Genomic DNA, 57,671 nt, shown 5'->3' with positions numbered 1-57,671 from the left:
CATCGATCGGCACACCCACACCCCACAGCTCAACCGTATCACCAAGCTCCGCTTGGGGCAGGTCTGTGATATCTACGGTGAGCATGTCCATGGAGACTCTTCCCGCCAGCGGCGCTCGTTGTCCGCCGATCAGGACAGAGGTGCCGGGCGGCGCAGTGCGCGGATAGCCATCGGCATAACCGCAGCTGACTGTGGCAATACGTGACAGGCGCTGCGCAACCCAGCCGGCTCCGTAGCCAACGCTCTCACCCACCGGGACCTCTCGGATAGCGATGATCGCAGCGGTCAGAGTCATCACCGGTTTCAAGCCCAGCGTCACGGCGGTCAGCTCAGCAAAAGGCGAAGCGCCATAAAGCATGATCCCCGGGCGCAACCAGTCCATGTGGGCGGCGGAGAGCGTCAATACCGCAGCCGAATTGGCGAATGACCGATGAGCAAAGCTCAGATCTAGCAGGCTATTGAACTGCTCCAGCTGGGATTCGTTGAGCGGATGCCCGCGCTCGTCGGCACAAGCGAAATGACTCATCAGATTGAGCTCGGCAATCTCTGCCGCGCCGCTCAGCCGAGCATGGCTTACGCGCAACGCGGCGGCGGTGAAGCCAAGGCGATGCATCCCCGAGTCAAGCTTTAACCAGACGTTCAATGGCCGCTCTATTTGCGCATTCAACAATGCGTCCACCTGCGCTTCGCCCTGGATAGCAACATCCAGGCTCAGCTCGGCTGCCGCACGGTACTCTGCCGGCTCGAAGCACCCTTCAAGCAACAATAGGCGCACGTCTGCGTTTACCGCTCGAACCTGTTCAGCTTCTTCGAGGGACGCTACGGCGAACCCGTCTGCCAAATCACTCAAGCACTGCACCGTTTCAGGCGCACCATGGCCATAGGCGTTGGCCTTGACCACTGCAAATGCCTTGCGCCCCGGCGCGCATTGCTTGGCTAGCTGATAGTTATGACGAAGCGCGGCAAGATCGACCGTAGCAACCAGAGGGCGCATGCGAAGTCCTTCGAGGCAGGAGTGAAGCGGCTATTGTCGGGCGCTTTTCCCAGGCCTCGCAAGCCGCTACCGATCAGCCTGTTAATCGTCGTCGAACTGGTAGCTGCCGGGCGCCAGGTTCTCGAACCGGGAATATTTGCCAAGAAACGCCAAGCGCGTAGTGCCGATAGGTCCGTTTCGCTGCTTGCCGATGATGATCTCGGCGACGCCTTTGTATTCGGTTTCCGGGTGATACACCTCGTCCCGGTAGACGAACATAATGATGTCGGCGTCCTGCTCGATAGCGCCGGATTCACGAAGGTCGGAGTTGATAGGGCGTTTGTTGGGCCGCTGCTCAAGAGAGCGGTTGAGCTGTGAAAGCGCGATGACCGGGCAATTGAACTCCTTGGCCAAGCCTTTCAACGAACGGGATATCTCAGAAATCTCGTTGGTTCGGTTGTCACCACTGGAGCCCGGGATCTGCATCAGCTGCAGATAGTCGACCATGATCATGCCGATCTCGCCATGCTCCCGGGCCAATCGCCGCGTCCGAGCCCGCATTTCAGATGGCGAAATGCCAGCCGTATCGTCAATGAACAGTTTGCGGTCGTTTAGCAAATTGACCGCGGAGGTCAGCCGCGGCCAGTCGTCGTCACTGAGCTTTCCGGTCCGCACCTTGGTCTGATCAATCCGGCCAAGGGAGGCCAGCATACGAATCACGATGGAGTCGGCCGGCATTTCCAGCGAGAACACCAGAATCGCCTTGTCGGAGCGCAGGGCAGCATTCTCAACAAGATTCATCGCAAACGTGGTCTTACCCATGGACGGGCGACCGGCGACGATGATCAGGTCAGCTGGCTGCAGGCCGCTGGTGGCCTCATCCAAATCAGCAAACCCGGTCGACAGCCCGGTGATCGCCTCTCCCGCATTGAACAGCGAGTCGATTCGGTCGATGGCTTTAACCAGAATGTCATTGATCCCTACCGGACCACCCGTATTAGGGCGCGCTTCAGCAATCTGGAAAATCAGCCGCTCGGCTTCGTCGAGGATTTCGTCACCCGTGCGCCCCTGTGGCGCATACGCACTGTCTGCAATCTCGTTGCTGATGCCGATCAGCTGGCGCAGCGTCGCGCGCTCCCGAATGATCTGCGCATACGCCTTGATGTTGGCCACGGATGGGGTGTTCTTGGCCAGTTCGCCCAAGTAGGCAAGACCGCCGACCTGCGACAGATGACCTTCCTTGTCGAGCTGCTCGGAAAGGGTCACCACATCGAACGGCGAATTGCGCTCGGCAAGGGTGTAAACGGCACGGAAGATCAGGCGGTGATCGTGACGATAGAAATCACCGTCGGATACCTGGTCCAGGACTCGCTCCCAGGCATTGTTATCCAGCATCAGTCCGCCAAGCACGGCCTGTTCGGCCTCGATCGAATGTGGCGGCACTTTGAGCGCTGCGGTTTCCAGATCGTATTGCTGGGGCACACTGATGTCGTTCATGGCACTCGGAATTCTTCAGGATTCAGAAAAACAAAGGGCACGTACCACTTGCGTGGAACGTGCCCGATGGTACCCGTCAGGCACCGGTGGTGCCAGACGATGGCCTGTATCAGCCAGCGATCACGATCAGCTTCACGGTCGCTTCAACGTCGGTGTGCAGATGTACAGCAACGTCGTACTCACCAACCTGACGGATGGTGCCATTCGGTAGACGGATCTCGCTCTTCGCGACTTCAACGCCCGAGGCGGTCAGTGCGTCGGCGATGTCGTGAGTACCGATGGAACCGAACAATTTGCCCTCATCACCCGCAGTAGCGGTGATGGTGACTTCCAGTTCAGCCAGCTGAGCAGCGCGAGTTTCGGCAGAAGCCTTACGCTCGGCAGCAGCCTTTTCCAGGTCAGCACGGCGAGCTTCGAACTCGGCGATGTTAGCTGCAGTTGCAGCAGTAGCCTTGCGCTGCGGCAGCAAGTAGTTGCGACCGTAACCAGACTTGACGTTTACCTTGTCGCCCAGGTTGCCCAGGTTTGCGACTTTTTCGAGCAGGATGACTTCCATTTGAGTCTTACCTCTTAACTTTTAACCTTCACCGTCCGCAGGCCCAGCATCGTCATCACGAGATGCACGACCGCGGAAATCAAACAAACTGTCGACAATGGCCAGTACGGCCAGTAACGGATAAAGCAACTGCATGAACAGCACTAGCGTGACGTAAAGCCCCACCAGCCAGAACCGTGACATCCGACCCTGCTTGACCAGCCCGTGAATCAGCGCAACACCGGCAAACACCAGCGGAACACTGCACAACGGCGCCAACATTGCCATCTGAGCCCCGAGACTCGGTCCAATCAACATGCCTACCAGCAGCAACATTGCCACTAACGGCGAAAACCGCAGTGCCCGAAACTCAAGGCCAAAGCCACCTGGGTTGTACAACTGCGCCTGCCAATACCGTCCGAGCATGAGGCTGAGCAAAGTGGTGATCTGCAAAAGCGCTGCCAGCAAACCGGTCAGAACCGGCGTCAGCAGCGCTCCCAACCGCGCTTGCTCCTCCACGGAGAGCTGCTGATAGGCATCCGACAGCATGTCGGGCAACACTTTCTGCAACTCAGTGGCAAGGGCCGCAATGGGCTCGCCGAACACCACACCGAGCGCCCAGGCAAACAACAGCCCAAGCCCAACGCTGCACAACATCACACGTGGCCAGGAATTCTGATTTCGCAATAACAGCGCCAAACCAAAGGAACCCAGCAGCACCAGCAACGTGCGTGGATCGCCGAAGTACCACCAGACGAGGGCAGGCAATACAGCCCAAACCAACACGCCCAATGCGTCACTCAGCCCACGACGCAATAACACCAGGCTACCTGCAGCAGCGCACAACCAGAAAAGCATCGGCAGAGCGGCAGAGCCAGCTACAACTACAATCGCCTGCATACGGCCGCGCATGATGAAGTCAGCCAGGGCGCGCATGCGATTTATCCTTTACTTCTGTCAAACAGTTCGATCAACGGCCGTGGCTGTCGGTGTAGGGCAGCAGGGCCAGGAAACGGGCGCGCTTGATAGCGGTAGCCAGCTGGCGCTGATAGCGTGCTTTGGTTCCGGTGATACGGCTAGGTACGATCTTGCCGGTTTCGGAAATGTAGGCCTTCAGTGTGTTGAGATCCTTGTAGTCGATCTCTTTCACATTTTCTGCAGTAAAACGGCAGAACTTACGACGACGGAAAAAACGTGCCATGAAATAGGCTCCTCAATAGGTCCGTGGATTACTCGTCAGCGTTGTTGTCGCGGCTGTCGCTGTCACTGTCGTTGTCGGCAGAGTCAGATTCAGGGCGATCACGACGCTCACGGCGCTCGCTACGGTTTTCCTCAGCCTTCAGCATCTCGGACTGTTCAGTCACGGCTTCGTCGCGACGGATGACCAGGTTACGGATGACAGCGTCGTTGTAGCGGAAGTTGTCTTCCAGCTCAGCCAGTGCCTTGCCGCTGCACTCGACGTTCAGCATCACGTAGTGAGCCTTGTGGACGTTGTTGATGGCGTAAGCCAGCTGACGACGGCCCCAGTCTTCCAGACGATGGATTTTGCCACCGTCTTCTTCGATCAGCTTGGTGTAACGCTCCACCATGCCGCCAACCTGCTCGCTCTGGTCGGGGTGGACCAGAAAGATGATTTCGTAATGACGCATTGTTGCTCCTTACGGGTTGCAGCCTGCCGCACAACGCGGATCAGGCAAGGAGTGAATCAGTTATGTTCACTTGCCAGCCAGAGAGGCGCGCAAACGCCTGCCATCCGGGCAAGGGGCGCAATTCTAGAGAAGCGCAGCCCGCCACGCAAGGCGATTTGGTGATTATTTAACCAACCAAGGCTCAGCCCTTTCCACCTGCCCCGCGCTCTACTCGGATGTCATCGAGTAGCGTTCGGACCTGATGGATATCGTACGGCTTGAGCATCGTGCGCAGATCAGCCAGACCTTCGTCACGGGCGTTTATCGAGTATCCGGAGGCGATGACAACACTGAGTGATGAATCGCGCGACCGAGCCTGGCGTACCAATTCGATGCCGCTCATACCGGCCAATCCTACGTCGGTCAGCAGCACGTCAAATCTGCGCTGTTCGAGCATCTCGAGCGCAACCTCTGCCGAATCGCAAGGGCAGACATCATGTCCGAGCTCTTCCATGACCTCGCCTGTGAGCATGCGTAACGTGGGGTCATCTTCGACGAAGAGAATTGCCAGCCCCTTATGCAGGTCGTGTTGAGGTGACACTTCATCAGCGCCAGATGAGGAATTCACCATGCCGCCCGATTCGCGCTGAGCCTCGGCTACGGGCGCATCGCTTCCCTTGGCACGTTCCGCGGAGTCGATGCCCGTGGCGACAGGAAGATAAACGCGCACGGTCGTCCCGCCGCCCACTTTACTGTCCAGCTCGACGAAGCCACCGGTCTGCCTGACGAAGCCGTAGACCATACTAAGCCCGAGCCCTGACGCATTGGCATTCTGTCGCGTGGTGAAGAACGGCTCGAACGCGCGATCGAGTACGTCAGGCGCCATGCCCTCACCCTCATCGCTGACGCTCAATTCGACATATGAACCGGCAGCCGCAGTGGGCTGGCCCGAAAGCTGGTCGGCCCCTAACGAACGGTTGCGCACGCGAATAGACATGGCACCACCGCTGGCCATCGCATCGCGCGCATTAACGGCAAGATTTAGGATGGCGGCCTGCAGGTTGCCTACATCGGCGAATACCGGCCACAGCTCCGGTTCAATATCGATATCCATCTGCACCGCCCGACCCAGTGCGCCACTTAGCAGTTCGCTCATCTGGCTCAACAGCTCCCCTAGATCGACGTCCTGCGGCTGCAAAGGCTGACGGCTGGCGAAGGCCAGCAACTGCGAGGCAAGGCGTGCACCTTTCTCCACTCCTCCAACAGCCGAGTCCAGCCGCCGCTGAGCGGTCTCGTCCGCCCCCAGGTTTCGGCGCAGCAACTGAAGATTGCCGCCGATAATCTGCAGCATGTTGTTGAAATCGTGGGCGATGCCGCCAGTCAACTTGCCAACCGCCTCTAGCTTCTGCGATTGCATCAAGGCCGCTTCAGCCACCCGGCGTTCGGCTTCACTGCGCAGCAGCTCGCGAGAGCGTTCTCGAACCAGCTCTTCGAGATGCTCGCGATGCTCATAAAGCTCCTGCTGACTGAGGTGCTGCTCGGTAACGTTACTGCCCTGCACGAAAATCCCAGATGTGCGCCCGTCACGCTCGACAATTGGCTGAAAAACGAAGTCGAGATAGACCTCCTCCGGCTCCGCTCCAGGTCGGCGCTGCAACAGCGTACGCATTCCCTTGCCCACATAGGACTCGCCGCTGCGATAAACCTGATCCATCAACTCGATGAACCCCTGCCCCTCCAGCTCCGGCAATCCGTCGCTTACGCGTTTGCCGATCAGCGGCCTGTAACCGGTCAATTGCTGATAGGCCTCGTTGACCAGCTCAAACACGTGGTCCGGCCCGCGCAGAAAGCATACGAAACCGGGGGCCTGAGCGAACAACTGACGCAACTGGTTGCCCTCATCCTGCATTAACTTGGCGCGGGACATTATCGCCGCCTCAATTTGCTGCAATGGCTGCCCCAAGCTCTCTACCGAGCGCAGCGAAGCCTTTAGCGATTGCAACTCCGTGATATCCATCGTGTGCTGCAATATCGCCGAGACCTCACCGCGGTCATCGAGGATGGGAGTATGGGTCGCGCTCCAGTAGCGGTCTTCGTAGGCCACGCCGCGCTCGGTCCTGACGGCGATCGAATACCGAATGACCGGCAGCGTATCGATGGACTTGTTGCGCAACACCCGGGCGAATGAGCCCAACAGCTCTTCGACATGAGTTGTTTCCGGGGCCTGGGGATCGGCAGCAAATGCTTCATGGACACGCTGCCCAACAATCTCGTCTAGCGTGCGCGCCGTGAGCTTCAGATACGCCTGGTTGGCGTCAAGGATCCTCAGCTCGGGATCAAGCAGCAGGTAGGCGTTTGGTGAACTTCTGAACAATGCCTGGAAAGGCGGGCGTTGCGACATACAACCTCCATGAGGCACGCCTGATCCTAACGCCGTAGAAAGCGACGGACAGAAGCACACCAATGCGGCGATCGACAGAGCGAGCCGCGAAAAACGGGGACGGACAATTGACCCCAGAGGCAGCAATCCGTTTCGAGACGGATCGCCACCACCAAGGCCGTCACGCGCCCCGTATGCCGTTTAAAAAGGGAATCAGGAGACGCTGGATGTACGCCGCTGACGGAGCGCCTCGAACAGGCATACGCCGGACGCGACGGACACGTTGAGACTGCTGACACTTCCGGCCATAGGCAACTTCACCAGGAAATCGCAATGCTCGCGAGTGAGTCGGCGCATGCCTTTTCCTTCGGCCCCCATGACTAGAACGATCGGGCCTCGGAGATCCTGATCATAGATTTCCTTGTCTGCTTCGCCGGCAGTACCGACCACCCATAAGCCACGCTGCTGAAGCTTTTCCAGCGTACGGGCAAGATTGGTGACCGCCACAAGCGGGATTACTTCTGCCGCACCACAGGCCACTTTTCGTACGGTCGCGTTGAGCGTGGCCGATTTATCCTTGGGAATGATCACCGCCAACGCACCCGCCGCATCGGCCGTGCGCAGGCACGCTCCAAGGTTGTGAGGATCTGTGACCCCATCGAGCACCAGCAACAATGGCGCTCCTTCGGTCCGGTCCAGCAACTCTTCGAGCATCGCATCGCCCCAGACCTGGCTCGGGCTTACATCAGCAACCACACCCTGATGCACGCCCTCGACCCATGCGTCCATTTCACGACGCTCGCACTGGCCGACCCGCACTTTAGACTGCCCAGCCAGCTCGACCAGCGCTTGTACGCGCGGATCGTCACGCCCTTCGGCAAGCCAGACTTGCTTTACTCGTTTAGGGTGATGACGTAACAGGGCCTCTACGGCATGCAGGCCGTAGACCTTCTCCAGATCACTCATGGCTTGGCCTTGCGTTTACGCGACGCGCCGCCGTCCGGCTTGTCGGATGCCTTGCCAGAAGCCTTTGGCTTGGCTGAACCGCGTTTTGGTTTCTTTGCGCCGCCGCTTTTTGCGTCGGAGAGCAGCGCTTTTTTGAGCTCTCGGCTCTTACGCACCTCCGGGCTCACTTCTTCCTTACGACTTCCGGCCGCCTTATCGCCGCCCTTCTTGGTTCGGCCATCCTTACGCGGGGGCCGATTTTCTTCGGAGCCTGAATCTCGACCGCTAGATTTACTGCCGCCGCTGATCAACTCGAAATCGATCTTGCGCTCGTCAAGATCGACTCGCATCACTCGAACTTCAACGCTGTCACCAAGACGGAAGCTGCGTCCGCTGCGCTCGCCGGAAAGCCGATGATGCAACGGATCGAAGTGATAGTAGTCGCCAGGCATGGCTGTCACGTGAACCAGGCCTTCGACATAGATATCAGTCAACTCGACGAACAGTCCGAAGCCTGTTACAGCCGTGATTACGCCGGGAAATGTCTCTCCCACTCGATCCTTCATGAACTCGCACTTGAGCCAGTTCACCACGTCGCGAGTTGCCTCGTCAGCACGCCGCTCGGTCATCGAGCACTGCTCTCCAAGTTGCTCCAGCGCAGCCTCGTCATAAGGATAAATCCGCGCCTTCGGCATGCTGGTCGCCCCCTCACGACGCACATGCGAGGTTTCCCGCCGTGAGCGAATGACGCTGCGAATCGCACGATGGATCAGCAAATCCGGATAGCGGCGGATCGGCGAGGTGAAATGTGCATAAGCTTCGTAATTGAGACCGAAATGCCCGTTGTTATCAGGGCTGTAGACCGCCTGACTGAGCGATCTGAGCATCACGGTCTGGATTACATGAAAATCCGGACGCCCCTGAATCTGCTCCAGCAACGCCTGGTAGTCCTTTGGCGTCGGCCCTTCCTTGCCCTTGTGCAAGGTCAGCCCAAGCTCGCCGAGAAACGCTCGTAATTTTTCCTGGCGCTCCAATGGCGGACCGTCATGAACGCGATACAGCCCGGGAAGATCATGATCCTGAAGGAAGCGTGCCGTGGCCACGTTGGCGCACAACATGCACTCCTCGATCAGCTTATGCGCATCATTGCGTTCGGTAGGCTTGATGGCGGCGATCTTGCGCTCCGCGCCGAAAACAATACGCGTCTCTTGGGTTTCGAAATCGATAGCACCGCGAGTGTGCCGCGCCTTGAGCAAAACCTTGTACAACGCATGGAGCTGCTTGAGGTGCGGCAGCACGTCCCTGTATTCATCTACCAAACGCTTGCCGTCGGCGGATGAAGGTTGTTCCAGCATGCTGCTGACCTTGTTGTAGGTCAGACGGGCGTGGGAGTGAATGACGGCTTCGTAGAACTGGTAATCCGTCATTTTCCCCGACTTGCTCAGGGTGATTTCACACACCATGGCCAGGCGGTCGACATGAGGATTCAGCGAACACAGGCCGTTCGAAAGCTCCTCGGGCAGCATCGGCACGACCCGCTCGGGGAAGTAGACAGATGTACCCCGCACCTCGGCTTCCTGATCCAGCGCCGAGCCGACCTTGACGTAGTGAGAAACGTCGGCGATTGCTACATACAACCTGAAACCGCCTGAGAACAGCTTCCAGTTGCTGAGCTTTTCGCAATAGACGGCATCGTCGAAGTCGCGCGCATCCTCACCGTCAATCGTGACGAACGGCAGATGGCGCAGATCTACACGCTTCTGCTTGTCCTTCTCTTCGACTTCGGGCTTGAGCTTGGAAGCCTCACGCTTGACCGCCTCGGGCCATACATGGGGAATATCGAAGCTGCGTAGCGCAACGTCGATTTCCATGCCGGGCGCCATGTAATTACCGATCACCTCGACAACATCTCCTTGCGGCTGGAAGCGCTGTGTCGGCCAGTGGGTGATCTTGATTTCGACGAACTGCCCCGGCTTGGCGTCCATGGAGCGACCGGGGGTGACCAATACCTCCTGCTGGATCTTTGGGTTGTCGGCCATCACGAAGCCGATGCCGCTTTCTTCCTGATAACGACCCACGATGGTCTCGTGGGCACGGCTGATCACTTCAACGATAGCGCCTTCGCGTCTTCCGCGGCGGTCGAGCCCAGCTACTCGGGCCAAAGCCCGATCACCGTCGAAAACCAGGCGCATTTGTGCAGGACTGAGAAACAGATCGTCACTGCCATCATCAGGGATAAGAAAACCAAAGCCATCGCGATGGCCACTGATACGGCCGCAAACCAAGTCCAGCTTGTCTACCGGGGCATAGGTGCCACGCCGGGTATAGATCAGCTGACCATCACGCTCCATCGCGCGCAGACGGCGGCGCAGGGCTTCAATGTCTTCTTCGGACGACAGTCCGAACTCTTCCACAAGCTGCTCACGTGCAGCCGGGGAACCTCGCTCGCTCAGATGCTGGAGGATCAGTTCGCGACTGGGTATGGGGTTATCGTACTTTTCCGCTTCACGTGCGGCCTCGGGATCGAGGGATTGCCAATCGGCCATTAAGAGATGTCACCTTTCATTCATTTATAGAGGCAGAACGCCCTATATCTATTGAAGCGCGAAACGCATGCGCACGGCAGCTTTCGCGCGAATTATTTTTCCTGAGCGGGGCTTTACAAGGCATAACCCCGCCCGTATAGTTCGCGCCCACAATGTCTGGTAGACGTTGTAACACGGAAACGACGAAGTATCATCGTTTGCAGTGCCCAGGTGGCGGAATTGGTAGACGCACTAGGTTCAGGTCCTAGCGGTGGCAACACCGTGGAAGTTCGAGTCTTCTCCTGGGCACCATTTGTTAGGATGAAATGCTAGTTAGTACAAGCATCTCATAGATACGAGGTTTGTCGGCCTCGACCAGCAATCGACTAAAGCCGGTGAGTAATCATCGCAATGTGCCCAGGTGGCGGAATTGGTAGACGCACTAGGTTCAGGTCCTAGCGATGGCAACATCGTGGAAGTTCGAGTCTTCTCCTGGGCACCACTCTTCAGAAAAAACCGAGCCATGAGCTCGGTTTTTTCGTTTCTGCCCCACAGCTTCAGCTTCGATACATCGTGGCGAGTTCTTGGATGAGCACAGCTCAACCATTGACGTCTTGTCGCGATGAAAAAGACCGCCCTGAGGCGGTCTTCTTAAACCCAGCGCCCCGGTCAGGCGTAGGGGTGACGCAATACGATGGTCTCGTTGCGATCTGGCCCGGTGGATATGATGTCGACCGGCGCCTCGACCAGTTCTTCGATGCGCTTGATGTATGCACGAGCATTAGCTGGCAGCTCATCCAGCGACTTCACGCCGACAGTCGACTCGCTCCAACCAGGCATATCCTCATAGACCGGCTGCAGTCCCTGATAGCTGTCCGCATCGGTAGGCGCATCGACCAGCAACTCCCCATTGCGGTCCTTGTACGCCACGCAGATGCGGATGGTTTCGAGCCCATCGAGCACATCCAGCTTGGTCAGACAGATACCCGACACGCTATTGATTTCGATGGCGCGACGCAGGATCACCGCATCGAACCATCCGCAACGACGCGCGCGCCCTGTGGTCGAGCCAAACTCATGACCACGCTCGGCCAAACGCGCGCCTACGTCATCGAACAGCTCTGTGGGGAACGGACCCGAACCGACACGCGTGGTGTAGGCCTTGGTGATGCCAAGGATGTAGTCCAGGTAAAGAGGACCGAAACCTGAACCCGTAGCAGTGCCGCCAGCTGTTGTACTGGAGCTAGTAACGTACGGATAGGTGCCATGGTCGATATCGAGCAGCGAACCCTGAGCCCCCTCGAACATGATCCGAGCGCCCTGCTTGCGCAGCTCATGCAGGCGAGCTGAAACGTCGGTCATCATCGGTTTGAGGATCTCTGCGTAGCCAAGCGCCTCGTCCAGCGTCTTCTGGAAGTCAACCGGCTCGACCTTGTAGAAGTTCTGCAAGATGAAGTTGTGATATTCAAGCAGCTCTCGCAGCTTTACCGTGAAACGCTCCGGATTGAACAAGTCGCCGATACGCAGGCCGCGACGAGCAACCTTGTCTTCATAAGCCGGACCGATTCCGCGACCAGTCGTACCGATCTTACCCTCGGAGCGAGAGGCTTCACGGGCCTGATCCAGCGCTACGTGGTAGGGAAGAATCAACGTACAGGCAGGACTGATGCGCAGCCGCTCGCGCACCGGCACACCCTTTTCTTCAAGTTTAGTGATCTCGCGCATCAACGCGTCTGGCGCGACGACGACGCCGTTACCGATCAGGCATTGCACGTTCTCACGCAATATGCCCGAAGGAATCAGGTGCAGAACGGTTTTTTCGCCATCGATGACCAGAGTATGACCGGCGTTGTGGCCACCCTGGAAACGAACCACTGCCGCTGCCTGGTCAGTCAGCAGATCGACAATCTTGCCCTTGCCCTCATCACCCCATTGGGTGCCCAGGACCACGACATTCTTACCCATAAACCTTGTCCTCTTGGCGAAGCATACCGGTTACGACCGGCGAAAAAATCGAAGAAACCATTACTGCCTCATCAGCTCACTGGTCGAGTGGCGCTACGACCCAGGAACCCTCTTCAAACACTAGCTGGCGGTCACAGGCTGCGCTCAGGGCTGCTTCTCGCCGCTGGCCGTCCAGCGCCTGCACAACCCGCTCACCCTGCCCGCGCAGGCGGCGAACAGCCTGCCATAGCGCCTGATCATCTCCGTGCGGCGCCCACACGCCGACCACTGGGGCGACCAGCTCGGCATTGCCAAGGCTGACGAGGGTTTTCAGATCCGTAGAAAATCCGGTCGCCGGCCGCGCCCGCCCGAAGTCGGCGCCGATATCATCATAACGGCCGCCCTGGGCAATGGACTGACCGACGCCCGGAACGAATACAGCGAAGACGACGCCGGTGTGATAGTGGTAACCGCGCAGCTCACCGAGGTCGAAATAAAGCGGCAGTGCAGGATAGCGAGCCGCCAGCTGGTCAGCGATCTGCACCAAGCCCTCCAGCGACTCGAGAACTTCGCCAGGCGCGCCGGCAAGCTGCTGTCGAGCCTCTTCAAGCGCTTCACGCCCACCACAGAGTCGCGCCAGCGCTCGCAGCATCTGTGCCAAAGCAGGCTCGACATCACCGGTCAAGGCAGCAATCTCATCCATTGCCTTGCGCTGCAACGCGTCGAACAGTTGCTGCTCAACCCGACCTGAGAGCCCAGCGGCTCGCGCAAGACCGCGATAGATCCCGACGTGCCCTAAATCCATGTGCACATCTGGCACATCGGCAAGCGCGAGGGTTTCCAACATCAGGCTGATGACCTCCAGATCGCTGGAGCTGCTCCGATCACCATAGAGTTCGGCACCCAGCTGTATCGGACTTCTGGATGTCGCGAGCGCATGTGGTTTAGCGTGCAATACGCTGCCGGCATAACACAGCCGGCTTGGACCTTCGCGGCGTAATGTATGGGCATCTACCCGCGCAACCTGCGGAGTGATATCAGCCCTTAGCCCCATCTGTCGGCCGGACAACGGATCAACGACTTTGAATGTCTTGAGGTCAAGGTCTTGCCCCGCACCTGTGAGCAGGGACTCGAGGAATTCCACGTGCGGGGTGATAACGAGCTCATAACCCCAGCATTGGAACAGGTCCAGCACACGACGGCGTGCAGTCTCGATACGCGCCGCCTCGGGCGGCAGCACCTCTTCGATGCCATCTGGCAGGAGCCAGCGGTCTACCGTTGCCATTTCGCCATTCACCTCTCGATACGGCAAGCCTAGTCAAGCAGACGAACACCGGGGCTACAGCCTGAGCCGCCCATCGGTCGCGTGCGATTGTGTCTTACGATGGCGCTAGCGCCATGCCCCGCGAGGGGAATTAGCATGGCTGACCATGCCCGGATCACCTGTCCCACTTGGGGCAGACGCAAAAAAGCCGGGTTTTCCCCGGCTCGCGGATCATAACAACGTTTCGCCGACGGGTCACCCGGCGGACGGCATTCGTCCGTCCAACCGGATGGCCGCTGTCGTTACCGAGCGGTTGCGGACTCCAAATAGCGGAAGAAATCACTATTGGGGTCAAGCACCAGAACGTCTTCCTTGTTCGCGAAGCTTTCACGGTAGGCTTGCAGGCTTCTATGGAAGGAGTAGAACTCCCGGTCTTGGCCATAAGCCGACGCATAGATCGCTGCCGCCTGCGCATCACCATCACCGCGCAGCTCTTCGGCCTCTCGGAACGCCTCAGCCAGCAATACCCTGCGCTGACGATCAGCATCAGCGCGTATGCCTTCGGCCAGCTCCTTACCTTTGGCTCGGTGCTCCCGCGCCTCACGCTCACGCTCAGAACTCATCCGCTCGAACACGCTGCGGTTCACTTCGCGAGGAAGGTCGATGCCCTTGACACGCACGTCGACGACTTCGATACCAAGCTCCTGCTGTGCAGCACGATTCAAGCTGTTGGTTACCAAACTCATCAGCTCGTCCCGCTGACCGGACACAGACTCGTGCAAGGTGCGCTTACCGAATTGGTCTCGCAAGGCAGCCTCGAGACGACGCGCAAGGCGTTCATCGGCGATCTGCTTTACGCCAGACGTCGCGGTATAGAAACGCTCGGCGTCATCCACACGCCACTTGGCGTACGAATCGACCATCAGAGCTTTCTTTTCCAGCGTCAGGAATCGAGAAGTGGTGGTATCGAGGGTCATCAGGCGCGCGTCGAACTTGCGCACACTGTTCACATACGGAATCTTCAGATGAAGACCCGGCTTCACGTCCGGCTCGACAATACGACCGAAGCGCAGCAGCACTGCACGCTCGGTCTGCGAGACGATGTAGAAGCTGTTCCATGCCACGATCGCCAGCACTACACCGACGATAAGGGCGGTCAGAGACTTGTTACCCATTAGCGGACCTCCCTTGTACGTACTTCACGCGGGTCCAGCTCCGGCGGTAGCCGTGTCGTCTGAGTCGAAGCGCCTGACGTAGATACCGCTGAAGATCCTTCAGACGAGGCACCCCGGCTGTTGATCATCTTGTCCAGCGGCAGGTAGAGCAGATTGTTCTGGCCGCTCTCGCCGGTGACAAGGACTTTACTGGTGCTGGTCATCACTTCCTGCATGGTCTCCAGATACAGACGCTCGCGAGTTACGTCAGGCGCCTTCCGGTACTCGGCAACCAGCTTGGAGAAGCGATCGGCCTCACCCTGAGCCCGAGAGATCACGGCATCACGATAACCGCTTGCTTCTTCCAACATACGCTGGGCCTGACCACGCGCTTCCGGGATCACCCCGTTCGCGTAGGACTCCGCCTGGTTCTTCTCGCGCTGCTCATCTTCTCGCGCTCGAATCACGTCATCGAATGCTTCCTGCACTTCACGCGGTGCCGCTGCACTCTGCAGGTTGACCTGCGTGACGATGATGCCGGTGCCGTAGTTGTCGAGGAAACGTTGCAGGCGCTCTTTAACTTCGCCAGCCATTGCCTCACGGCCTTCAGTCAGCACCTGATCCATCGCGGTCGAGCCCACCACGTGGCGCACGGCGCTGTCAGTGGCGTGCTGCAGCGAGGACTCAGGATCTTCAACATTCAACACGAAGGCCTGCAGATCGCTGATCTTGTACTGAACGGTAAGCGGAACCTCGATGATATTTTCATCTTCCGTCAGCATCTGCCCCTGCTTGCTGTAGGAGCGCTCGCGGGTAACATTCGCCTGGAATTTACGATCGAAAGGCGGGAAATAGATATTCAGACCCGGCCCAACGGTCTCGTGGTATTTACCAAAGCGCAACACCACCGCCTGCTCTTGTTCGTCGACGATATAGATCGCGTTGAACAACCAGACAGCCAGCAGTACGACCAGCCCCACCCATACCAGCGCAAATCCGCCTCGGCGACCTGAACCGCCGCTCGACGAACCACCGCCACGCTTCTTGCCACCGAACATGCCGTTGAGGCTGTCCTGCAATTTTCGGAAAGCCTCATCCAGGTCCGGCGGACCTTTCTGATCGCCACCGCCACCGCCGCGACGACCACCGCCACCGCTACCCCAGGGATCCTGGTTGTTCGAGTTGCCACCCGGCTCATTCCAAGCCATAGCGCTCTCCATTCAGATAAAGCTAAAGGCGCGCCAACGGCGCGCCCGCCAATGCTACCGAAAGCCCGGAACGAACGGCTTAAAAGCCCTCCGAGCTTTATTGCAAAGTGTGTTGTTCGAAAAAATGCTCAGGCTCAAAGCCGGCTCGACTTATCAGGCGATGCAGCTCGACCCGCTGCAATCGGACATCGAGCAGACTGCCGCCTTCTTCATCATGCGCCTCGGACTGAACTGCGCCGAGATCAAAAAGCTGCGCTCGCATTCGGCCGAGCTGCTGAGGAAGCCGAAGCGTACCTACAAATAGATCATCGCCCAGCAATTCGGCGACGGCCTGCTTCAACAGATCGAGCCCGAGACCCAGTTGCGCTGAAACCCATACCCGCTGAGGCACACCATCAGCATTTCGCTGTATCTGAGGTTCGATACCTTCCAGCAGATCGACCTTGTTGTACACCTCGAGAATCGGCAACTCATTGGCACCAATCTCGGTCAGCACGGCAAGCACCTGCTCGATCTGTTGGTCACGCTCCGGCTCGTGCGCATCGATTACATGCAGCAGCAGGTCGGCGTTACTCGACTCTTCGAGCGTTGCACGGAAGGATTCAACCAGTTTGTGTGGCAGGTGCCGAATGAAGCCCACCGTATCGGCCAGCACTATCGGCCCCAGATCACCCAGCTCAAGGCGACGCAAGGTTGGGTCAAGCGTGGCGAACAATTGATTGGCCGCATACACATCAGATTCGGTCAGGGAATTGAACAGCGTGGATTTGCCAGCGTTGGTGTACCCCACCAGAGATACGAGTGGTATGTCGGCACGCCGACGCCCGCGCCGCGCCTGCTCTCGCTGACCACGGACTTTTTCCAGACGCTGCTTGATCTGCCGAATCCGCACTCTCAACAGTCGGCGGTCTGTTTCGAGCTGTGTCTCACCCGGCCCGCGCAGACCAATCCCGCCCTTCTGCCGCTCGAGGTGAGTCCATCCGCGAACCAACCGAGTGCTCATGTGCTCTAGCTGCGCAAGTTCAACCTGCAGTTTGCCCTCATGCGTACGCGCACGCTGGGCAAAGATGTCGAGGATGAGGCCGGTTCGATCCAGCACACGGCATTCCAGGGCGCGCTCGAGATTGCGCTCCTGGCTGGGAGTCAGGGTGTGATTGAAGATGACCAGCTCGACCTCGCCATCCCTCACGAGATCATGGAGTTCCTCAACCTTGCCGCTTCCGATGAGGAACTTGGCAGAAGGTTGATGCCTGGCGACATTGACGAAGCCAACCTCGTCTGCGCCCGCAGACCGCGCCAACTCCCGGAACTCCTGAGGATCTTCACGCGCCGCGGGATCCTGGCCATCCAGGTGAACCAGGATGGCGCGCTCTCCCCCATCGGGACGTTCGAAGAACAATGAAAGCCCCCTTTAGTCGTTACCCGCCTCGGATTGCTCGGCATCGCCTGCAGCAGGCAGACGCACCGGACGGCCAGGAACGACGGTCGAGATGGCGTGCTTGTAGACCATCTGGCTGACAGTGTTCTTCAACAGAATGACGAATTGGTCGAATGACTCGATCTGGCCCTGGAGCTTGATACCGTTGACCAGATAGATGGAAACCGGAACGCGTTCCTTACGCAGGGTGTTCAGGTAAGGGTCTTGTAGCGAATGCCCTTTTGACATGTGCCGCACTCCTTAGAGGATCTTTTCATTAATTATTTAGAATCAGACGCGACCAATCTGTATTGAGGATAGCCGGTCAAACTACAGTGTCAGCTCAATATGGTGAGCCGCTCCAAGTATTTCAATGCTCGCGGCAGATTGTCGCAGGCTGAGCTTTCCAGCCAGTGAACTCCCTCCCATCCCCTAAGCCAGGTCAGTTGACGCTTGGCCAGCTGTCGGGTCGCAATGACGCCAAGCTGAACCATCTCATCTCGTGAGCAGGCCCCGTCTAGGTACTTCCAGACCTGACGATAGCCTACGGATCGCATGGAAGGCAGCTCGGGATGCAAATCACCACGCCCGCGAAGGAGTTCGACCTCTTCTACGAATCCCTGTTCAACCATAGCCACGAAGCGCTGTTCGATACGCTGATGCAGAACCGACCGCTGAGCGGGCGCAACGGACAACTGCGCGACAGTATAAGGCAGAACGCCGCCGTCTGGCGCGCCGTCTCCGGCTTTTTGCTGCCGTTGCCGAGATCGGTGCTCAGTCATGGTCATTCCGCTCACACGGTAGACCTCAAGCGCCCTGACCAAGCGCTGCGGATCGTTAGGGTGGATCCTTCGCGCAGACTCCGGATCGACTTCTTCCAACAACTGGTGAAGCGTCGCAAGCCCCTCGCCCTGAGCCTGCACTTCGAGCTCAGCGCGAATGGCAGGATCGGCAGCCGGCATATCCGCCAACCCCTCGATCAATGCCTTGAAGTAGAGCATGGTGCCGCCAACCAGTAGCGGAATGCGCCCCCTGGCAGTGCTTGAGGCCATTTCCGCGAGCGCATCGCTTACGAAATCAGCCGCCGAATATCTCTCGGATGGGTCTCGGATGTCGATCAGCCGATGAGGAAATTCGCGCAGCAGCTCGGCAGCGGGCTTGGCTGTCCCAATGTCCATCCCTCGATACACCAGCGCCGAGTCGACACTGATCAGGTCACAGGGCAACGTTCGCGCGAGTTCGATGGCCAGATCCGTCTTGCCGGCGGCCGTGGGACCCATGAGAAAGATGGCGGGGGGGAGCGGGCTCATCAGTTGCTCTTACTACCTTGACGATTAGAGGGACGGCAGCGGTGCGAACCGAGGGCTGCTAGGCTGGACGGGCTGGGCTGCAAGCGGCTTACCGCCCTCTGAGAAACAGCTTGTCCAAATCACCCATTCCCAGCTGCGTCCAGGTCGGACGCCCATGGTTACACTGGCCGCTGCGCTCGGTCTGCTCCATGTCGCGCAACAGACCGTTCATCTCTGGCAGGGTAAGTCGCCGATTCGCTCGCACCGCCCCGTGACAGGCCATGGTGCCAAGCAGCTCGTTGAGATGGGCCTGAATACGATCACTGGTGCCGTACTCAAGCAGGTCGGCGAGTACATCCTGCACCAGTCGTGTAGCCTCCGCTTGCTTTAGCAGCGAGGGAATCTGGCGGATCGCCAGGCTCTCCGGCCCGAGACGCTGCAATTCGAAACCGAGCATCTGAAACCAACGAGCGTGCTCTTCAGCGCAGTCAGCTTCGCGCTGACTGACCGCGATGGACTCCGGCACCAGCAACGGCTGCCCCCTGAGCCCCTCACTAGCCATCGCCGTTTTCAACCGCTCGTACATGATCCGTTCATGAGCAGCATGCATATCCACCAGAACCAGACCCTGGGCATTTTCCGCAAGGACGTAGACACCCTTGAGCTGGGCAAGCGCATATCCCAGCGGAGGAACGTCATCCTGACTTTCTGGCAAAGCCGGGGCAGCACCCTCGGCCAACGGCGAGAAGAACTCGCGATAGGCGCCTTGAACCTCTGACACAGTTCCGGCGGATGGCGACCGCGGCGCCTGATAACCCGCTCCAGCGCCGCGCCAGGCCGGAGGAGACTGGGGTTGGAATTGCTCCAGCGCGCTGGCAGCAAGGCTCATCTCGTTCTGCCCTGCGAATTCTCCGGCCGCACGGCCAGTGACCTGCGTAACCTGCGTGACACTTGCTGGCGCAGCAAGCTGGTCCTCCGGACGCACATCGCCAAGGGCACGGTGCAAGGTCCCGTAGAGAAAATCATGCACCATCCGATTATCGCGAAAGCGCACTTCGTGTTTGGTCGGATGAACATTAACGTCCACCACTGAAGGATCTACATCCAGAAACAGTACGAAAGTGGGATGTCGCCCGTTGAACAGCACGTCGCGATAGGCCTGGCGCACCGCATGCGCTACCAGCTTGTCGCGCACCATTCGCCCGTTCACGTAGAAGTACTGCAGATCCGCCTGACTGCGGGAAAAGGTTGGCAAACCGACCCATCCCCACAGGTGCAAACCATTGCGTTCAATTTCCACCGGCAAAGCTTGCTCGAGGAATGCGGGGCCACAGACCGAGGCTACGCGGCGGCCTCGAGACGCAGGATCACTGGCCGGATGCAGCGCGAGGACCACCTTGCCGTTGTGCCGTAGATGAAACGCCACGTCGAAGCGCGCCAGAGCCAGGCGCTTGATCACCTCTTGCAAGTGATCAAACTCGGTTTTCTCGGTACGCAGGAACTTACGCCGTGCGGGCGTGTTGAAAAACAGATCTCTTACCTCAACGGACGTACCAACCGGATGCGCCGCAGGCTGGACGCGCGCCTCCATGTCCCTGCCTTCGGTTTCGACCTGCCAGGCCTCGGCTGCATCCGCCGTACGCGAAGTGAGTGTCAGCCGTGATACCGAACTGATTGAGGCCAATGCCTCCCCCCGAAAACCGAGGCTCATTACGCGCTCGAGGTCTTCCAGGTCGCGGATCTTGCTCGTCGCATGGCGGGCCAGGGCCAGCGGCAGATCGTCGGCCGGGATGCCACAGCCATCGTCGCGCACGCGCAGCAGCTTCACGCCGCCCTGCTCAACATCCACTTCGATTCGAGTCGCGCCGGAATCGAGGCTATTTTCCAAGAGCTCTTTGATAACCGAAGCGGGACGCTCGACTACTTCACCTGCCGCAATCTGGTTCGCCAGCCGCGGGCTGAGCAGCTGGATGCGTGCCGCCTCGCTCATGGCTGCGCAGCCAGCGTGGTAGCGGGGATATTCAGCGTCTGGCCAACCTTGATGACATCATTCTTCAAGCTATTGGCGCTGCGCAGTGCGGGCAGGCTGACCTGGTATCTCTCGGCCAGCAGCGCCAGGCTTTCACCCGAGCGGACCACATGCTCGCGAGGTGCGCTGGCAATTTTGCCGGAATCACGCAACCAGGCCACGTAGGTTCCCGGAGGCGGGTTCTCGTGGAAGAACTGGCGTACGCCACTGTGTATGGAGCGCGCCAATGACTGCTGATGTGACGCTGTCTGCAGCTTGCGCGCCTCCGAAGGATTGGAGATGAATCCAGTTTCCACCAGGATCGACGGGATATCTGGAGACTTCAACACCATGAATCCGGCCTGCTCGACCCTCTGCTTGTGCAGCGGAGTGATGCGGCCCATGTTGCTCAGCACCTTTTGTCCGACGTTCAGGCTGGAGGAAAGAGAGGCCGTCATCGAGAGATCCAGCAGGACGCCTGCGAGCATCTGATCCTTGTCACCGAGGGTGACGTTTCCAGCGCCACCGATCAGGTCTGAACGGTTTTCGCTGTCAGCCAGCCATCGAGCGGTCTCCGATGTCGCACCTCGATCAGACAGGGCGAACACCGACGCGCCGTAGGCTGCCGAACGGGGCGCAGCATCGGCATGAATGGACACGAACAGATCCGCGCCCTGCTTGCGTGCAATTTCGGTTCGCTTGCGCAACGGAATGAAATAATCGCCAGTGCGCACCAACTCGGCTCGGAAGCCTTTGTCGGAGTTGATCTGTCGCTGAAGTTCTTTGGAAATCTGCAGCACAACACTCTTTTCGTAGACCTTGCCTGGACCTATGGCCCCCGGGTCTTCTCCACCGTGCCCCGCATCGATAGCGATTACGATGTCACGCTTGCTGCTCGGCATCGGCGGCAGCTTGAGTGCAGGAAGTGTCGGCGAAACGGGGGCTGCCGGGGTACTCGGCGTAACCGTTGCCGGTACATTGGCCGTACTGGAAGCATCAGCGCCTGAGTCGAAAAGATCGACGACGAGGCGATGGCCGTATTGTTGGTTCGGCGTCAGGGTGAAGCTCTTGGGTGTCACCTGTGCGGTCAGGTCTATGACCACACGCAAAGTATCGGCATCGTACTTGGCTGCTCGAACGCCGGAAATAGGCGTGTTCTTCAAGGGCAGTTGGTCCAGCGGCTTGGACAGATTGCCGCCATCCACGTCAATGACGATGCGATCAGGCGCCGTCAAGGTGAACACCTTGTGCTGCACAGGCCCGGAGAGGTCGAAAACCAGACGGGTATTATCGGGCGCCCGCCACAAACGCACGCTTTGGACGTCGGAAGCAGCCAGGACCTGCACGGCCGCGAGCATCAATGCCAAACCACTTACCAACGCGCGCATGCGCATACCCAACCCCATGATGTTCATTGATTTCCGATGGTCAGGATGGAACACCAGCCTTCACCGCGCTCGCCTCTTGGCGACAGGCAAAGCGAACGCCCGGCCCCCTGCGGCGCAATGGTAATGTCCAGGTCAGCCTTTGGCAAAATGCCTGCGCCCCGCTCGGGCCACTCTACCAGGCACAACGCCTCGCCATCGAAGTAGTCGCGAATCCCAAGGTACTCCAGCTCCTCTGGATCGACGAGCCGATAAAGGTCGAAATGAAAGACTCGCGCAGCAGGCAGCTCGTACGGCTCGACCAGAGTGAACGTGGGACTCTTGACCTTCCCCTGATGGCCCAGACCACGGATGAGCCCGCGCGAAAGCGTAGTCTTGCCTGCACCGAGATCACCGTGCAGGTAGATCACTCCACGGCCGCCTGTCGTCTGAGCGATACGGGCACCGAGCGCGAGCATTTCCTCCTCGTCGGCCGCAAAGAGTGTCACTTCCGGCATGGGGATTGTTCCTCCAGCAACTGGCGAATGGTTTGAATCAGATCAACAGCCGCCAGGCCTCGCCCTAGCTGCCCAGCACGCTCCCCCGCCACGGCGTGCAGCCAAACAGCCAGGCACGCAGCCTTGAATGGCGACAACCCTTGCGCCAACAACGCGCCGCAGACCCCGGCCAGCACATCACCGAGACCGGCGCTCGCCATTGCCGGATGGCCTCTATCGCATAGCGCCAGCCGGCCATCGTGATCGGCTACCAGCGTGCCCGCGCCCTTGAGTATCACCGCGCACCGGTAACGCGCTGCCAGAGCGCGCGCCGTTGCTGGGCGATCAGCCTGCACCTGCGCAACAGTGGTGTTCAGTAACCTCGCAGCCTCCCCCGGATGGGGCGTGATCAGACAGCCGACCGGAAGCGCTACGGCACCAGTTGCCAACAGATTGAGGGCATCGGCGTCCCATACTTGCGGCACCTGACACTGCGGCGCCAGTGACAGCAGGCTACGCCCCCAAGGCGCCTGGCCCAGACCCGGGCCAATCACCAGCACATCCGCACGCTGGGTCAGCGCGGTCAGTGCATAGGTGGACTCTACGCCAGCGCACATGATCTCAGGGCGCCGCACCAGGGCTGCTGTGACGTGTTCGGGCCGGGTCGCCAGAGTCACCATTCCGGCGCCGCAGCGTAGCGAGGCTTCAGCACTGAGCAGCGCCGCGCCGCCGGTGCCGAGATCACCGCCGATTACCAGCACCTGCCCAAAGCTACCCTTGTGCGCAGTGGGTGCGCGAGGCGCCAGCTTTGGAAGATTCGTTTCACAGAGGCGCAACGCGCTAGCGTCCAGCCTATCGGCGATGGTGCAGTCGGCTTGCAGGTCCTCGAAGACCAGTTCACCGGTCCGGCTCGGCCCTTCGCCAGTGAACAATCCGAGTTTGAGACCGATGAATGATACGGTCAGCTCAGCGCTTATGGCCTGCCCAAGCACACGCCCGGTATCGGCGCACAGCCCGGACGGCAAATCGACAGCTACTATGGGCAGCGCGCTTGAATTCATCGCCTGGATGGCAGAGGCATAAGGTTCACGGACCTCACCCGAGACGCCGGTCCCCAATAGCGCATCGACCAGAACGCCCTGCAATGCCGCGTCGGCCGTCCAGGGCATCAGCTCAACGCCAGCGGCCTGCGCTTCGGTAAATGCCCTTTCGGCATCCCCCTGCAATTGCTGCGGATCGCCGACGGTATAAACACGCACCTGCCGGCCTGCCCGCTGCGCCAGAGCGGCAACCAGATAGCCGTCTCCAGCATTGTTGCCGCGGCCGGTCAGCACAGTGATGCTCTCGGCATCCGGCCAGCGGCGACGCAGTGCACGCCAGGTGGCATGCGCTGCCCGCTGCATCAGTTCAAAGCCCGGCGTGCCGGCGGCGATCAGCCGAGCATCGAGCTCGCGGACCTGGGCAGCCGTAAACAAGGCGGTAGGCAAGGTAGCGGTGGTCTGAGACATGAATCACCCGAGCGAATATCTGGCAGAATTATACGCACGCGCCTGACGCGCCGCCCGCACCTTCGCATTCCAGTGCAGCTCCAGAGAGCGGGCCACGTCATCACCCTCTGTCCACGGCGCAACAGGCGCAGCGCCGCTCCTCACGACCTTTTTGAATCGGATCCGATGTCTAGCCACGCCCCCGACCCTGCCGATCTCGCGCTATCCATCAAGGAATGGGGACGCGAGCTCGGCTTTCAGCAGGTTGGCATCACTGGCGTCGACCTCGCCGAGCACGAAGCACACCTCGAGCGATGGCTGGCAGCCGGCTATCACGGCGAGATGGACTACATGGCGGCTCATGGGAGCAAGCGCTCCCATCCGGAGCAGCTGGTGCCGGGTACGCTGCGGGTGATCTCGCTGCGCATGGATTATCTGCCGGGCGACACCCGCATGGCCGAGCAGCTGGCGCAACCCGAAAAGGCTTACGTGTCGCGCTACGCATTGGGACGCGACTATCACAAGTTGATTCGCAAGCGACTTCAGCAGCTGGCCGAGCGTATTCAGGGGGTAATCGGCCCCTTCGGCTTTCGCGCCTTCGTCGACAGCGCCCCGGTGCTGGAAAAGGCCGTGGCGCAGCAGGCCGGACTTGGCTGGATCGGCAAGAACACTCTCGTGCTCAACCGCAAGGCCGGCAGCTGGTTCTTCCTGGGCGAACTCTTCGTCGACATCGAGCTTCCGGTCGATGAGCCGAACGCGCGCGACCACTGCGGCAGCTGCCGTGCCTGCCTGGACATCTGCCCGACGGAGGCCTTCGTGGGCGAGCGCGTGCTGGATGCGCGGCGCTGCATCTCCTACCTCACCATTGAGCTGAAAGGCCCAATTCCCGTCGAGCTGCGGTCGAAAATCGGAAACCGCGTATTCGGCTGCGATGACTGCCAGATCGTCTGCCCATGGAATCGTTTTGCACGCCCCACCGAACAGATCGACTTCCAACCGCGCCACAGCCTGGACAACGCCGAACTCGCCACTTTATTCCGCTGGACCGAAGACGAATTCCTCAGCCGCACAGAGGGCTCACCCCTGCGGCGGACCGGCTATCAGAACTGGCTGCGCAATCTCGCCGTCGGGCTGGGCAACGCGCCTTCCAGCATTCCGGTGCTGGAAGCACTGAAGTCGCGTCGCGAGGATCAATCGGACATGGTACGCGAGCACGTCGAGTGGGCGCTGGCCGAGCATGAGGCCCGAGGATCGACCGGATCAAGCTAGGCGCCTGCCTGCTTCAGCGCAGCGCGGGATACATATCTATTCTCGTATACCGGAGACCTTATTTGGTATTGGGAGGGAATGACTCGGCTGTCTAGGCTTCAGCCGGCGCAACGCCGCCAGGCAACCGTTCAGCCCTGGCAGCGTGCACTCACGCGAAAAACAACAACAATGTCAGGTGAAGCCATGCAACCCAGACTGCTATTCAACGGAATTGCCCTGTCCCTCATGATCAGCACATTCGGCGCTCAGGCTGCGGGCCTGTCCAACCAGCACGGCAGCTTCGGCAAGATGCCGGACGGCACATCCATCGAGAAATACACGCTCAAGAACAGCCAGGGAATCGAGGCCGTTGTGATCACCTACGGCGGGGTGCTGCAGTCCCTGCTCGTGCCGGACAAGAACGGCACGCTCGATGACATCGTGCTCGGCTTCGATGATGTCGACGGCTATATCGAGAACGGAAATGTCTATTTCGGCGCCACCATTGGCCGCTTCGGCAACCGCATCGCCGAGGGCCGCTTCGAGATCGATGGCAAGTCTTATCAGGTTCCGCAGAATGACGGCAGCAACGCGCTGCATGGCGGGCCGGAGGGCTTCGACAAACGTGTCTGGACGGCCAAACCTGCCAACGAAGACGGCTGGGTTGGGGTAGAGCTGAGCTACGTGTCGCCTGATGGCGAAATGGGGTTCCCCGGCACCATGACCACCCACGTAACCTACAGCCTCAACGAAGATAACGAGCTGCGCATCCAGTACCGTGCTACCACCGACAAACCCACAATCCTCAACCTGACCAACCACAGCTACTTCAACCTTGCTGGAGCCGGCAGCCCGAGCGTGCTCGATCAGGTTGCCACACTGCACGCGTCGCGCTACACGCCGGTCACCGAGAAGCTGATACCGACCGGCGAACTGGCCGAGGTCAAGGGTACGCCGATGGATTTCCTCCAGCCGACCCGCTTCGGCGAGCACATAAAAGATGACCATGAACAGTTGAAATTCGCCGAGAAAAAGGCCGGCGGCTTCGACTTCAACTGGGTGCTGGATACCGGCGGCGACGTGAGCAAGCTGGCCACCGAGGTGCACGACCCTGCGTCGGGGCGGCGGCTGCTGATGTACACCACCGAGCCCGGTGTGCAGCTCTATACCGGCAACTTCCTCGACGGCAGCATCAAAGGAAAAGGCGGCAAGTCTTATCCGCACTGGAGTGCCTTCACCCTCGAAACGCAGCACTACCCCGACGCGCCTAACCAGCCGGACTTCCCGAGCACCCGCCTCGACCCGGGCGAAACCTACACCCAGACCACCATCTACAAATTCCCCAAACCCTGAAGCGAAAGGCCCCGCAAGGGGCCTTTCTCATTGGGTTGAAATCAACGCAAAGACGCAATCACCGCCCTACCACTCAGCCAAGCTGCCATCGGCGTGGCGCCAGATCGGATTGCGCCAGCGGTGACCGATACGCGCCTGCTCCTGTACGTAGGCCTCGTTGATATCGATGCCCAATCCAGGCCCATTCGGGATCGCGACGAAGCCGTCCTCGTAGGCGAACACCTCCCGATTGCTGACGTAATCGAGCAGGTCATTGCCCTGGTTGTAGTGGATGCCCAGGCTTTGCTCTTGAATGAAAGCGTTGTAGCAGACGCCGTCCAGCTGCAAACACGCCGCCAGGGCTATCGGCCCGAGTGGGCAGTGCAGCGCCAGTGCGACATCGTAGGCCTCGGCCATGCTGGCGATCTTGCGGGTCTCAGTGATGCCAGCGGCGTGGGACACGTCGGGCTGAATGATGTCGACATAGCCCTCGGCGAGGATGCGTTTGAAGTCCCAGCGTGAGTAAAGTCGTTCACCCAAGGCGATCGGAGCACAGGAAAGCGGAGCGAGCTCCTTGAGCGCCTCGTAGTTTTCGCTGAGCACGGGTTCCTCGATGAACATCGGCCGATACTGCTCGAGTTCCTTGATCAGGATTTTTGCCATGGGCTTGTGCACCCGGCCGTGGAAATCCACGCCGATGCCGATATCGCCGCCCACCGCTTCGCGCACCGCTGCCATATTGGCCAGCACCGCATCGACCTTGGGGTGGCTGTCGACGAACTGCAGCTCCTCGCTGGCATTCATCTTCACCGCGCTGAACCCGCGTGCCACGGCATCCCGCGCGGCATTGGCGGTATCCGCTGGTCGATCACCGCCGATCCAGGAGTACACGCGTATGCGTTCGCGAACACGGCCGCCAAGCAGCTCGCTGACCGAGACACCAAGCGCCTTGCCCTTGATGTCCCACAGCGCCTGATCGATGCCGGCGATGGCGCTCATATGAAGGGGTCCGCCGCGGTAGAAGCCGCCGCGGTACATGACCGTCCAGAGGTCTTCGATGTTTCGCGGATCGCGACCAACCAGGTAGTCTGCAAGCTCCTCGACCACCGCGGCGACGCTGTGGGCACGGCCTTCGATCACAGGCTCGCCCCAGCCGGTGACGCCTTCATCGGTTTCGATCTTGAGGAACAGCCAGCGCGGCGGCACCAGCAGTGTGGTCAGGCGGGTAATTTTCATCGCAAGGTCTCTCGCAGAAAGTGATCAGTCCATCGCCGCTTGGCGGGCCTGGATGAAGGCATGCGCCCGGCGGCCGACTTCGTCAGCAGGCAACCCCGGCGAATAGAGTGCTGAGCCAAGGCCGAAACCGGCCGCCCCGGCCTGTAGATAAGGCGCCATGTTCTGCGGCGTGATCCCGCCCACCGGCAGCAGCGCGGTGCCGGCCGGCAGGACGGCCAGCCAGGCTTTGATGGCGCTGACACCCACCTGCTCGGCGGGAAACAACTTGAGGGCGTCAGCGCCAGCTGCGAGCGCAGCAAAGGCTTCGGTGGGTGTGGCGACACCCGGAGTGAGATAGAGCCCTGCATTCTTGGCAGCGTGCAACACTGCCTCATCGCAGTGCGGCATGACGATCAGCTGCCCGCCAGCGTCTCTGACCTCCTGCACCTGCACGGCTGAAAGCACCGTACCGGCGCCGATCAGGCAGTCCTCGGGCAAGGTCTTGCGCAGGATCTCGATGCTGCGCAGCGGTTGCGGAGAATTGAGCGGCACTTCGATGATGCGCATGCCGGCGGCGTAGAGCGCACTTCCGACCGCCTCAGCCTCGTCAGGGTGCAGGCCGCGCAGAATGGCGATGAGCCCGTTAATGGCAAGCGTGGTTTCGAACATACGGCTCTCCTGGGTTCTCGGGCACCAGGCCGGCACCCGCTGCGATTTTCCAAAGCCCGGCAGCGGTCGCCTCGGGTGCAAAGCGCAGCGATTCGAAACCGAAATACTCCAGCGCCCACAGATAGCGGGCACACAACGTGGAATTGCCAATGAGCACAATGGATTGCGACGGCGGCGGCTGATGCACACAGGTCATGGCAGCCAGCTCGTGCCCAATCAGCAGGCCTGACAGGTAATCGGCCTGGGCCTCTCCGCTGAGCTCGCCCGTCAGCACCAGCGTTCGGCTGCTGAAGATGGTCGCCAGCGGCCCCGCCAGCCCTTCGATGCTCCTTGCCACCCGCAGCCCGCGCTCGAAAGCCGCGGTATTGAATGAGTCGCCAACCACCGCGGTGCGCCCGAGGATCGTGTGACCGAGCAGCGCCTGATAGACCTCACCGGTCATGAAGGTCTGGAACTGGGTCAATTCGCCGCCTTCGGCCGTAACCCACTTGCTGTGACTGCCCGGCAGGCCGATCAGCAAAGGTGCGCCATGATCGGTGTCGCCGTCGAGCAGGCCGAACACCTGGGTTTCCTCACCGCGCATCACGTCAGGCAGGTCACCGCGTTGAATTACGCCTGGCACCACCCAAAGCGGCATGCCACAGGAGCGCTCGATCGAGTGAAGCGACGCCCCCAGCTCCTCGGCGCCGAGCGGCGCATCGACATAGCGCGCTTCACGCCACCCCTGGGCACTGCCGATCATGCCGCAGGCGATCATCGGGGCTTCAGGACTCGCCCGCTGCCAGTCGCCGCAAGCCTGATCAAGCGCGTGCTCGAAGCCGGCCTCGCTGCCGTCGAGCTGCATGATGCCCAACGGCAGGCTGCGCTCTTCCAGCGTTTCACCGGCCGCGCCGAGCCGATAGGCACGCAGGGAACTGGTGCCCCAATCGAGCGCAATCAATTGAGTCTTCACGGGGTCTCCAGCGCGCCGGCAAGCGGCGCGATTGAGATCAGCGCTGCTTCAGCCGATCGATGATCACCGCCAGCAGCAGGATCGTGCCGCGGATGACGTACTGGTAGAAGGTGTCGATGTTTTTCAGGTTCATCGCGTTCTCGATGATCGCCAGAATCAAAACCCCCGCGATCACGTGGCGAATCATGCCGATGCCGCCACTGAGCGAAACGCCGCCCAGTACGCAGGCTGAGATCACTGTCAGCTCGAACCCCTGCCCGATCATGGGCTGGCCCGAGGTCATCCGAGAGGCCAGCACCACCCCGGCCAGCGCACCGATGAGGCCATGCACGGCAAAGATGATGATCTTGGTGCGATCGACATTGACCCCGGCCAGCAGCGCCGCCTCCTGATTGCCGCCAATGGCCATGGTGTTACGGCCATAGGTGGTGTAGTTGAGCAGCCAACCGAAAAAGGCGAAGCAGACAATGGTGATCAGAATGGGCACCGGCACGCCGAACAGGCTGCCATTGCCGAACAGGAAGAAGTCCTCCTGCATCACCCCAACGGCCTTGCCATTGGAAAAGATGTAGGCCAGCCCGCGCACGATCTGCATGGTTGCCAGCGTCGCGATCAGCGCATTGATGCGCAGCTTGGCGATCACGATGCCATTTATCAGCCCCACGACCAGGCCCATCGCCAACGCCGCCGATACGCCAAGAAAGACGCTTTCGGTATCACGCATCACCACGGCCGCCACGACACCAGCGCAGGCGATCACCGAACCGACCGAAAGATCGAAGTGCCCGGATGCCAGGCAGAACAGCATGGTGCAGGCGGCGATACCAACGGTGGAAATCGCCAGGCCAAGACCACGCATGTTCAGCGGGGATAGAAAGTTATCGATGAAGATCGCCGACAGCGCGAAGATGCCAATCGCCGCCAGCAGCATCACCCAGTCATCGAGAAAACGGCGCAGATTCAAACCCTGTCGCGGCGCAGCCAGAGCGTTTTGTTGAGCAGACATAGAGCACCTCATCATTGTTATTCAGCCGCGCGAGCGCGGTAGTGCCAGTTGCAACAGGCTGGACTCATCGGCCTCATCGCGCGGTAACTCACCAGTCAACGCGCCCTCGCTCATCACCAGGATGCGATCGGAGATGCCGATGACCTCCATCAGGTCACTGGAGACGACGATCACTGCGATACCGCTTGCCGCCAGGTTATGGATGATCTGGTAGATCTCGGCCTTGGCGCCGATGTCGATGCCGCGGGTAGGCTCGTCGAGCAGCAGCACTTTCATTGGCATCGACAGCCAGCGCCCCAGAATCACCTTCTGCTGGTTGCCACCGGAGAGAAATACGATCTGCTGATCCGGCGATGGCGTCTTGATGTTCAAGGCACGGATCTGCCGGTCGGCGTTCTCACGCTCCCAGCGCCCCTGCACCAGGCAGCCCATGCGGGCATTGCGTCGGCGCGCGCCGATATTGATGTTCTCCGCCACACTGGCGAGCGGCACGATGCCTTCTTTCTTGCGGTCCTCCGGGCAAAGCAGGATTCCCGACTCGATGGCATCACGTGCCGACTTCAGTTTCAGTGGCTGCCCATCGAGCAGCACCGTACCGGCCTTGTGCGGCGCCAGCCCGGCCAGCAGGCGCAGCAGCTCGGTACGCCCGGCCCCGACCAGGCCGAAAAAGCCCAGCACTTCGCCGCGGCTGACCGAGAAGCTCACCGGTTCCTGCAGCCCGTGACCAAGCAAGCCTTCGACTCGCAGTGCCTCACCGTGATGCTCGCGAGGTCGGTAGTCGTAGATATCCTGGATATCCCGACCGACCATGCAGGTCACCAGTTGATCGTGGGTCAGTTCGCTCATGTTGTCGAAAGTGCAGACGAACCGGCCGTCCTTGAACACCGTGACGGCATCGCAGATGCGGAAGATCTCTTCCATCCGGTGCGATACGTAAAGCACCACCCGACCCTCATCGCGCAACCGGCCAATAATGGTCATCAACCGCTCGATTTCACGGGAGGACAGGCTGCTGGTGGGCTCATCGAAAGCAATCACGTGGGCATTGCGCGACATGGCCTTGGCGATCTCGACAAGCTGACGCTGACCAAGGGACAGGCTGCCCAGGCGCGCCGCGGGGTCGATTTCATCAGCCAGGCCCTTGAGCAGTTCGCGTGCCTGGCGAAGCATCGCGCGACGATTGACCAACCCGAAGCGCGAAGGCATATGCCCGAGCAGCAGGTTTTCGGCCACGCTCATTTCCGGCACCAGATGCAGCTCCTGGTGAATCACCGCAACCCCGCTGGCGATGCTTTCGCCTGCAGAGCGGAACGCGAACGAGCGATCACCGATCTGCAGCTCCCCGCTGCTGGGCTGGTAGGCACCACCGAGGATCTTCAACAGCGTCGACTTGCCGGCGCCGTTTTCGCCCATCAACGCATGCACCGTGCCGGGCCGAGCCACGAAGTTGATGTCCGACAGCGCCCGCACGCCCGGAAAGTTCTTGCCGATGCCATTGAAACGCAGGCTGTCGCCTTCTTTGACTTGCTCAAACATGGAGCGTCTCCACCCTCGCCCGAGCAGCGCCCGGTCGATATCTGATGCTGAAAGCGGCCTGAAAAATCAGGCCTCACGCGGCGGAACCGGCTTACTGCCAGAGTCCGATCTTCTCCAGCTCCTGCTGGAAATTCTCGCGTGTGATCAGGGTGACTTCGTCCATGGCGGTGTACTTGGGCGGCTCTTTGCCCTCGGTGACCCACTCGTACATCATCCGCGCAGTCTCGTAGCCTTCGATATGCGGGCTTGGCAGCATCGAGCCGAAGAATCCACTGTTGTCCTTTTTCAGTTCGCCGATGGCGTCGGTACCGTTGATGCCAATACCGATCACGTTGGCGGCGCTGAAGCCGGCGCTTTCAGTGGCGCGTACGCCGCCCAGTACCGTGTTGTCGTTCATGCCGCCAATGATCAGGTTCTTCGCGCCACGGGGCAGTTTCACGAGGGCCGAATTAGTGGCGTCCATGCTGCCCGGAACGTCCAGCGTCTTCTGCGGGGCGTAAAGAATGTGATCTTCGGGGAAGCCTGCCTTTTTCAGCGCGTCCACCGAGCCATCAGTGCGCTTCTTGCCCGTGTCGAGTTCGTTGTAGGTATTGATCACCGCATAGGTGTCGTTCCAGTCCCAGCCGCGCTTCTTGGCTTCTTCGGCCATGGCCGCGCCTTGCTTCTGGCCCACTTCGAAGGCCGCCATGCCGAGATAGGGCACGTCCTCCATGAACTCGCCTTTGGCATCGACAAAGCGATCGTCGACGGCCATGACCTTGAGGTCGTTGAGCTTGGACTTGGCGACGATGGCCGGACCTAGCGCGACATCCGGCGGGCAGATGACGAAACCCTTGGCCCCGTTCGCGGCCAGGCTGTCGATGGCAGCGAGGGTTTTTTCACCGTCCGGCACGGCAATCTTGAGCAGGGTGAAACCGTGGTCCTTGGCAGCCTTTTCGGCGAACGCCCACTCGGTTTGAAACCAAGGTTCCTCGGGCTGCTTGACCAGAAAACCGATCTTGACCTCTTCCTGGGCCAGAGTTGCAGCGGCAAAACTCATCGCGCCGACAGTTAACGCCGCACAGCAAAGCGAACGGATTCCAAAAGAACGGAACATAGCTACCTCCATTGTTTTTATTTAATAGCTCTTTGTTGACTGGTCAGGCTGCGATCGCCTGATCCAGCACCACCAAATGCTTTCTGGCGGTTTGCCGCGAGGCCGCAGCCCCCTTGAAACGAATCCTCCCCTGCTCAATCGTGGTAAAGCACCGAACGCCCACCATCGATGGTGATGCAGGATGCGTTGATGAAAGGCGCCTCGTCGGTAGCAAGGAACAGAGCGGTCATCGCCACCTCGATCGGCTGGCCGATACGCCGCGGCGGGTGCATGTCCAAAGCGCGCTGGCGCTCGGCATGCGGATCTGAAAAATCGTTCCAGTAATCGACGTTGAGCTGCGTCTCGATGTAGCCCGGGGCAATGGCGTTGACGCGAATCCCTTTGGGCGCATATTCGATGCCCAGCGCGCGGGTCAGGCCGAGCAGGCCATGTTTGGCGACCGGATATGGAAAGCAGCCGGGAATTATGTTGGTGGAGTGCACCGAGGCGATGTTGATGATGTTGCCGATGCCGCGCTGCACCATGTGCGGCAGTACCGCCTTGCAACCGAACCAGACGCCGTCCAGATCGATGGCGAAACAACGCCGCCAATCTTCTTCGGTCATTTCCAACGGATCGCGAAACACGTTGACGCCTGCGCAGTTGACCAGCACATCGACCTGGCCGTAGTGCTCCATTGCCAGGGCAATGAGAGCTTCAAGCTCGGCGGGCTTGGTGACGTCGGCCTTCAGCGCGCGAACCTCTCCGCCGCGTTCGCGCCAGCCGGCGGCGACCCCCTCGGCCTTCTCGCCCTGGATATCTCCAATGACAACCTTGGCTTGCTGTGCCTGGAAGCAGGCGACGATGGCTTCCCCGATACCCTGGGCGCCGCCGGTGACGACCACGACCTTGCCTTTCAGGCGCTCTCCGCGTTGGGGTTCGGGTGTCGGTGGCAATGAAAGCGGTGCAGCCATGTGAACAACTCCTGATCAAAAAGATGGCCGCATGGCGGCCGGTTAATCGGCTCAGCCCGCGAAGCGAGTGCAGGGATGCCCAGGGACACCGACATCGGCCATCAGCACGGCGCCGTCCAGATCGGTTACCGCCTCGCCCGGTGTGGCCGAGGTCACGTAAAGGCGAGTCAGGTTCGGCCCGCCGAATACACAGCTGGTGGGGTGGCTGACGGGCAGCTCAACGATTCGATCAAGGCATCCATCGGGTGCGAAACGCAGCAGGCAATGCCCACCCCAGCGCGCATTCCAGACATAGCCTTCGGCATCCATGGCGGACCCGTCTGGTACGCCGCGCGGGTGCGGCCCCGCCCAGGTGCGACGCTCGACGAGATGCCCGTCGTCTGCGACGTCATGGATGTACAGGGCCTCATCGAGCGTGTCGCCACAGATGACGCGCCCGCTCGCTTCGGACCAGAGCAGCGTATTGACGATGCCGAGGTCGCTTAGCAGTTGCGTGACCGAGCCATCCGGATCGACTCGAAACAGCCCACCGGAACGTCGCGTGATAGGAATGTCGCTACCGTCTCCGGCAATGTTGTTCTGCATGGTGCCCAGCCAGAGCCGACCCTGGGCATCGCAACGCGCCTCATTGGCGCGGTTGCCGGTGGTGGCGTCAGCAACGCAAAACCGCTCGAGATGGGTTTCAGTCGAATTCAGATCGAGGCGGTAAACGCCACCGGCAAGGGTCACCACAGCATCGCCGCGCTCACATGGGATGAATGCCGACACCGGCTCGTCCAGTTGCCATTGCTGGTAGCCGTCCGGGCTCTGCCGACAAGCCAGTAAACCGACGATATCCGCCCAGTAGAGCGTCTGGTCATGGATGTCCCAGAAAGGGCCCTCGGCCAGCTTGTAACGTTGTTGCGAGATGGGCAGCCATTGCATGGTCGCACTCCGCTTTCATTGTTTTTATGGCGCAGTCTGCTCGCCGCGTAATACGACCAGCTCCGGGTAGTTACGTGAAATGGTCAGGGCCGCGCGCTCGATAAGCGTCATGCAGGCCCACACGCCGCGCGCGACATCGCGGCTGGCAATGGCGTCGGCAATATCCTTGTGCAAAGGCAGGGTCAGGCCGAGCTCGTCAGGCACGGTCGACGAAACCTCGAAGGAAACCGCCAGGAGCGCGCCTAGCGCCGGGACCATGCGCTCGATGAATTGGTTGTGACTCGCGGCAAGCACTGCTTCATGGAAGAGTTTGTCGGCGCGGTTGTATTCATCCTTGTCGCCCAGGGACGCTGCGAGCATCTGGTAGGCGGTCTGAATTTCGGCAATCTGCTTGGGCGTGGCGCGCTCACACGCCCATCGTACGGCGGTCGGCTCGATGGTCCTGCGCAGGTCAAGCAGGTCCATAACGAAGCTTTCCGGCAGGCCGTTCTCGGCAAGCCAGCCCACGACCTGCACATCGAACAGATTCCACGATCGCACCGGCGTGACTCGCGTGCCGACCTTTGGCCCAACGTCCAGCATGCCCTTGGCCACCAGCGTTTTGATCGCCTCGCGAATCACGGTGCGGCTCACACCCAGTTCTTCGCAAAGACCGGCCTCGACCTTCAGCGCTTCACCCGGCTGCACCTTACCCGAAGCGATCCAGGAGCCCAGCCAGTCAACCGTTGCACTGTGATAGTTGTTCGACATGCGAGCCTCTTGACGGCTGCCTTTGGTTCTACTGAACCCTATCATCATATGATTGGCTGTCAAATTCGCTCGGCAACTTCTGCTGTTATTTCGCTCTGGCGATGTAGTAATGGGCCGCACTGAAGTTGAAGACGTCAGAGTAAAGCTGTGTTTTGACGAGATAGAGGAGCCCGGCATGGACGGCCGGCCGAGAATAATCAGCGCTCGCTTTCGAACCGGAAACCCGCTGTATTTCGCGAGGCCGCTGAGGCTCAGGTCATATGAATGGATACTGTCGTGCACAGTTGTTCCACGCTGGCAGCTCGCGATCAGGCCAAGCCTCATCGTCTTCCCTCGCTTTTATTGTTCTTTGTAATGCCTTGGCGGCTTTGCATGACCCCACTCTAAGAACAGGCATGCACGCTGCCTAATGACAGCCTCTGATCTGGCGATAACCGTTTCTTATCGGGGGCAAGCGAACGGAGAATTCGCAGCGAGAAGGAGCTTATTGGTACAAGCGCTAAAGGCCGCCCTGGACGTTCAGCCCTACTCCGAGTACCGCGGCAAGGGAAAATGGAAGCAGAAGCGTATCGAGCAGCAAGCTGGCCGGCAGATCGAGCGCCGCGTATCGAGGCGCCTCAGCACCAAAGCGGTCCACCGGGCAACAGCCACCATTGAGGCTGTACCAATCCAGACGAGTGCCGGAGTAGACGATCGGGGCGCCGGGTTTACCGGCATCGAGGGTACGGACCGTGCCACAACCCGACAGCAACAGGAGCGGCAGCAAGACCGAGCAGAGTCGAATCGCCAGACGGTTCATGCCCGCTCTGGGTGTGCGCTCAATCATCGGTGACCATATGGTGCTCGCCCCAGCGCGGCAGCATGTCCTGAGGAATATTGAGCAGGTTGAGGATCCGCGCCACGACGAAATCGATCAAGTCATCGAGTGTCTGCGGCTGATGATAAAAGCCTGGCGATGCCGGCAGAATGGTCACGCCAAGGTTGGACAGCTTAAGCATGTTCTCAAGATGGATGCTCGAATAGGGCGCTTCACGAGGCACCAGAATCAGCTGGCGACGCTCTTTGAGCGCAACATCCGCGGCGCGCTCGATCAGGTTGTTGCAGGCGCCAGAGGCGATTGCGGACAGCGTCCCGGTCGAGCACGGCACCACCACCATGGCAGTCGGTGCGCCGGAACCGGATGCTGGTGGCGCCATCCAGTCTTCCTTGCCGAACACGCGAATTTGCCCAACCGCAGCGCCCGTGTACTCGGACAGAAACGCCTGCATGGCCTGCGGCTTGGCCGGCAGCACCACGTCTGTCTCGGTGGCCATCACCAGTTGCGCCGCCTTGGAAATCAGGAAGTGCACCTCGCGGTCTTCCTGTATCAGGCAATCCAGCAGTCGCAGGCCGTATTGCGAGCCCGACGCGCCAGTCATGGCTAGTGTAATGCGTTCCGGTCCGTTCATAAGTTGTTCTTGTCCTGGTGCGTGCGGTCGGGCTGAAGCCCACCCTACGTGGCGTGAATGATCACCGAGGTTGGGTGGGCCGTGCAGCGCTCCGCTTCAACCCACCATCAGGCGCTACGCCAACGCCTCGGCCAATTTCTTGTGCAGCCCACCGAAACCACCGTTACTCATCACCACCACCTGCGTACCCGGCGTGGCATCGGCTTTGACCTTGGCGATGATTGCGTCCAGCGAATCGCATACGGTGGTTTCTACAGGCGAGCCGGCGACGGTAGCAGCGAGGTCCCATCCGAGATTGGCCGGCGCATACCAGATGGCCTGATCAGCCAGCGCAACCGACTCGGCCAGACCTTCGCGATGGGCGCCGAGCTTCATGGAGTTCGACCGCGGTTCAACCACCGCGATGATTGGCGTGTCGCCGACACGCTTGCGCAGCCCGTCAAGCGTGGTAGCAATCGCGGTGGGATGATGGGCGAAGTCGTCATAGATGGTCACGCCGTTGACCTCTGCGACCTTCTCCATGCGTCGCTTGACGCTCAGGAACTCGCTCAGCGCCTCGGCGCCCTGCTTCGGCAACACGCCAACGTGGCGAGCCGCTGCAAGGGTGGCCAGGGCGTTGTTGACGTTATGCAGGCCGGTCAACTCCCAATCGACCACGCCCTGAACGGCCCCGTCGAAGATCACCTCGAAACGCGAGCCGTCGGCGCTGAGTAGATTGGCCTGCCACTGGCCGCCTTCGCCGGTGGTCTGCACGGGCGTCCAGCAGCCCATGCCGACTACGCGCTTGAGCGCTTCCTCGGACTGCGGATGGATGATCAGCCCTTCGCTAGGCACGGTGCGAACAAGATGGTGGAACTGTTTTTCGATCGCAGCGAGATCGGGGAAGATATCGGCGTGGTCGAATTCGAGGTTGTTCAGGATCGCGGTGCGGGGGCGGTAATGGACGAATTTGCTGCGCTTGTCAAAGAAGGCGCTGTCGTATTCGTCGGCCTCGACCACGAAGAACGGTGTGCCGCCCAATCGTGCCGAGATGCCGAAGTTCTGAGGCACACCACCGATGAGAAAGCCCGGGCTCATGCCGGCATGCTCCAACACCCAGGCCAGCATGCTGCTGGTCGTGGTCTTGCCGTGCGTGCCCGCAGCGGCCAGCACCCAACGACCCTGCAGCACATGATCGGCCAACCACTGGGGACCGGACACATAGGGAAGACCCTTGTTCAACACGTACTCGACGGCAGGGTTGCCGCGGGACAACGCATTGCCAATCACCACCAAATCGGGCGCGGGCTCCAGCTGGCTGGGCTCGTAGCCCTGTGTTAGCTCGATGCCCTGGGCTTCGAGCTGGGTGCTCATCGGGGGGTAGACGTTGGCATCGGAGCCGGTGACGCGGTGGCCCAGTTCCTTGGCCAGCACTGCCAGCGAACCCATGAAGGTGCCGCAAATGCCGAGAATATGGATATGCATGAATGACCTCTGAAAAACGCCGCGCCGGGCAATCGAATCAGGCGGCACAGCCGCGCATATTGGCGCTCAAAACTGCGGCGCAGATTAGCACAGCACCCGCGCCGATCACCCGCACCCGCCGCTCCACCGCACGTCGCCTCGCATGCCGACGAACGGAGCATGTTCTACGCTGTGAGACAGCAGTCCCACACTATTACAAGACCGGAGACTCATCATGCGTTACGCCCATCCCGGCAGCGAAGGCGCTGTCGTTTCCTTCAAGTCCCGTTACGGCAATTACATCAATGGTGCGTTCGTCGAGCCGGCCGGCGGGCAGTACTTCACCAATCTGTCGCCGGTAAACGGCCAGCCCATTGCCGAGTTCCCGCGCTCGGACGCCGCCGATATCGAAAAAGCCCTTGATGCCGCACATGCCGCTGCCGACGCCTGGGGCAAAACCAGCGTGCAGGCGCGATCGCTGATCCTGTTGAAGATCGCTGATCGCATCGAGCAAAACCTCGAGATGCTCGCCATCACCGAGACCTGGGACAACGGCAAGGCCGTGCGTGAAACCCTGAACGCCGACATCCCGCTGGCCGCTGACCACTTCCGCTATTTCGCCGGCTGCATCCGCGCCCAGGAAGGCACCAGCGCCGAGATCGACGAACACACCGCTGCCTATCATTTCCACGAACCGCTGGGCGTGGTCGGGCAGATCATTCCGTGGAATTTCCCGATACTCATGGCCGCCTGGAAGCTTGCCCCCGCGCTGGCCGCGGGCAACTGCGTGGTCCTGAAGCCAGCCGAGCAGACGCCACTGGGCATCGCGGTGCTGATGGAAGTCATCGGAGACCTGCTGCCGCCGGGTGTGCTCAACGTGGTGCAGGGCTACGGACGCGAAGCCGGCGAGGCGCTGGCGAGCAGCAAGCGCATTGCCAAGATCGCCTTCACCGGCTCTACTCCGGTGGGCTCGCACATCATGAAGCGCGCCGCCGAGAGCATCATCCCGAGCACCGTCGAGCTGGGCGGCAAGAGCCCTAACATCTACTTCGAAGACATCATGCAGGCCGAGCCGACCTTTATCGAAAAGGCCGCCGAAGGCCTGGTGCTGGGCTTCTTCAACCAGGGCGAGGTGTGCACCTGCCCATCGCGGGCCCTGGTGCAGGAGTCGATCTACGCGCCGTTCATGGAAGCGGTGATGAAGAAGGTGTCGCAGATCAAGCGTGGCGACCCGCTGGACACCGACACCATGGTCGGCGCCCAGGCCAGCCAACAGCAGTTCGACAAGATCATGTCCTACCTGGAAATCGCCAAAGGCGAAGGCGCAGAAGTGCTCACTGGCGGTGCCGCCGAAAAACTGGAAGGCTCGCTCGCGACCGGTTATTACATCCAGCCGACGCTGCTCAAGGGCACCAACCAGATGCGCGTGTTCCAGGAGGAAATCTTCGGACCTGTGATTGGCGTGACCACCTTCAAGGACGAAGCCGAAGCCCTGGCCATCGCCAACGATACCGAGTACGGATTAGGTGCCGGCGTCTGGACCCGCGACATCAACCGCGCCTACCGCATGGGCCGCGCCATCAAGGCCGGGCGCGTATGGACCAACTGCTACCACCTCTACCCCGCGCACGCGGCCTTCGGTGGCTACAAGAAGTCCGGCGTCGGTCGCGAGACCCACAAGATGATCCTCGACAGCTACCAGCAGACCAAGAATCTGTTGATCAGCTACGACATCAACCCGCTGGGCTTCTTCTAGCTCACGCGCCGAAAGAGTGCCCGCCCGCGCCAGATGGCGTCGGGCTGGTGCGCTTTGGCTGCTTTTTCACGCTCAACATCCCGCCAAGGCATCTAACTTCCGAAGGCACAGCGCTTGCTTTAACGATCCTGCCGTACCCGAACCCATCAGAGGATGATCTTCATGGCTCTCGAACACAGCAGTGCGACACCCCCGCCCCACGCCACCGATTTCGAAGCAGTTGGCAGCACCTATTTCAAGGAACGCGAACTGAAGAAAGGCGCCGCCGGCTGGGTCCTGCTGGTGGGCCTGGGCGTCGCTTACGTGATTTCCGGCGATTACGCCGGCTGGAACTTTGGCCTGGCCCAGGGCGGCTGGGGCGGGCTTTTCATCGCCACGCTGCTGATGGCGACCATGTATCTGTGCATGTGCTTCTCGTTGGCCGAGCTCTCCTCGATGATTCCCACCGCCGGCGGCGGCTATGGTTTTGCCCGAAGCGCCTTCGGCCCACTCGGCGGTTTTCTCACCGGCACGGCGATCCTGATTGAGTACGCTATCGCCCCCGCGGCCATCGCGGTGTTCATTGGCGCTTACTGCGAGTCACTGTTTGGCATCGGGGGCTGGGTCATCTACCTGGCCTTCTACATCATTTTTATCGGCATCCACATCTTCGGCGTCGGCGAGGCGTTGAAGCTGATGTTCGTCATCACCGCAATCGCGGCGTTGGCGCTCGCGGTCTTCATCGTCGCAATGGTGCCGCACTTCTCCGTCGACAAACTGCTGGATATCGCGCCGACCACCGCCGCGGGCGCCAGCAGTTTCCTGCCTTACGGCTACGTCGGCATCTGGGCGGCGATCCCCTATGCGATCTGGTTCTTCCTTGCAGTCGAGGGCGTGCCGCTAGCCGCGGAAGAAACCAAGAACCCACAGCGAGACATGCCTCGCGGGCTGATTGGCGCCATGTTGATTCTGGTCGCCTTTGCCGGCCTGATTCTGCTGGTAGGCCCCGGTGGCGCTGGCTCCAGCACGCTGGTGGCCTCAGGCAACCCGCTGGTCGAAGCGCTGACCACGGCCTATGGCTCATCGACCTGGATGAGCGGCTTTGTCAACCTGGTCGGCCTGGCCGGACTGATCGCGAGCTTCTTCTCGATCATCTATGCCTACTCACGGCAGATCTTCGCGCTGTCGCGTGCCGGTTACCTGCCGCGAAAGCTGTCGCTGACCAACAAAAACAAGGCTCCAGTCCTGGCACTGGTGATCCCGGGCATCATCGGCTTTCTGCTCTCGCTGACCGGCCAGGGCGACCTGCTGATCCTCGTGGCGGTGTTCGGCGCAACCATCTCCTACGTATTGATGATGGCCTCGCACATCGTGCTGCGCATGCGCCGCCCTGACCTGCATCGCCCCTACAAGACGCCCGGCGGAGTGCTGACCTCTGGCGTCGCGCTGGTGCTGGCCTGCATTGCGGTGGTTGCCGGGTTCCTGGTCGACCCGCGTGTCGTGATTGCCGCCGCCGTGATCTACGGAATTTTTATTGCGTACTTCGCGTTCTACAGTCGGCACCATCTGGTGGCGGGTACACCGGAAGAAGAACTTGCGGCTATCCAGAGCGCAGAGGCGGCTTTGCACAAATAAGGGGGGCGGCATGGCGGGTTATGCGCACAGCGTAGGCGGCACGAACTGGCGCTTCGACAACCTGCGTGAGGTGATGGCCAAGGCCAGCCCTGCGCGCTCCGGCGATTACCTCGCTGAAGTCGCGGCGGGCAGCGACGCCGAGCGCGTCGCCGCGCAGATGTGCCTGGCGCAGATCCCGCTCAAGCGCTTCCTCGACGAAGCGCTGATCCCCTACGAGACGGACGAAGTCACCCGCCTGATCATCGACGGCCACGACACGGAGGCCTTCGCCCCGGTCAGCCACCTGACCGTCGGGGATTTCCGCAACTGGCTGCTGGGCGATGTTGCCGACGAGGCTGCCCTGAAAGCACTGGCACCGGGACTGACGCCGGAAATGGTCGCCGCGGTCTCCAAAATCATGCGAGTGCAGGACCTGATTCTGGTGGCGCAGAAAGTGCGCGTTGTAACTCGCTTTCGCAACACCATTGGTCTGCGCGGACGCATGTCTACTCGCCTGCAACCCAATCACCCCACCGACGAAGCCGCCGGGATAGCCGCCAGCATCGTCGACGGTTTGCTCTACGGTAACGGCGACGCGGTGATCGGCATCAACCCGGCCACCGACAGCACCAGCGGCATCTGCGAGCTGTTGAAGATGCTCGACGCCATCATTCAGCGTTACGAGATCCCGACTCAGGGCTGCATCCTCACCCACGTCACCACCTCTATCGAAGCGATCAATCGTGGCGCGCCGTTGGACCTTGTGTTCCAGTCGATTGCCGGCACCGAGGCAGCCAACACCAGCTTCGGCATCAACCTGGCGGTTCTGCAGGAAGGGTACGAGGCAGGGCTGTCGCAGAAGCGAGGCACGGTCGGGGACAACCTGATGTACTTCGAAACGGGCCAGGGCAGCGCCTTGTCGGCCAATGCACATCACGGCGTCGACCAGCAGACCTGCGAGGCTCGCGCCTACGCAGTGGCACGCACGTTCAAACCGCTGCTGGTCAATACCGTGGTCGGCTTTATCGGCCCGGAATACCTCTACAACGGCAAGCAGATCATCCGCGCCGGGTTGGAGGATCACTTCTGCGCCAAACTGCTCGGCGTACCCATGGGCTGCGACATCTGCTACACCAACCACGCCGAAGCCGATCAGGACGACATGGACGTGCTGCTGACCCTGCTCGGCACCGCTGGCATCAACTTCATCATGGGTATTCCGGGATCGGACGATGTAATGCTCAACTACCAGACCACCTCCTTCCACGATGCGCTCTATCTGCGCCAGAGCCTTGGGCTCAAGCCGGCGCCCGAGTTCGAGGAATGGCTGGCGAAAATGAACATTCTGCGCCAGGACGGCGGACGGCTGCAGATGGGCAGCGAACTTCCTGCGGTTTTCCGCCTGGCGCTTGAGAGGTTGGCATGAGGCCGCTGAGCCACGGTAACCCTCTGAAACATGGCTATTTCCATGCACGCCTCGTATCGCCAGCAAGCTGGCTCCTACGAAACGCGGTCCGTGCAGCGCCTGTAGGAGCAGCTTGCTGGCGATCACAACCACGCGAGAAGCCGCCGGAGCGGGGAATGCAATCCTTGCTCGAGAAACGAGCGTGCCAACCCATCGGAGGCCACCATGCCCGATAAGTCCACCGCCATCACCAACCCCTGGGGCCACTTGCGCCAGCTCACCCCCGCGCGCATCGCTTTGGGCCGCGCGGGCACCAGTCTCCCGACCGATGCCCAGCTGGATTTCCAGTTCGCCCATGCGCAGGCTCGCGATGCCGTGCACTTGTCCCTAGACACCGATGAACTGGCTCATCAACTTCAAGACAAAGGGCTCAGGACACTGCAACTGCGCTCTGCTGCCGCCGACCGCTATATCTATCTACAGCGCCCCGACCTGGGCCGCCGGTTGGATGAGGCCTCGGTGAAGCAGCTGTCTGACCACGCCGCCGAACATGCCGAGGGCTATGACCTTGCGATCGTCATTGCCGATGGTCTTTCCGCGCTGGCAGTGCAGCGTCACGCCCTTCCATTGCTCCAGCGAATCGAGGAGCAGATCGAGAAGGATGGCTGGAGCCGCGCCCCTATCTGCCTGGTGCAACAGGGCCGCGTCGCGCTGGGCGACGAGGTCGGCGAAAAGCTCAAGGCGAAGATGGTGGTGATGCTAGTGGGCGAACGCCCGGGCCTGAGCTCACCAGACAGCCTCGGTCTGTACTTCACCTATGCCCCAAAGGTCGGCCGGACCGATGCCGATCGCAACTGCATCTCCAACGTCCGCCTGGAGGGGCTGAGCTACAACCTTGCTGCCCACCGGCTGATCCATCTGATGCGAGAGGCCTGCCGCCGCCAGCTCTCCGGAGTCAAACTCAAGGACGAGGCGGAAATGCTCAGCCTGGACGACGACGCACCGAAAACTGGCAACTTCCTGCTGGGTTGAGCCGCGCGCGCCTTCATGGAACTTGCCGGTGCCTGGCGCCCCGCTTAAGGTGATGGCCTCCCGGCTGGAAGCTCCTTCATGTGGTCATTTCGCGACTGGCGCCGCAAGCGCATCCTCGCCCGTCTCGCCATTGAACCTGCACTCTGGCAGAGCGTGCTGGACAGCCTGCCGATACTCGATGGACTCACTTCTGAAGAAACCGAACGGCTGCGTGAGCGCAGCCTGTTGTTTCTGCATGCCAAGCGGCTGACCGCGTTGCCGGGCGTGGAACTGGAACCGGCAGACCGGCTGCGTCTGGCCGCTCAAGCCCAGCTGCCGTTGCTGCACCTGGCCGACCTGGACTGGTATCAAGGTTTCCACGAGATCGTGATTTATCCAGGCGACTTTCACAGCCCCCAGAAGCACCGCGACTCGGCTGGTGTCGAGCACGAATGGGACGGCGAACACAGCGGCGAAGCCTGGCTGCAGGGCCCGGTGATCCTGGCCTGGCCGGGGGTACAGGAAAGTGGCAGCTGGGAAGGCTACAACCTGGTCATTCACGAACTCGCGCACAAGCTGGACATGCTCAACGGCGATGCCAATGGTTTGCCGCCACTGCATTCGAGCATGCGCGTCGAAGCCTGGGCATCGGCGATGCAGAGTGCCTACGACGCTATGAATGTCACACTTGACGCCAACCCCGACGCCCACACCGAGATTGATCCATACGCCGCGGAAAACCCGGCAGAATTCTTCGCCGTCACCAGCGAGTACTTTTTCAGCGCGCCCGATCTTCTGCAGCAAGCCTATCCCGAGGTCTACAGGCAGCTCCTCGCGTTCTACCGCCAGGATCCGCTGGCGCGCCTCCGAGGCCTGCAAAAAAGCCATCCCGACTATGCGGAACCTCACTGACCTCGGGCCGTCGAATACGCGCAGAACCATGCCAGCCACCGGCGTCACACCTGGCATGGCAAAACGCCCGACAGTGCGCCTATAATCGCGCCCACTTTTTCGCCCCAGGCCTCATCGGCCGACCACGGAGCAATGTTCATGAGCTACAGCAAGATCCCGGCCGGCAAAGACCTGCCCAACGACATCTACGTCGCCATCGAGATCCCGGCCAACCACGCGCCGATCAAGTATGAAATCGACAAGGACAGCGACTGCCTGTTCGTCGACCGCTTCATGGCCACTCCCATGTTCTACCCGGCCAACTACGGCTACATCCCCAACACCCTGGCTGACGACGGCGACCCGCTCGACGTGCTGGTCGTAACTCCGTACCCGGTCACGCCTGGCGCCGTCATTCGTGCCCGCCCGGTTGGCGTTCTGCACATGACCGACGAAGCCGGCGGCGACGCCAAGTTGATCGCCGTTCCGCACGACAAGCTGAGCCAGCTGTATGTCGACATCAAGGAATACACCGACCTGCCTCCTCTGCTGCTCGAGCAGATCAAGCACTTCTTCGAGAACTACAAGGATCTCGAGAAGGGCAAGTGGGTCAAGGTCGAAGGCTGGGGCGACGCCGAAGCCGCCCGCGCAGAGATCACCAAGGCTGTGGCGGCTTATCAAAAATAAGCCAATACCGCTAAAGGAAAGCCGGCCACAAGCCGGCTTTTTTATGCGCGCAGCAATCACCGCGGCGCGCCGCCAAGCCTATTTTGGCAGCTCTCAAAGGCTACATCCCTTGCCGATCCAGGCTCAGCGCAGGTCAGTGATCGGTACTGCCAATGGAACTGGCGTGGGCGAGATACCCGCCTTGCCCAACGCGATTTTCGAGGTTTCTGGAAGTGACAGTCCTCCCACCAAACCCATAATCGCTATCACGATCAGATAAACAGCCGGGGCCATGTTGTTGCCGGTGGTATTGATCAGCCAGGTCGCCACGAATGGCGCCGTTCCGCCAAAGATGGTGTAGGCCATGTTGTAGGTAATGGCCGATGCGGTGTAACGGGTGCGGGTTGGAAAGACCTCACTCAACAGTGGCGCCGTGACGACATTGCAGATGACGGCCCCAAGCCCGAGCAGCAGACTGCCGAGCAATGCCATGGCGAACACCCCGGAACCCGCCATCATCAGGGCCGGATAGACCCCAACAGCCAACACCCCCGCCGCAATGCACATGGTGGCGCGGCGGCCGATGCGGTCGGTGACTATGCCGATCAAGGGGCACGCAGCGGCGGCGGCGAAAAGAGTGATCAGGCTGATCAACAACGCAGCGGCGCGGCTGAATCCACCGGCCTGTTGCAGGTACGTCGAGAAGTACGTGGTGAAGGTGTAGAAAGCCAGCGCGGTCAGCGAGATGAACGCGCCAAGCTTGCACATGGAGCGGCCTTGTAAATGCAGCGTTTCGCGCAAGGGCGAATGCGGCACCTGGTGATTGTCTTCCAGTGCCTGAAAAGCGGGTGTCTCATCCAACCGCAGGCGCAGGTAGAAACCGATCAGCCCCAAAGGGGCAGCGATAATGAATGGCACTCGCCAACCCCATGCCGCCAGTGCTTCTGCCGACAGAGCCGTGTTGAACAAGTAAGCGATCATCGCCGCGCTGGCGAATGCCAGAAACGTAGAAACCGGAACATAGCTGCCCAAGCGCCCACGCTTGTCATCTGGACAATGCTCCATGACATAGGCGCAGGCACCAGCATATTCCCCGCCGGCAGAGAAGCCTTGGGCACAGCGTATGACCGTCAACAGCAAAGGCGCCCATATCCCGGCAGTGGCGTAGGTGGGCAGCAGACCGATCAGTGTCGTGGCGCCCGCCATGATGAAGATGGTCAGTGCCAGGGTGCGCTTACGGCCTATACGGTCGCCCAGCTGCCCGAAAAACACACCGCCCAAAGGGCGAAACGCAAACGCAACAGCGAACACCGCGAATGTCTTCAGCAGTGCGGTGCCCGCACTCTCGCTAGGAAAGAACAGCTCGGCGATCAATGTGGCGAAGAATCCATACAGCGCGAAATCGAACCACTCGACGAAATTCCCAACGGACGCGGCGATAACGACGCGACGCAAGGTTTTCGGCTCTACTGGCGTTGAAGGAGTTGTATCGGTCATAGGTAGGCTCTGCTCAATTGTCTGAAGGGCATGCAAGGCAGTAAGCAACGCGACTCAGGCCATACCAGGAGAGGTGGATTCTTGTTGTTTAGCTGGAACGTCAGGCAGCCCGAAATTGCCTACGGTCAAACTAGACCCAGGCTGTATTGTCAGGCAGCCGAAACGCGACCAATAGGATTCACAGACCGACACGGTATGACGCGACCTTGCCGCTCCAGCGCGCGAGCAGGCCATCGGGAGCACAATTGAACAGGCTCACCGCGTAGAACGGCCAAGCGCCCCCGTCATGTAGACGGTCGGCTACTCAGCTGGAACTGCTCGGAGCACCGATCAGGCGCTCAGCTGGGAAGGTCAGTTGAACGTGAGTTTGACGCCCGCATACAAGGTCCGCCCCGGAGCGGGCTCGTAGTAGCGACCGAAGTTGTCGTTGATTCTGAGGTTGTCGTAATAGTCACGACCGAAGAGGTTGTCGATGCCCAGGTAAGGCTCCCAACGCTGATTGCCGTCGGCAAGACGCCAGCCAATACGCGCGTTGGTGACGGCGTAACCCGAGACGCGGCTTTCGTTGGCGTTATCGGCGTATTGGTGGCCATGCACGGTGGCATTGATTCGCGCATACCAGTCTTCACGATCGTAACCGAGCTCGGCGAACAGGCTCTGACGCGGGATGCCCGCTATCCGGTTGCCGTCATAGCTGTCGAAACGATCGAAGCTGTAGTCGTTGTAGCTCCACGCCCCGGTTAGGCGCCAGTAATTGCCGGCCAGCCATTGCGCGCTCAACTCGATGCCGTCCCGGCTGGAGCGACCGGCGTTGGTGTAGAAGGTGCGCCCGTCGACGACTGGCACCAGCTCGTCCTCGATGCGCATGCTGTAGAGCACCGCCTCGTAGCGCAGGCCCGGATGTTCACCCTTGAAACCGATCTCGCGGTTGGTGGCCTGCGCCGGGCCAAGCGAGGGATTGAAGCCGCCTCCACCCGGGTTCGCCAGCTCGTTGATCGTCGGCGTTTCGAAGGAGGTGGCGTAACGCGCATAAACCACGTGGTGAGGGCCCAGTTGGCGACTCAAACCGAGGCTGTAGTTCCAGTCGTCCAGCGTCTGGCCGCCAGAGGCGTCGCCGTCGCTCAGGAAACGATCCTTGGCTTCCAATCGCACGCTGTCGTAACGCAAGCCGGTGGTGAGCAACCAGGCGTCTGTGAGACTCAGCTGGTTCTCGACGAATATGCCGCGGCTATCAGCGGACTCGCGCTGGCGCTGTGTCAGGGCGCCGGTGGTGCCGCCGATCAGGTTGTCGTTCCGGCTGCGTTCGTCACGCTGACTCTCGAGATCGAGCCCCACTGTCAGCTGGTTGGGCAGGCCTAACCACTCACGGCGGAACGTGCGTTGCGCGCCTACACCCGCGAACCATCGGTCGAAACTCGTCTGCCCATTTGCCAGGAGTGGCAACCGATTGCCGAACTCCCGCCGGCCGTAGTAACTGCGTAGCTGATAGGAGTCATCACCCACCGCCTCGCCGTCCCAGACCAGCGAAAGGCGTTGCTGCCTGATCCACTCATCGGAGTCGAACTGCAAGCTTTGCGGGCGCGCCTGCGAGCGGCGCTCGCGAACTTGAGCGCGTGTCAGCGCACCGGAATCTTCTGCGCGGTTGTCGATGGCGTGCAGCGTGGCCGATAAGACGCCGCCCTCCCCTTGCCAGCGTACTTTACCGGTCAGGTTGTTAGTCTCTGCTGTGCCCTGCGGACGGTAACCGTCCAGGTGAGTGCTGCTGAATGCCAGCAAGCCGCCAATGGATCCTACGGTACCGCTGGTTTCCGCTCGCGCCCGCCGATAGCCCAGATCGCCGCCAGTGATTTCAAGCTCAGTTCGCGGCGTTTCGCTCGGTTGACGGGTCTCGATCGACAGTACTCCGCCCGCCGCATTGCCATGTATCGTCGAGGATGGCCCGCGAATCACTTCGACTCGCTCGATCAGCGAGGCGTCCAGCCCATCCATTTCGGTCTGGCCATCCGGCATCGTGAGCGGAACTCCATCGACCAATACCCGCACACCGCGCACGCCGAAACTGGAGCGGGCCCCAAAACCACGGATAGACAAGCGCATGCCTTGCGCCAGATTGTAGCGGCTCTGCGACACAGCGCCTGGAACGGGCGCCAGCAGACTATCGAGGGTCAGCAACTGCTCGCCCGGTTGGTCTTTTGCGGAGCTGGTGCTCACCGCCATGGGCAGTGTCAGCCAATCGCTCTCGCTGCGAGGCGAGGTGACCAACAGCGGATCGAGGATTACAGCATCCGTGGTTTGGGCTGCGACGGAGCCAGAGGTGGCAACCATCGCCCCGACAAAAAGCCTCTTGAGCATGGGCAGGTCCTTGCTAGGCGAATCGCGCCATGAGCACTTATGGAGTGAAGGCGGATCGCAGGAGATTAAGGTCTTGAGCGCAAACAGCGCCAGACGGCGTAGCAATCAAGACCAGACCGAGACGGCAGGGGTTCAGCTGATATGTGAGACAACCGATGCGGCGAGAGGGATCAAGGACGGTCATCGGTGCAAACCGAGCCTGGGGAGGGGAAACGAATGGACGCGGATACGCTTGTGACAACGAAGCTGAAAAAGTCGCCGGCGCGGCTGAAATCAGACGCACCGGCTACTTATGCCGTCAGACTTTGCCTTTCTTGGTTCCTGACACCGCAGCGCCAGAACCGAGGTCAGCACCCGTCATGGGATCGACGGATACATCGGACTGGGTCCGCACTGCCATCTGTTGAACGACTTTCTGCTGCGCCTTGCTCAGGTCTACCGAAGCCTTGCCATCACCACCGTCTACCGCAGGCTGCGGGATCTCGACGAACTCCCACTCCGGCCCCTGGTTCCACGGACCACGCAGATCGCCTTCGCCTTGCGAGAGGTTGTAGTAGACGTTGGCAAATTGCGGATCGCCCGGCAGCTTGCCCTGAGGGAAGTTTGGCTGGATGGCGTGCAGCGCTTTCTCGAAGGACTTCTGGTGAGCAATTTCACGGGTCATCAGGAATTTCAGCGCATCCTTGATGCCCGGGTCGTCGGTCACATTGATCAGACGTTCGTAGACAATCTTGGCGCGCGCCTCGGCTGCGATGTTGGAACGCAGATCGGCAGTAGGCTCGCCGATGGAATCGACGTAGGCCGCCGTCCAGGGTACGCCTGCCGAATTGGTCAGTGCCGGGCCGCCGCCGTAGAGCAGCGAGGTGATGTGCGAATCGTTACCGCCGCCGGTAAGCGAGCGATACAGGTCAGCCTCTTTCTCCACGCCTTCGGCGAGGTCGCCCTTTGCTCCTTTATTGAGCATGCCGACGATGGAGCCGATGACCTCAAGGTGGCTGAGTTCCTCGGTAGCGATGTCCATAAGCATGTCCTTACGGCCTGGATCATCCTCGGATACGCCTTGAACGAAGTAACGCATGGCTGCTGCCAGCTCGCCTTGCGGGCCGCCAAATTGTTCCAGCATCAGATTGGCCAGCCCTGGATTAGGGGCTGCTACACGCACGGTATATTGAAGTCGCTTGTTATGGACGAACATGGTTCACCTCTCATTAGTGAATTTCCTTATTGATTGCCTCCATGAGAAAACGAGGGTCGCTCGATGACAGATGCGAAATACGCGACCTTAAGGGTTGAGTGCCAACAGGCCTGAGCGTCACATAATTATTTTCTATCCCGATCATTGAATGTGCCAATGGGAGGACATTCAGCTTCGATGGTCCGCCCGCGAGACTTCAACCGTCGGGTAGCCGCCGACGTCGCTGGAGGCAAAGAAGGAGGCTGTCATCGCGCAGGAAATTGGCCGATCCTGCTTGAATGACTTGCTGCCCCAACCCCTACGCGCCAAGCAGTACAGGAGAATCCCCAGGCAATATCAGTGGGTGCGGGGCGACGAAGAATGGAACGAACTGCCACAAGCACCTTAGGCGGCCAGTCTGTCAATTCCCCTCCGCAACGATTAGCCGATCAGCAAGAAACTGTAGCAATGCGGCAATCTGGACACATGTATCCGGATGTGTCTTGCAGCATCGACTGATGTTCAACAAACGATTGGCCGAGGCAAGTTAGCAGCGCTGAACATAAACCCAGCGAGCGAATCTATCTGTCCACGCCCGCTATCCTTCAGGTGACTCCATGCCGCGCCTTTCAAACGCCTGCAAACGCTCGATCATTCCGCTATTACTCGCCGCTCTACCTATTGCAGCATCACCGGTGCTGGCAGATTCCAGACCCACTTTTGGCTGGGTCGAGGAAGGCTTGATCCTGCCGGAAAACACCCGGGTCAAGTTCAAGCTCGATACCGGCGCACTCACCTCCTCCATGCATGCCGAAAACATCGATAGCTTCAAAAAAGACGGCGACGACTGGGTTCGCTTCACGGTCGAGCTCGAAGACATGGACAGCGAGAAACAGGTCAAGACCCGCCTGGAGCGCAAGGTGGTAAGGAAGATCAAGGTCCGCGGTGCAGGCGGCGCGGACTCGCGACCCGTAGTGATGATGAAAGTGTGTTTGGGCGATCGGGTCTATGAAGATCAATTCTCGCTCAACGACCGCGACAAGATGAATTATCCCGTGCTCATCGGACGTCGCATGCTGGAAGACGTCGGGCTGGTGGATTCGTCGAGAACCTTCACCACCGAGCCGAACTGCAAGACAGGGAACAGCAAAAAAAGCTGATGCCGTCATACGTCGCCGCAACGCAAAGCAATGCAAGGGAACCTGAGCTACCGTTGCAGAGCTCTGATGTAGACGTTAAGTCATTCCCCAAAGCCTATCGGAGCCCCACATGAATGCACGCCAACCGACCGTCGTCATCTGCGGTGCCACAGCGGGTGTAGGCCGCGCCACCGCCCATGCCTTTGCCCAGGCCGGTTATTCCGTCGCGCTGATTGCCCGCGGTGCAGACGGCCTGGCTGACACCCGCACCGAGCTTGAAGCCCGAGGCGCAAAGGTCCTGGCAATTCCAGCCGACGTGGCCGATGCCGAAGCAATCGATCGCGCGGCCGAGCAGGTTGAGACCGAACTGGGTCCGATCGATGTATGGGTCAACGCAGCGATGGCTACGGTGTTCGGCCCGGCTGAGACAATCACGGCGGCGGAATACAAGCGCGTCACTGACGTGACCTACCTCGGCTTCGTTCACGGCACCCTGGCGGCGCTGCGTCATATGCGCCCCCGTGACCGCGGCACCATCGTCCAGGTTGGATCAGCTCTCTCCTATCGCGCCATCCCGCTGCAGTCGGCTTACTGCGCTGCAAAATTCGCGACACGTGGCTTCACCGATTCACTGCGTTGCGAGCTGATCCACGCGAAAAGCCGGGTCAGGCTGACCATGGTCCAGCTGCCCGCGCACAACACGCCGCAATTCGACTGGTCGCGCAACAAGATGCAAAAGCGCCCGCAACCGGTTCCGCCGATCCACACGCCCGAGGTGGCAGCGAAAGCCATCCTGCGCGCCGCCACAGAAGCGCCGCGGGAGCTGTGGCTGGGAAGTGCGTCGCTCAAGGCGATCATTGGCAACATGTTCATGCCGGGCCTGCTCGACAAGATGATGGCCAAGCAGGCCTGGAGCGGACAGTTGACTGACGAGCCGGCCAATCCGGAGCAGCCGGACAACCTGTACGAGCCGGTGGACGGGCTGCACCGCGTCGATGGACGCTTCGACGACCAGATCAAGGACAACGCCATCGCACTGAGCAGTGAAACCGTGGGCAAGCTTGCGGTGGCTGGTCTGGCCGCGGTCACCGTTGGCGCAGTTGCGGTGGTCGCGTCCATCGCGTCGGGCCGTGGCCGCGGCTAACCGACTTTGCGCAGTTCCTGCCGGGCCTGGCGAACCACCGAGTAGCCGGCTGAGAGCGCCAGGCCCGCCATGATCAGCGCGACGATCAGGTCCGGCCAACCGGACCCGGTGCCCAATACGCCAGCCGCGGCGACCATCACGGCAATATTGCCAATCGCATCGTTGCGGCTGCACAGCCAGACCGAGCGCATATTGGAATCGCCCTCGCGAAAGGCGTAGAGCAACAACGCAACGATCAAGTTGGCAACCAGAGCCAAGGCTCCGATAACACCCATCGTGAGCGGTTCGGGTACAACATCGGCGTAGATCGACCAGCCGGCACGGCCGAGCACGAATACACCGAAGGCCAACATCGAAATGCCTTTGACCATCGCAGCGCGAGAGCGCCACACCAGCCCCATGGACAGCACCACCAGCGTGATGGCGTAGTTGGCCGCGTCGCCAGCAAAATCGATGGCGTCGGCCAGCAGCGATACCGAGCCCGAACGCAGCCCGCTGATGATCTCTACGACGAACATGACGAGGTTGATCGCCAACGCGATCCACAGCGCCTTGCGAAAGCCTGGGCTGACTACCGGAGCCGAGCAGCCGGAGTCACAGCATCTGGATGACATTTGCAACGCCTCCTGAACTATAGTCCCGGCATTGCACACCCTGGAGCAGCTCCAGGGTCAAGCCCTTTGTAGCGAGCAGGTGATCACATGCGCATAGGCGAGCTGAGTACCGCAGCGGGTGTGGACGTGGAGACCATCCGCTATTACGAAAAGGTCGGGCTGATGCCGGCCCCCGAGCGTGGCGCCAATGGCTATCGCGCCTACTCCTCGAGGCAGCTCGCGCAGTTGACCTTCATCCGTCATTGCCGCGCGCTGGATATCGGCTTGGCCGATATTCGCCAACTGCTGGCGTTCTCCAGTCATCCCGACGACAGCTGTGGCGACATCAACCAGCTGATCGACGAGCAGCTCGAGCGCGTGCGCACACGGCTGGAAAGTCTTCACGCATTGGAGCGCCAGCTGCAGGAACTGCGCAGCTGTTGCACCGGCACTCGCCCCATCCAGGGTTGCGGCATCCTCAATGAACTGACGAGCGTCCGGCCTGAACAAGCAAGGCGCGACTAAGCGTTCAAAGAGCGCGGCGTTGCTGCTAATTGGCGTACTGACAGTAGGACGCCGCTTGGATAATCTGCATCTCTTTTGCCATGAGCCGCTCCGATGCCTCTGTTCGACATGCTGTTGCTCATCGCTGCCGGCTTTGCCGCCGGCGGCATGAACGCCCTTGCCGGGGGCGGCACGTTCTTTTCGTTTCCTGCTCTGCTCGCCACCGGCTTGCCACCCGTCACCGCCAACGCGACCAATGCTGTGGCGCTCTGGCCAGCCAGCCTCGCTGCCGCCTGGGCGGCACGCTCGGCGCTGCGCCCGCTGGGCCGTTACCTGATCCCGCTGCTGCTGGCCGGATTGCTCGGCGGGCTCCTCGGTGGGCTGCTGCTGCTCGCCAGTGGCGACGACGTGTTCAGCCTGCTGATCCCGTGGCTGTTACTGCTGGCTACCGCCCTTTTTGCGGCAAGCCCGTGGCTGAGCCGCTGGCTCGCGGCACGCCGCAAGGATGAAAGCGCGATACCTCCCCATGCGCCGGCATCGCTCGCCGCGCACGGGCTGGTCTCCATCTATGGGGGATATTTCGGGGCTGGCATGGGTATCCTGCAGTTGGCGGCGTTTTCCATCGAAGGCCATCAGCTGGTCCGCGCCAACGCACTGAAAAACCTGATTTCGGCCGTGATCTATAGCGTTGCCACCGCCACCTTCATCATCGCTGGACGTGTAAGCCTGTACGAACTCACCATTTTGCTGGTTGGCACTACCCTTGGCGGCTACGCCGGCGGTGCGCTGAGCAAGAAGCTGCCAGCCGCCTGGCTCCGCGCGTTCGTCATCCTGGTGGGAGGCACCATGACGATCTATTACTTCCTGGCCACTTACTGGCCAGGAAGCCTCGCATAGCCCGGTCGGCTTATGGCTTATGCCGCCCAGCTCTGCTAGTGTCCTGCCCGTTTCAGAGCAGCCGCAGAGAACAGGTTCCGCCATGGCCCGCAAGAAAGTCGCCCTTGATTTCGAACAATCCCTCGCCGAGCTACAGCAGCTTGTCGAGCGCCTGGAAAGCGGCGAGCTTTCGCTGGAGGATTCGCTGACCTGCTTCGAGCAAGGCATCGGCCTGACCCGTGACTGCCAGGCAGCACTCAGCCAGGCCGAACAGAAAGTGCAGATCCTGCTCGAGCGCGACGGCAAATTGCAGGAAGCCCCATTCGAGGTGGATCCCGAAGCATGATCGGCGACTACCAGAAACGCTGCCAGCAACGCGTCGACAGCAGCCTCGAGACGCTCTTCCATCCGCCACGCCCGCAACTCGAACGCCTCTATCAAGCCATGCGCTACAGCGTGATGAATGGCGGCAAGCGTGTGCGCCCGCTGTTGGTCTACGCAGCCTGCGAAGCGCTAGGTGGCGATAGTGCAAAGGCCGATGGCGCAGCCTGTGCGGTCGAGCTGATCCATGCTTACTCGCTGGTGCATGACGATCTGCCGGCCATGGACGACGACGACCTGCGTCGCGGCCAGCCCACCACACATAAGGCATTCGACGAGGCCTGCGCCATTCTCGCTGGCGACGGATTGCAAAGCCTGGCCTTCGAGGCGCTGGCTGGCGACGCGCTGAACCCGTCCGATCCGTCGTTGCGCCTGGAAATGTTCACCAGCCTTGCCCGTGCCGCAGGGCCTGCGGGCATGGTCGGCGGACAAGCAATCGATCTCGGGTCGGTGGGTCTGAAGCTCGACCGCACGGCCCTTGAACTCATGCACCGCCACAAGACCGGTGCGCTGATCGAAGCGAGCGTGCGCTTGGGTGCGCTCGCCAGCGGACAGGCCGACGCCGAGAAGCTGGCGTCGCTACAGCAATACGCACAGGCAATCGGGCTGGCCTTTCAGGTGCAGGACGACATCCTCGATGTGGAAAGCGACACCGCTACTCTCGGCAAGCATCAGGGCGCCGATATCGCCCGAGACAAACCCACTTATCCAGCGCTACTGGGCATGGAAAGCGCCAAGGCGTACGCGTTGGAATTGCGTGACCTGGCACTCGAGGCTGTCGCCCCTTTTGGTGAACGTGCCGAGCCCTTGCGTCAACTGGCCTGCTTTATCGTCGAACGCCGCAGCTGATTGCCGAGCCGCTACCATGCGCTCGCACCATTTAGCGGTGACCGTTGGTGCTTGAGTCGTTCTTATCGTAGTAACCATCGGGTAAACTGCGGCTCTTTTTTCAGCCAAAATGATTCGCCCGATGCCCAAGACGTTTCATGAGATTCCTCGGGTCCGTCCTGCGACGCCCGTTCTAGATCGCGCGGCTACTCCCGAGCAACTACGCCGGCTGGGCGAAGCGGAACTCGAAGAACTCGCCAACGAGCTGCGTCAGGACCTCCTCTACAGCGTAGGTCGGACCGGCGGGCATTTCGGCGCCGGTCTCGGCGTGATCGAACTGACCATCGCTTTGCACTACGTCTACGACACACCGGCCGATCGCCTGGTCTGGGACGTGGGCCATCAGGCCTATCCACACAAGATTCTCACCGGTCGCCGTGAGCGCATGGAGAGCCTGCGCCAGAAGGACGGCCTCGCAGCCTTCCCGCGCCGCAGCGAGAGCGAATACGACACCTTTGGAGTCGGCCACTCCAGCACCTCCATAAGCGCCGCATTGGGCATGGCCATCGCCGCACGCCTGCAAGGCAAGAAGCGCAAATCCATTGCCGTCATCGGCGACGGTGCGCTGACCGCAGGCATGGCGTTCGAAGCGCTGAATCACGCGCCCGAAGTCGGGGCCGACATGCTGATCGTGCTCAACGACAACGACATGTCGATCTCGCGCAACGTCGGCGGCCTATCCAATTATCTGGCCAAGATTCTTTCCAGCCGCACCTATTCGAGCATGCGCGAAGGCAGCAAGAAGGTGCTCTCACGCCTGCCGGGCGCCTGGGAAATTGCCCGCCGCACCGAAGAATATGCCAAGGGCATGCTGGTTCCCGGCACCCTGTTCGAAGAGCTCGGCTGGAATTACATCGGCCCCATCGACGGCCATGACCTGCCAACCCTGATCGCCACGCTGCGCAACATGCGCGATCTTCCCGGCCCGCAGTTTCTCCATGTGGTGACCAAGAAGGGCAAGGGTTTCGCCCCGGCCGAAGTCGACCCCATCACCTGGCACGCGATCAGCAAGCTGGAACCGGTCGGCGCCCCCGTTGCGCCGAAGAAGCCCAGCGGCCCCAAATACTCCAACGTATTCGGCCAGTGGCTGTGCGACATGGCCGCGGCCGACGCG

The 57,671-nt window shown here is 60.6% G+C and carries 51 protein-coding genes and 2 tRNA genes (2 of these 53 only partly in view); 17 read left to right on the top strand and 36 right to left on the bottom strand.

The genetic code is table 11. From position 1 onward, the window contains the following. The 9 genes from alr to rnr form a co-directional block, all read right to left on the bottom strand. Positions 1 to 994: the 5' portion of an alanine racemase gene (gene alr, locus EA797_RS03580; RefSeq protein WP_122163801.1), read on the bottom strand. The gene continues 86 nt to the left of window position 1, outside the view; 994 of the gene's 1,080 nt are visible here — the first part of the coding sequence; its start codon is at positions 992 to 994; the stop codon falls past the left edge of the window. A gap of 81 nt (positions 995 to 1,075) precedes the next feature. Next, the gene (gene dnaB, locus EA797_RS03575) at positions 1,076 to 2,470 is read right to left on the bottom strand and encodes a replicative DNA helicase (RefSeq protein ID WP_122163800.1); all 1,395 of its coding nucleotides are present in this window, start codon (positions 2,468 to 2,470) and stop codon (positions 1,076 to 1,078) included. A 109-nt stretch (positions 2,471 to 2,579) separates the two neighbouring features. Continuing rightward, positions 2,580 to 3,026: a 50S ribosomal protein L9 gene (gene rplI / locus EA797_RS03570; protein WP_122163799.1), complete on the bottom strand. Its 447-nt coding sequence runs from the start codon at positions 3,024 to 3,026 to the stop codon at positions 2,580 to 2,582. 21 nt (positions 3,027 to 3,047) lie between these two features. Next, positions 3,048 to 3,941 (bottom strand): YybS family protein, encoded by an 894-nt coding sequence (locus EA797_RS03565; protein WP_122163798.1) that lies wholly within the window; start codon positions 3,939 to 3,941, stop codon positions 3,048 to 3,050. A 34-nt stretch (positions 3,942 to 3,975) separates the two neighbouring features. Then, complete coding sequence (gene rpsR / locus EA797_RS03560; protein ID WP_019340128.1) at positions 3,976 to 4,206, bottom strand: 30S ribosomal protein S18; 231 nt, start codon at positions 4,204 to 4,206, stop codon at positions 3,976 to 3,978. Positions 4,207 to 4,234: 28 nt separating this feature from the next. Next, on the bottom strand, positions 4,235 to 4,654 hold the full coding sequence (gene rpsF / locus EA797_RS03555; protein ID WP_122163797.1) for a 30S ribosomal protein S6: 420 nt from the start codon (positions 4,652 to 4,654) through the stop codon (positions 4,235 to 4,237). A gap of 181 nt (positions 4,655 to 4,835) precedes the next feature. Further along, positions 4,836 to 7,034 carry a PAS domain-containing protein gene (locus tag EA797_RS03550; protein WP_122163796.1) on the bottom strand — a complete coding sequence of 733 codons (2,199 nt, stop codon included), beginning with the start codon at positions 7,032 to 7,034 and terminating at the stop codon, positions 4,836 to 4,838. Positions 7,035 to 7,226: 192 nt separating this feature from the next. Further along, a complete protein-coding gene (rlmB, locus tag EA797_RS03545) occupies positions 7,227 to 7,979 on the bottom strand; it encodes a 23S rRNA (guanosine(2251)-2'-O)-methyltransferase RlmB (protein ID WP_122163795.1) in 753 nt (250 codons plus the stop codon). Then, positions 7,976 to 10,504, bottom strand: coding sequence for a ribonuclease R (gene rnr, locus EA797_RS03540; RefSeq protein ID WP_122163794.1), 2,529 nt, complete (start codon positions 10,502 to 10,504; stop codon positions 7,976 to 7,978). The genes rlmB and rnr overlap by 4 nt, the downstream gene beginning before the upstream one ends. Positions 10,505 to 10,708: 204 nt before the next feature. On the opposite strand from rnr, the gene EA797_RS03535 reads away from it, so the two are divergent. Beyond that, a tRNA-Leu gene (locus tag EA797_RS03535) sits at positions 10,709 to 10,795 on the top strand. Positions 10,796 to 10,898: 103 nt separating this feature from the next. Next, positions 10,899 to 10,985 (top strand) — tRNA-Leu (locus tag EA797_RS03530). A 167-nt stretch (positions 10,986 to 11,152) separates the two neighbouring features. Here EA797_RS03530 and EA797_RS03525 read toward each other — a convergent pair. The 11 genes from EA797_RS03525 to EA797_RS03475 form a co-directional block, all read right to left on the bottom strand. After that, positions 11,153 to 12,448, bottom strand: coding sequence for an adenylosuccinate synthase (locus tag EA797_RS03525; RefSeq protein ID WP_122163793.1), 1,296 nt, complete (start codon positions 12,446 to 12,448; stop codon positions 11,153 to 11,155). A 76-nt stretch (positions 12,449 to 12,524) separates the two neighbouring features. After that, positions 12,525 to 13,712: an ATP phosphoribosyltransferase regulatory subunit gene (locus tag EA797_RS03520; RefSeq protein WP_122163792.1), complete on the bottom strand. Its 1,188-nt coding sequence runs from the start codon at positions 13,710 to 13,712 to the stop codon at positions 12,525 to 12,527. Positions 13,713 to 13,993: 281 nt separating this feature from the next. After that, a complete protein-coding gene (gene hflC, locus EA797_RS03515) occupies positions 13,994 to 14,866 on the bottom strand; it encodes a protease modulator HflC (protein WP_122163791.1) in 873 nt (290 codons plus the stop codon). After that, positions 14,866 to 16,053: an FtsH protease activity modulator HflK gene (hflK, locus tag EA797_RS03510; protein WP_122163790.1), complete on the bottom strand. Its 1,188-nt coding sequence runs from the start codon at positions 16,051 to 16,053 to the stop codon at positions 14,866 to 14,868. Before hflK ends, hflC begins: the two co-directional genes overlap by 1 nt. Positions 16,054 to 16,150: 97 nt before the next feature. Continuing rightward, positions 16,151 to 17,452, bottom strand: coding sequence for a ribosome rescue GTPase HflX (gene hflX, locus EA797_RS03505; RefSeq protein WP_122163789.1), 1,302 nt, complete (start codon positions 17,450 to 17,452; stop codon positions 16,151 to 16,153). A gap of 12 nt (positions 17,453 to 17,464) precedes the next feature. Next, positions 17,465 to 17,719 carry an RNA chaperone Hfq gene (gene hfq, locus EA797_RS03500; RefSeq protein ID WP_122163788.1) on the bottom strand — a complete coding sequence of 85 codons (255 nt, stop codon included), beginning with the start codon at positions 17,717 to 17,719 and terminating at the stop codon, positions 17,465 to 17,467. An 89-nt stretch (positions 17,720 to 17,808) separates the two neighbouring features. Further along, entirely contained in the window at positions 17,809 to 18,780 is a 972-nt protein-coding gene (gene miaA / locus EA797_RS03495; RefSeq protein WP_122163787.1) for a tRNA (adenosine(37)-N6)-dimethylallyltransferase MiaA, read from the bottom strand. Positions 18,781 to 18,868: 88 nt separating this feature from the next. Next, positions 18,869 to 20,749: a DNA mismatch repair endonuclease MutL gene (gene mutL, locus EA797_RS03490; protein ID WP_122163786.1), complete on the bottom strand. Its 1,881-nt coding sequence runs from the start codon at positions 20,747 to 20,749 to the stop codon at positions 18,869 to 18,871. Beyond that, positions 20,746 to 22,173, bottom strand: coding sequence for an N-acetylmuramoyl-L-alanine amidase (locus EA797_RS03485; RefSeq protein ID WP_208644422.1), 1,428 nt, complete (start codon positions 22,171 to 22,173; stop codon positions 20,746 to 20,748). The genes mutL and EA797_RS03485 overlap by 4 nt, the downstream gene beginning before the upstream one ends. Positions 22,174 to 22,178: 5 nt before the next feature. Further along, positions 22,179 to 22,649 (bottom strand): tRNA (adenosine(37)-N6)-threonylcarbamoyltransferase complex ATPase subunit type 1 TsaE, encoded by a 471-nt coding sequence (gene tsaE / locus EA797_RS03480; protein WP_122163785.1) that lies wholly within the window; start codon positions 22,647 to 22,649, stop codon positions 22,179 to 22,181. Continuing rightward, positions 22,637 to 24,136: an NAD(P)H-hydrate dehydratase gene (locus EA797_RS03475; RefSeq protein ID WP_122163784.1), complete on the bottom strand. Its 1,500-nt coding sequence runs from the start codon at positions 24,134 to 24,136 to the stop codon at positions 22,637 to 22,639. Before EA797_RS03475 ends, tsaE begins: the two co-directional genes overlap by 13 nt. Before the next feature lie 165 nt (positions 24,137 to 24,301). On the opposite strand from EA797_RS03475, the gene queG reads away from it, so the two are divergent. Next, positions 24,302 to 25,384: a tRNA epoxyqueuosine(34) reductase QueG gene (queG, locus tag EA797_RS03470; protein WP_122163783.1), complete on the top strand. Its 1,083-nt coding sequence runs from the start codon at positions 24,302 to 24,304 to the stop codon at positions 25,382 to 25,384. Positions 25,385 to 25,567: 183 nt separating this feature from the next. Then, complete coding sequence (locus EA797_RS03465) at positions 25,568 to 26,716, top strand: aldose epimerase family protein (RefSeq protein WP_122164670.1); 1,149 nt, start codon at positions 25,568 to 25,570, stop codon at positions 26,714 to 26,716. Between the two features lie 66 nt (positions 26,717 to 26,782). Here EA797_RS03465 and dgoD read toward each other — a convergent pair whose 3' ends face one another. The 12 genes from dgoD to mpl all read right to left on the bottom strand — a co-directional run bounded on the left by dgoD (position 26,783) and on the right by mpl (position 38,708). After that, the gene (dgoD, locus tag EA797_RS03460) at positions 26,783 to 27,931 is read right to left on the bottom strand and encodes a galactonate dehydratase (protein WP_122163782.1); all 1,149 of its coding nucleotides are present in this window, start codon (positions 27,929 to 27,931) and stop codon (positions 26,783 to 26,785) included. A 24-nt stretch (positions 27,932 to 27,955) separates the two neighbouring features. Continuing rightward, positions 27,956 to 28,579, bottom strand: a complete 624-nt coding sequence (locus tag EA797_RS03455; RefSeq protein WP_122163781.1) for a 2-dehydro-3-deoxy-6-phosphogalactonate aldolase — start codon at positions 28,577 to 28,579, stop codon at positions 27,956 to 27,958. Beyond that, positions 28,554 to 29,531, bottom strand: coding sequence for a 2-dehydro-3-deoxygalactonokinase (locus tag EA797_RS03450; protein ID WP_122163780.1), 978 nt, complete (start codon positions 29,529 to 29,531; stop codon positions 28,554 to 28,556). Before EA797_RS03450 ends, EA797_RS03455 begins: the two co-directional genes overlap by 26 nt. 37 nt (positions 29,532 to 29,568) lie before the next feature. Continuing rightward, positions 29,569 to 30,537 carry an L-arabinose ABC transporter permease AraH gene (gene araH / locus EA797_RS03445; protein ID WP_167468761.1) on the bottom strand — a complete coding sequence of 323 codons (969 nt, stop codon included), beginning with the start codon at positions 30,535 to 30,537 and terminating at the stop codon, positions 29,569 to 29,571. Positions 30,538 to 30,558: 21 nt separating this feature from the next. Next, the gene (gene araG / locus EA797_RS03440; protein WP_122163778.1) at positions 30,559 to 32,073 is read right to left on the bottom strand and encodes an L-arabinose ABC transporter ATP-binding protein AraG; all 1,515 of its coding nucleotides are present in this window, start codon (positions 32,071 to 32,073) and stop codon (positions 30,559 to 30,561) included. Positions 32,074 to 32,164: 91 nt separating this feature from the next. Beyond that, positions 32,165 to 33,169 carry a substrate-binding domain-containing protein gene (locus tag EA797_RS03435; RefSeq protein WP_122163777.1) on the bottom strand — a complete coding sequence of 335 codons (1,005 nt, stop codon included), beginning with the start codon at positions 33,167 to 33,169 and terminating at the stop codon, positions 32,165 to 32,167. Between the two features lie 134 nt (positions 33,170 to 33,303). Beyond that, on the bottom strand, positions 33,304 to 34,122 hold the full coding sequence (locus tag EA797_RS03430; protein ID WP_122163776.1) for an SDR family oxidoreductase: 819 nt from the start codon (positions 34,120 to 34,122) through the stop codon (positions 33,304 to 33,306). 51 nt (positions 34,123 to 34,173) lie between these two features. Further along, positions 34,174 to 35,046 carry an SMP-30/gluconolactonase/LRE family protein gene (locus EA797_RS03425; protein ID WP_122163775.1) on the bottom strand — a complete coding sequence of 291 codons (873 nt, stop codon included), beginning with the start codon at positions 35,044 to 35,046 and terminating at the stop codon, positions 34,174 to 34,176. A gap of 24 nt (positions 35,047 to 35,070) precedes the next feature. Next, complete coding sequence (locus tag EA797_RS03420) at positions 35,071 to 35,796, bottom strand: FadR/GntR family transcriptional regulator (protein WP_122163774.1); 726 nt, start codon at positions 35,794 to 35,796, stop codon at positions 35,071 to 35,073. A gap of 499 nt (positions 35,797 to 36,295) precedes the next feature. Beyond that, positions 36,296 to 36,595, bottom strand: a complete 300-nt coding sequence (locus EA797_RS03415) for a YceK/YidQ family lipoprotein (RefSeq protein WP_122163773.1) — start codon at positions 36,593 to 36,595, stop codon at positions 36,296 to 36,298. Positions 36,596 to 36,614: 19 nt separating this feature from the next. Next, positions 36,615 to 37,244 (bottom strand): flavin prenyltransferase UbiX, encoded by a 630-nt coding sequence (gene ubiX, locus EA797_RS03410; protein WP_122163772.1) that lies wholly within the window; start codon positions 37,242 to 37,244, stop codon positions 36,615 to 36,617. Positions 37,245 to 37,358: 114 nt separating this feature from the next. Beyond that, positions 37,359 to 38,708: a UDP-N-acetylmuramate:L-alanyl-gamma-D-glutamyl-meso-diaminopimelate ligase gene (gene mpl, locus EA797_RS03405; RefSeq protein ID WP_122163771.1), complete on the bottom strand. Its 1,350-nt coding sequence runs from the start codon at positions 38,706 to 38,708 to the stop codon at positions 37,359 to 37,361. 214 nt (positions 38,709 to 38,922) lie between these two features. Between mpl and exaC the strand changes: the two genes are divergently transcribed. The 6 genes from exaC to ppa all read left to right on the top strand — a co-directional run bounded on the left by exaC (position 38,923) and on the right by ppa (position 46,030). Continuing rightward, complete coding sequence (exaC, locus tag EA797_RS03400; RefSeq protein ID WP_122163770.1) at positions 38,923 to 40,443, top strand: acetaldehyde dehydrogenase ExaC; 1,521 nt, start codon at positions 38,923 to 38,925, stop codon at positions 40,441 to 40,443. 162 nt (positions 40,444 to 40,605) lie between these two features. Then, entirely contained in the window at positions 40,606 to 42,057 is a 1,452-nt protein-coding gene (eat, locus tag EA797_RS03395; protein WP_122164669.1) for an ethanolamine permease, read from the top strand. A 10-nt stretch (positions 42,058 to 42,067) separates the two neighbouring features. Beyond that, on the top strand, positions 42,068 to 43,462 hold the full coding sequence (locus EA797_RS03390; protein WP_122163769.1) for an ethanolamine ammonia-lyase subunit EutB: 1,395 nt from the start codon (positions 42,068 to 42,070) through the stop codon (positions 43,460 to 43,462). 204 nt (positions 43,463 to 43,666) lie between these two features. Continuing rightward, a complete protein-coding gene (gene eutC, locus EA797_RS03385) occupies positions 43,667 to 44,473 on the top strand; it encodes an ethanolamine ammonia-lyase subunit EutC (protein WP_122163768.1) in 807 nt (268 codons plus the stop codon). Positions 44,474 to 44,551: 78 nt separating this feature from the next. Further along, complete coding sequence (locus EA797_RS03380; protein ID WP_122163767.1) at positions 44,552 to 45,364, top strand: M90 family metallopeptidase; 813 nt, start codon at positions 44,552 to 44,554, stop codon at positions 45,362 to 45,364. Between the two features lie 138 nt (positions 45,365 to 45,502). Continuing rightward, on the top strand, positions 45,503 to 46,030 hold the full coding sequence (gene ppa, locus EA797_RS03375) for an inorganic diphosphatase (RefSeq protein WP_122163766.1): 528 nt from the start codon (positions 45,503 to 45,505) through the stop codon (positions 46,028 to 46,030). 123 nt (positions 46,031 to 46,153) lie between these two features. On the opposite strand, the gene EA797_RS03370 is transcribed toward ppa, so the two are convergent. From EA797_RS03370 to EA797_RS03360, 3 genes are all read right to left on the bottom strand, one after another. Continuing rightward, the gene (locus EA797_RS03370) at positions 46,154 to 47,506 is read right to left on the bottom strand and encodes an MFS transporter (protein ID WP_122163765.1); all 1,353 of its coding nucleotides are present in this window, start codon (positions 47,504 to 47,506) and stop codon (positions 46,154 to 46,156) included. 351 nt (positions 47,507 to 47,857) lie between these two features. Beyond that, the gene (locus EA797_RS03365; protein WP_122163764.1) at positions 47,858 to 49,858 is read right to left on the bottom strand and encodes a TonB-dependent receptor family protein; all 2,001 of its coding nucleotides are present in this window, start codon (positions 49,856 to 49,858) and stop codon (positions 47,858 to 47,860) included. 298 nt (positions 49,859 to 50,156) lie between these two features. Continuing rightward, a complete protein-coding gene (locus EA797_RS03360; protein WP_122163763.1) occupies positions 50,157 to 51,053 on the bottom strand; it encodes a manganese catalase family protein in 897 nt (298 codons plus the stop codon). Between the two features lie 596 nt (positions 51,054 to 51,649). Here EA797_RS03360 and rloA3 point away from each other — a divergent pair. Continuing rightward, complete coding sequence (gene rloA3, locus EA797_RS03355; protein WP_122163762.1) at positions 51,650 to 52,192, top strand: retropepsin-like aspartic peptidase RloA3; 543 nt, start codon at positions 51,650 to 51,652, stop codon at positions 52,190 to 52,192. Between the two features lie 109 nt (positions 52,193 to 52,301). Continuing rightward, positions 52,302 to 53,315, top strand: coding sequence for an SDR family oxidoreductase (locus EA797_RS03350; RefSeq protein ID WP_122163761.1), 1,014 nt, complete (start codon positions 52,302 to 52,304; stop codon positions 53,313 to 53,315). On the opposite strand, the gene EA797_RS03345 is transcribed toward EA797_RS03350, so the two are convergent. Further along, positions 53,312 to 53,929 carry a cation efflux transmembrane domain-containing protein gene (locus tag EA797_RS03345; protein ID WP_122163760.1) on the bottom strand — a complete coding sequence of 206 codons (618 nt, stop codon included), beginning with the start codon at positions 53,927 to 53,929 and terminating at the stop codon, positions 53,312 to 53,314. The genes EA797_RS03350 and EA797_RS03345 overlap by 4 nt on opposite strands. Before the next feature lie 87 nt (positions 53,930 to 54,016). Between EA797_RS03345 and cadR the strand changes: the two genes are divergently transcribed. The 5 genes from cadR to dxs form a co-directional block, all read left to right on the top strand. After that, complete coding sequence (gene cadR / locus EA797_RS03340) at positions 54,017 to 54,433, top strand: Cd(II)/Pb(II)-responsive transcriptional regulator (RefSeq protein WP_122163759.1); 417 nt, start codon at positions 54,017 to 54,019, stop codon at positions 54,431 to 54,433. A 93-nt stretch (positions 54,434 to 54,526) separates the two neighbouring features. After that, positions 54,527 to 55,309, top strand: a complete 783-nt coding sequence (locus EA797_RS03335; protein ID WP_122163758.1) for a sulfite exporter TauE/SafE family protein — start codon at positions 54,527 to 54,529, stop codon at positions 55,307 to 55,309. A gap of 82 nt (positions 55,310 to 55,391) precedes the next feature. Beyond that, positions 55,392 to 55,634 carry an exodeoxyribonuclease VII small subunit gene (locus EA797_RS03330; RefSeq protein ID WP_102837024.1) on the top strand — a complete coding sequence of 81 codons (243 nt, stop codon included), beginning with the start codon at positions 55,392 to 55,394 and terminating at the stop codon, positions 55,632 to 55,634. Further along, on the top strand, positions 55,631 to 56,518 hold the full coding sequence (locus tag EA797_RS03325) for a polyprenyl synthetase family protein (RefSeq protein WP_122163757.1): 888 nt from the start codon (positions 55,631 to 55,633) through the stop codon (positions 56,516 to 56,518). Before EA797_RS03330 ends, EA797_RS03325 begins: the two co-directional genes overlap by 4 nt. 121 nt (positions 56,519 to 56,639) lie before the next feature. Further along, positions 56,640 to 57,671, top strand: partial view of a 1-deoxy-D-xylulose-5-phosphate synthase gene (gene dxs, locus EA797_RS03320; protein ID WP_122163756.1) — the 5' portion only. It continues 858 nt past the right edge of the window; the window shows 1,032 of its 1,890 coding nt (coding positions 1–1,032); it begins with the start codon at positions 56,640 to 56,642; its stop codon lies off the right edge, out of view.

The organism is Stutzerimonas zhaodongensis, assembly GCF_003696365.1.
Classification (GTDB): domain Bacteria; phylum Pseudomonadota; class Gammaproteobacteria; order Pseudomonadales; family Pseudomonadaceae; genus Stutzerimonas; species Stutzerimonas zhaodongensis.
Note: the sequence above shows the minus strand (reverse complement) of the source record. Positions and strands in the feature narration are given on the sequence as shown.

Bases quoted from the DNA above. Each gene is read 5' to 3' on its own strand.
- dgoD (WP_122163782.1), bottom strand. From the start codon at position 27,931: ATGAAAATTACCCGCCTGACCACACTGCTGGTGCCGCCGCGCTGGCTG.
- EA797_RS03475 (WP_122163784.1), bottom strand. From the start codon at position 24,136: ATGTCTCAGACCACCGCTACCTTGCCTACCGCCTTGTTTACGGCTGCC.
- EA797_RS03370 (WP_122163765.1), bottom strand. From the start codon at position 47,506: ATGACCGATACAACTCCTTCAACGCCAGTAGAGCCGAAAACCTTGCGT.
- rplI (WP_122163799.1), bottom strand. From the start codon at position 3,026: ATGGAAGTCATCCTGCTCGAAAAAGTCGCAAACCTGGGCAACCTGGGC.
- EA797_RS03455 (WP_122163781.1), bottom strand. From the start codon at position 28,579: ATGTTCGAAACCACGCTTGCCATTAACGGGCTCATCGCCATTCTGCGC.
- araH (WP_167468761.1), bottom strand. From the start codon at position 30,537: ATGTCTGCTCAACAAAACGCTCTGGCTGCGCCGCGACAGGGTTTGAAT.
- rlmB (WP_122163795.1), bottom strand. From the start codon at position 7,979: ATGAGTGATCTGGAGAAGGTCTACGGCCTGCATGCCGTAGAGGCCCTG.
- ppa (WP_122163766.1), top strand. From the start codon at position 45,503: ATGAGCTACAGCAAGATCCCGGCCGGCAAAGACCTGCCCAACGACATC.
- EA797_RS03330 (WP_102837024.1), top strand. From the start codon at position 55,392: ATGGCCCGCAAGAAAGTCGCCCTTGATTTCGAACAATCCCTCGCCGAG.
- EA797_RS03430 (WP_122163776.1), bottom strand. From the start codon at position 34,122: ATGGCTGCACCGCTTTCATTGCCACCGACACCCGAACCCCAACGCGGA.
- rpsF (WP_122163797.1), bottom strand. From the start codon at position 4,654: ATGCGTCATTACGAAATCATCTTTCTGGTCCACCCCGACCAGAGCGAG.
- cadR (WP_122163759.1), top strand. From the start codon at position 54,017: ATGCGCATAGGCGAGCTGAGTACCGCAGCGGGTGTGGACGTGGAGACC.
- EA797_RS03465 (WP_122164670.1), top strand. From the start codon at position 25,568: ATGCAACCCAGACTGCTATTCAACGGAATTGCCCTGTCCCTCATGATC.
- EA797_RS03335 (WP_122163758.1), top strand. From the start codon at position 54,527: ATGCCTCTGTTCGACATGCTGTTGCTCATCGCTGCCGGCTTTGCCGCC.
- mpl (WP_122163771.1), bottom strand. From the start codon at position 38,708: ATGCATATCCATATTCTCGGCATTTGCGGCACCTTCATGGGTTCGCTG.
- EA797_RS03420 (WP_122163774.1), bottom strand. From the start codon at position 35,796: ATGTCGAACAACTATCACAGTGCAACGGTTGACTGGCTGGGCTCCTGG.
- rpsR (WP_019340128.1), bottom strand. From the start codon at position 4,206: ATGGCACGTTTTTTCCGTCGTCGTAAGTTCTGCCGTTTTACTGCAGAA.
- EA797_RS03435 (WP_122163777.1), bottom strand. From the start codon at position 33,169: ATGTTCCGTTCTTTTGGAATCCGTTCGCTTTGCTGTGCGGCGTTAACT.
- hflC (WP_122163791.1), bottom strand. From the start codon at position 14,866: ATGGGTAACAAGTCTCTGACCGCCCTTATCGTCGGTGTAGTGCTGGCG.
- EA797_RS03325 (WP_122163757.1), top strand. From the start codon at position 55,631: ATGATCGGCGACTACCAGAAACGCTGCCAGCAACGCGTCGACAGCAGC.
- EA797_RS03550 (WP_122163796.1), bottom strand. From the start codon at position 7,034: ATGTCGCAACGCCCGCCTTTCCAGGCATTGTTCAGAAGTTCACCAAAC.
- EA797_RS03520 (WP_122163792.1), bottom strand. From the start codon at position 13,712: ATGGCAACGGTAGACCGCTGGCTCCTGCCAGATGGCATCGAAGAGGTG.
- hfq (WP_122163788.1), bottom strand. From the start codon at position 17,719: ATGTCAAAAGGGCATTCGCTACAAGACCCTTACCTGAACACCCTGCGT.
- araG (WP_122163778.1), bottom strand. From the start codon at position 32,073: ATGTTTGAGCAAGTCAAAGAAGGCGACAGCCTGCGTTTCAATGGCATC.
- ubiX (WP_122163772.1), bottom strand. From the start codon at position 37,244: ATGAACGGACCGGAACGCATTACACTAGCCATGACTGGCGCGTCGGGC.
- EA797_RS03525 (WP_122163793.1), bottom strand. From the start codon at position 12,448: ATGGGTAAGAATGTCGTGGTCCTGGGCACCCAATGGGGTGATGAGGGC.
- hflK (WP_122163790.1), bottom strand. From the start codon at position 16,053: ATGGCTTGGAATGAGCCGGGTGGCAACTCGAACAACCAGGATCCCTGG.
- EA797_RS03425 (WP_122163775.1), bottom strand. From the start codon at position 35,046: ATGCAATGGCTGCCCATCTCGCAACAACGTTACAAGCTGGCCGAGGGC.
- dnaB (WP_122163800.1), bottom strand. From the start codon at position 2,470: ATGAACGACATCAGTGTGCCCCAGCAATACGATCTGGAAACCGCAGCG.
- queG (WP_122163783.1), top strand. From the start codon at position 24,302: ATGTCTAGCCACGCCCCCGACCCTGCCGATCTCGCGCTATCCATCAAG.
- EA797_RS03345 (WP_122163760.1), bottom strand. From the start codon at position 53,929: ATGTCATCCAGATGCTGTGACTCCGGCTGCTCGGCTCCGGTAGTCAGC.
- eat (WP_122164669.1), top strand. From the start codon at position 40,606: ATGGCTCTCGAACACAGCAGTGCGACACCCCCGCCCCACGCCACCGAT.
- exaC (WP_122163770.1), top strand. From the start codon at position 38,923: ATGCGTTACGCCCATCCCGGCAGCGAAGGCGCTGTCGTTTCCTTCAAG.
- EA797_RS03380 (WP_122163767.1), top strand. From the start codon at position 44,552: ATGTGGTCATTTCGCGACTGGCGCCGCAAGCGCATCCTCGCCCGTCTC.
- rloA3 (WP_122163762.1), top strand. From the start codon at position 51,650: ATGCCGCGCCTTTCAAACGCCTGCAAACGCTCGATCATTCCGCTATTA.
- EA797_RS03415 (WP_122163773.1), bottom strand. From the start codon at position 36,595: ATGAACCGTCTGGCGATTCGACTCTGCTCGGTCTTGCTGCCGCTCCTG.
- tsaE (WP_122163785.1), bottom strand. From the start codon at position 22,649: ATGCCGGAAGTGACACTCTTTGCGGCCGACGAGGAGGAAATGCTCGCG.
- EA797_RS03365 (WP_122163764.1), bottom strand. From the start codon at position 49,858: ATGCTCAAGAGGCTTTTTGTCGGGGCGATGGTTGCCACCTCTGGCTCC.
- eutC (WP_122163768.1), top strand. From the start codon at position 43,667: ATGCCCGATAAGTCCACCGCCATCACCAACCCCTGGGGCCACTTGCGC.
- miaA (WP_122163787.1), bottom strand. From the start codon at position 18,780: ATGAGCCCGCTCCCCCCCGCCATCTTTCTCATGGGTCCCACGGCCGCC.
- EA797_RS03360 (WP_122163763.1), bottom strand. From the start codon at position 51,053: ATGTTCGTCCATAACAAGCGACTTCAATATACCGTGCGTGTAGCAGCC.
- EA797_RS03485 (WP_208644422.1), bottom strand. From the start codon at position 22,173: ATGGGGTTGGGTATGCGCATGCGCGCGTTGGTAAGTGGTTTGGCATTG.
- rnr (WP_122163794.1), bottom strand. From the start codon at position 10,504: ATGGCCGATTGGCAATCCCTCGATCCCGAGGCCGCACGTGAAGCGGAA.
- EA797_RS03390 (WP_122163769.1), top strand. From the start codon at position 42,068: ATGGCGGGTTATGCGCACAGCGTAGGCGGCACGAACTGGCGCTTCGAC.
- mutL (WP_122163786.1), bottom strand. From the start codon at position 20,749: ATGAGCGAGGCGGCACGCATCCAGCTGCTCAGCCCGCGGCTGGCGAAC.
- EA797_RS03350 (WP_122163761.1), top strand. From the start codon at position 52,302: ATGAATGCACGCCAACCGACCGTCGTCATCTGCGGTGCCACAGCGGGT.
- EA797_RS03565 (WP_122163798.1), bottom strand. From the start codon at position 3,941: ATGCGCGCCCTGGCTGACTTCATCATGCGCGGCCGTATGCAGGCGATT.